This window comes from Phycisphaerae bacterium (assembly GCA_017999985.1).
Taxonomy (GTDB): domain Bacteria; phylum Planctomycetota; class Phycisphaerae; order UBA1845; family Fen-1342; genus JAGNKU01.
The window spans coordinates 813,807-871,477 of the sequence record JAGNKU010000001.1; the positions used below are offsets into that span (position 1 = coordinate 813,807).

43 protein-coding genes (2 of these 43 cut by a window edge) are annotated in these 57,671 nt (G+C 67.8%); 16 read left to right on the forward strand and 27 right to left on the reverse strand.

Annotation, left to right across the window (positions count from 1 at the left end; genetic code table 11):
- Together KA383_03210 and KA383_03215 are read right to left on the reverse strand one after the other, a co-directional pair.
- Positions 1-259: the start of a TlpA family protein disulfide reductase gene (locus KA383_03210; GenBank protein ID MBP7745115.1), read on the reverse strand. The gene continues 1,211 nt to the left of window position 1, outside the view; only the first 259 of its 1,470 coding nucleotides appear in the window; the start codon lies at positions 257-259; its stop codon lies beyond the left edge, outside the window.
- A gap of 186 nt (positions 260-445) precedes the next feature.
- Complete coding sequence (locus KA383_03215) at positions 446-874, reverse strand: ACT domain-containing protein (GenBank protein ID MBP7745116.1); 429 nt, start codon at positions 872-874, stop codon at positions 446-448.
- Positions 875-972: 98 nt separating this feature from the next.
- On the opposite strand from KA383_03215, the gene KA383_03220 reads away from it, so the two are divergent.
- On the forward strand, positions 973-1,671 hold the full coding sequence (locus tag KA383_03220) for a hypothetical protein (protein ID MBP7745117.1): 699 nt from the start codon (positions 973-975) through the stop codon (positions 1,669-1,671).
- Here the strand turns inward: KA383_03220 and KA383_03225 are convergent.
- Positions 1,651-2,046, reverse strand: coding sequence for a GIY-YIG nuclease family protein (locus KA383_03225; GenBank protein ID MBP7745118.1), 396 nt, complete (start codon positions 2,044-2,046; stop codon positions 1,651-1,653). The genes KA383_03220 and KA383_03225 overlap by 21 nt on opposite strands.
- A 57-nt stretch (positions 2,047-2,103) precedes the next feature.
- Between KA383_03225 and KA383_03230 the strand changes: the two genes are divergently transcribed.
- From KA383_03230 to gltA, 3 genes are all read left to right on the forward strand, one after another.
- Positions 2,104-2,400 (forward strand): nucleotide pyrophosphohydrolase, encoded by a 297-nt coding sequence (locus KA383_03230; GenBank protein ID MBP7745119.1) that lies wholly within the window; start codon positions 2,104-2,106, stop codon positions 2,398-2,400.
- A 110-nt stretch (positions 2,401-2,510) separates the two neighbouring features.
- The gene (locus KA383_03235; GenBank protein ID MBP7745120.1) at positions 2,511-3,362 is read left to right on the forward strand and encodes a sulfide/dihydroorotate dehydrogenase-like FAD/NAD-binding protein; all 852 of its coding nucleotides are present in this window, start codon (positions 2,511-2,513) and stop codon (positions 3,360-3,362) included.
- A gap of 128 nt (positions 3,363-3,490) precedes the next feature.
- Positions 3,491-4,939: an NADPH-dependent glutamate synthase gene (gltA, locus tag KA383_03240; GenBank protein ID MBP7745121.1), complete on the forward strand. Its 1,449-nt coding sequence runs from the start codon at positions 3,491-3,493 to the stop codon at positions 4,937-4,939.
- 113 nt (positions 4,940-5,052) lie between these two features.
- Here gltA and KA383_03245 read toward each other — a convergent pair whose 3' ends face one another.
- Entirely contained in the window at positions 5,053-6,462 is a 1,410-nt protein-coding gene (locus KA383_03245) for a hypothetical protein (protein ID MBP7745122.1), read from the reverse strand.
- Between the two features lie 81 nt (positions 6,463-6,543).
- On the opposite strand from KA383_03245, the gene KA383_03250 reads away from it, so the two are divergent.
- Together KA383_03250 and lexA are read left to right on the forward strand one after the other, a co-directional pair.
- Entirely contained in the window at positions 6,544-7,734 is a 1,191-nt protein-coding gene (locus tag KA383_03250; GenBank protein MBP7745123.1) for a glycosyltransferase, read from the forward strand.
- A 629-nt stretch (positions 7,735-8,363) separates the two neighbouring features.
- On the forward strand, positions 8,364-8,987 hold the full coding sequence (gene lexA / locus KA383_03255; protein ID MBP7745124.1) for a transcriptional repressor LexA: 624 nt from the start codon (positions 8,364-8,366) through the stop codon (positions 8,985-8,987).
- Positions 8,988-9,141: 154 nt separating this feature from the next.
- Here lexA and KA383_03260 read toward each other — a convergent pair whose 3' ends face one another.
- The 3 genes from KA383_03260 to KA383_03270 all read right to left on the reverse strand — a co-directional run bounded on the left by KA383_03260 (position 9,142) and on the right by KA383_03270 (position 11,558).
- Positions 9,142-9,996 carry a DUF1571 domain-containing protein gene (locus KA383_03260; GenBank protein ID MBP7745125.1) on the reverse strand — a complete coding sequence of 285 codons (855 nt, stop codon included), beginning with the start codon at positions 9,994-9,996 and terminating at the stop codon, positions 9,142-9,144.
- Between the two features lie 236 nt (positions 9,997-10,232).
- Complete coding sequence (locus KA383_03265; GenBank protein ID MBP7745126.1) at positions 10,233-11,084, reverse strand: alpha/beta fold hydrolase; 852 nt, start codon at positions 11,082-11,084, stop codon at positions 10,233-10,235.
- A 9-nt stretch (positions 11,085-11,093) separates the two neighbouring features.
- Positions 11,094-11,558, reverse strand: coding sequence for an acetolactate synthase (locus KA383_03270; GenBank protein ID MBP7745127.1), 465 nt, complete (start codon positions 11,556-11,558; stop codon positions 11,094-11,096).
- 770 nt (positions 11,559-12,328) lie between these two features.
- Between KA383_03270 and KA383_03275 the strand changes: the two genes are divergently transcribed.
- The 5 genes from KA383_03275 to KA383_03295 all read left to right on the forward strand — a co-directional run bounded on the left by KA383_03275 (position 12,329) and on the right by KA383_03295 (position 23,800).
- Positions 12,329-15,253 carry a protein kinase gene (locus tag KA383_03275; GenBank protein MBP7745128.1) on the forward strand — a complete coding sequence of 975 codons (2,925 nt, stop codon included), beginning with the start codon at positions 12,329-12,331 and terminating at the stop codon, positions 15,251-15,253.
- Positions 15,243-16,565: a hypothetical protein gene (locus KA383_03280; protein ID MBP7745129.1), complete on the forward strand. Its 1,323-nt coding sequence runs from the start codon at positions 15,243-15,245 to the stop codon at positions 16,563-16,565. The genes KA383_03275 and KA383_03280 overlap by 11 nt, the downstream gene beginning before the upstream one ends.
- 138 nt (positions 16,566-16,703) lie before the next feature.
- The gene (locus KA383_03285; protein MBP7745130.1) at positions 16,704-18,047 is read left to right on the forward strand and encodes a hypothetical protein; all 1,344 of its coding nucleotides are present in this window, start codon (positions 16,704-16,706) and stop codon (positions 18,045-18,047) included.
- 84 nt (positions 18,048-18,131) lie between these two features.
- The gene (locus KA383_03290) at positions 18,132-23,141 is read left to right on the forward strand and encodes an ATP-binding cassette domain-containing protein (protein ID MBP7745131.1); all 5,010 of its coding nucleotides are present in this window, start codon (positions 18,132-18,134) and stop codon (positions 23,139-23,141) included.
- A 2-nt stretch (positions 23,142-23,143) separates the two neighbouring features.
- Positions 23,144-23,800 (forward strand): hypothetical protein, encoded by a 657-nt coding sequence (locus KA383_03295; protein MBP7745132.1) that lies wholly within the window; start codon positions 23,144-23,146, stop codon positions 23,798-23,800.
- 79 nt (positions 23,801-23,879) lie between these two features.
- Here KA383_03295 and KA383_03300 read toward each other — a convergent pair whose 3' ends face one another.
- The 3 genes from KA383_03300 to acpP all read right to left on the reverse strand — a co-directional run bounded on the left by KA383_03300 (position 23,880) and on the right by acpP (position 26,402).
- Positions 23,880-24,830, reverse strand: a complete 951-nt coding sequence (locus KA383_03300) for a hypothetical protein (protein ID MBP7745133.1) — start codon at positions 24,828-24,830, stop codon at positions 23,880-23,882.
- 105 nt (positions 24,831-24,935) lie between these two features.
- A complete protein-coding gene (gene fabF / locus KA383_03305) occupies positions 24,936-26,174 on the reverse strand; it encodes a beta-ketoacyl-ACP synthase II (protein MBP7745134.1) in 1,239 nt (412 codons plus the stop codon).
- Between the two features lie 21 nt (positions 26,175-26,195).
- Complete coding sequence (gene acpP / locus KA383_03310) at positions 26,196-26,402, reverse strand: acyl carrier protein (GenBank protein MBP7745135.1); 207 nt, start codon at positions 26,400-26,402, stop codon at positions 26,196-26,198.
- 360 nt (positions 26,403-26,762) lie between these two features.
- On the opposite strand from acpP, the gene KA383_03315 reads away from it, so the two are divergent.
- Positions 26,763-27,401, forward strand: coding sequence for a class II aldolase/adducin family protein (locus tag KA383_03315; protein ID MBP7745136.1), 639 nt, complete (start codon positions 26,763-26,765; stop codon positions 27,399-27,401).
- Positions 27,402-27,459: 58 nt separating this feature from the next.
- Here the strand turns inward: KA383_03315 and KA383_03320 are convergent, their stop codons facing one another.
- From KA383_03320 to KA383_03340, 5 genes are all read right to left on the reverse strand, one after another.
- Positions 27,460-27,924, reverse strand: a complete 465-nt coding sequence (locus KA383_03320; GenBank protein MBP7745137.1) for an aminoacyl-tRNA deacylase — start codon at positions 27,922-27,924, stop codon at positions 27,460-27,462.
- 63 nt (positions 27,925-27,987) lie between these two features.
- Entirely contained in the window at positions 27,988-28,812 is an 825-nt protein-coding gene (locus KA383_03325) for a trypsin-like peptidase domain-containing protein (GenBank protein MBP7745138.1), read from the reverse strand.
- Positions 28,813-28,904: 92 nt separating this feature from the next.
- A complete protein-coding gene (locus KA383_03330) occupies positions 28,905-29,354 on the reverse strand; it encodes a hypothetical protein (GenBank protein MBP7745139.1) in 450 nt (149 codons plus the stop codon).
- Between the two features lie 122 nt (positions 29,355-29,476).
- Positions 29,477-29,662: a hypothetical protein gene (locus KA383_03335; GenBank protein ID MBP7745140.1), complete on the reverse strand. Its 186-nt coding sequence runs from the start codon at positions 29,660-29,662 to the stop codon at positions 29,477-29,479.
- A 23-nt stretch (positions 29,663-29,685) separates the two neighbouring features.
- Entirely contained in the window at positions 29,686-30,963 is a 1,278-nt protein-coding gene (locus KA383_03340; GenBank protein ID MBP7745141.1) for a carbohydrate porin, read from the reverse strand.
- Positions 30,964-31,217: 254 nt separating this feature from the next.
- Between KA383_03340 and KA383_03345 the strand changes: the two genes are divergently transcribed.
- Complete coding sequence (locus tag KA383_03345; protein ID MBP7745142.1) at positions 31,218-32,390, forward strand: glycosyltransferase; 1,173 nt, start codon at positions 31,218-31,220, stop codon at positions 32,388-32,390.
- Here the strand turns inward: KA383_03345 and KA383_03350 are convergent.
- The 4 genes from KA383_03350 to KA383_03365 all read right to left on the reverse strand — a co-directional run bounded on the left by KA383_03350 (position 32,379) and on the right by KA383_03365 (position 37,520).
- Positions 32,379-33,476 (reverse strand): glycosyltransferase family 4 protein, encoded by a 1,098-nt coding sequence (locus tag KA383_03350; protein MBP7745143.1) that lies wholly within the window; start codon positions 33,474-33,476, stop codon positions 32,379-32,381. The genes KA383_03345 and KA383_03350 overlap by 12 nt on opposite strands.
- Positions 33,477-33,483: 7 nt before the next feature.
- Positions 33,484-34,635 carry a UDP-N-acetylglucosamine 2-epimerase (non-hydrolyzing) gene (gene wecB / locus KA383_03355; protein ID MBP7745144.1) on the reverse strand — a complete coding sequence of 384 codons (1,152 nt, stop codon included), beginning with the start codon at positions 34,633-34,635 and terminating at the stop codon, positions 33,484-33,486.
- A complete protein-coding gene (locus tag KA383_03360; protein MBP7745145.1) occupies positions 34,632-36,107 on the reverse strand; it encodes an amino acid decarboxylase in 1,476 nt (491 codons plus the stop codon). Before KA383_03360 ends, wecB begins: the two co-directional genes overlap by 4 nt.
- A 165-nt stretch (positions 36,108-36,272) precedes the next feature.
- Entirely contained in the window at positions 36,273-37,520 is a 1,248-nt protein-coding gene (locus tag KA383_03365) for a serine/threonine protein kinase (protein ID MBP7745146.1), read from the reverse strand.
- A gap of 174 nt (positions 37,521-37,694) precedes the next feature.
- On the opposite strand from KA383_03365, the gene KA383_03370 reads away from it, so the two are divergent.
- Positions 37,695-39,947 carry a DUF4159 domain-containing protein gene (locus KA383_03370; protein ID MBP7745147.1) on the forward strand — a complete coding sequence of 751 codons (2,253 nt, stop codon included), beginning with the start codon at positions 37,695-37,697 and terminating at the stop codon, positions 39,945-39,947.
- A gap of 249 nt (positions 39,948-40,196) precedes the next feature.
- Here the strand turns inward: KA383_03370 and KA383_03375 are convergent, their stop codons facing one another.
- Both KA383_03375 and KA383_03380 read right to left on the reverse strand, forming a co-directional pair.
- Positions 40,197-40,415, reverse strand: a complete 219-nt coding sequence (locus tag KA383_03375) for a DUF2934 domain-containing protein (protein ID MBP7745148.1) — start codon at positions 40,413-40,415, stop codon at positions 40,197-40,199.
- Positions 40,416-40,605: 190 nt separating this feature from the next.
- The gene (locus KA383_03380) at positions 40,606-42,435 is read right to left on the reverse strand and encodes a sodium:proton antiporter (protein ID MBP7745149.1); all 1,830 of its coding nucleotides are present in this window, start codon (positions 42,433-42,435) and stop codon (positions 40,606-40,608) included.
- Between the two features lie 292 nt (positions 42,436-42,727).
- On the opposite strand from KA383_03380, the gene KA383_03385 reads away from it, so the two are divergent.
- Together KA383_03385 and KA383_03390 are read left to right on the forward strand one after the other, a co-directional pair.
- Positions 42,728-43,924, forward strand: coding sequence for a sugar isomerase (locus KA383_03385; protein MBP7745150.1), 1,197 nt, complete (start codon positions 42,728-42,730; stop codon positions 43,922-43,924).
- Between the two features lie 32 nt (positions 43,925-43,956).
- The gene (locus KA383_03390) at positions 43,957-45,438 is read left to right on the forward strand and encodes a rhamnulokinase (protein MBP7745151.1); all 1,482 of its coding nucleotides are present in this window, start codon (positions 43,957-43,959) and stop codon (positions 45,436-45,438) included.
- Here the strand turns inward: KA383_03390 and KA383_03395 are convergent.
- The 6 genes from KA383_03395 to KA383_03420 form a co-directional block, all read right to left on the reverse strand.
- A complete protein-coding gene (locus KA383_03395) occupies positions 45,402-46,295 on the reverse strand; it encodes a cation transporter (GenBank protein MBP7745152.1) in 894 nt (297 codons plus the stop codon). The two genes, KA383_03390 and KA383_03395, sit on opposite strands and share 37 nt — an antisense overlap.
- A gap of 117 nt (positions 46,296-46,412) precedes the next feature.
- Positions 46,413-48,845 (reverse strand): hypothetical protein, encoded by a 2,433-nt coding sequence (locus KA383_03400; GenBank protein ID MBP7745153.1) that lies wholly within the window; start codon positions 48,843-48,845, stop codon positions 46,413-46,415.
- A 354-nt stretch (positions 48,846-49,199) separates the two neighbouring features.
- The gene (locus KA383_03405; GenBank protein MBP7745154.1) at positions 49,200-51,770 is read right to left on the reverse strand and encodes a hypothetical protein; all 2,571 of its coding nucleotides are present in this window, start codon (positions 51,768-51,770) and stop codon (positions 49,200-49,202) included.
- A 288-nt stretch (positions 51,771-52,058) separates the two neighbouring features.
- A complete protein-coding gene (locus KA383_03410) occupies positions 52,059-54,806 on the reverse strand; it encodes a glycoside hydrolase family 78 protein (GenBank protein MBP7745155.1) in 2,748 nt (915 codons plus the stop codon).
- Positions 54,807-54,892: 86 nt separating this feature from the next.
- Positions 54,893-55,210, reverse strand: a complete 318-nt coding sequence (locus KA383_03415) for a cytoplasmic protein (protein MBP7745156.1) — start codon at positions 55,208-55,210, stop codon at positions 54,893-54,895.
- A 30-nt stretch (positions 55,211-55,240) separates the two neighbouring features.
- On the reverse strand, positions 55,241-57,671 hold the 3' portion of the coding sequence (locus KA383_03420) for a redoxin domain-containing protein (GenBank protein ID MBP7745157.1). Its footprint extends 65 nt past the window's final position; the window shows 2,431 of its 2,496 coding nt (coding positions 66-2,496); the start codon falls outside the window, past its right edge — the gene reads right to left on this strand; it ends in the stop codon at positions 55,241-55,243.

Sequence of the window (57,671 nt, forward strand, 5' to 3'; positions counted from 1 at the left end):
CGGTGGCGACGACTTCCATGTGGCCGGCGAATTCGTCCTGGTACGACCTGGCCGCGCGGTACTTGGCGAGTGCGGTGTCGAGCAGGGCCAGGGCCTTCTGGTGCGTTTCGGGGTTGCTGGGTTGGACGGCCGGCTGCGATGCCGGCTGCGACTGGGCTTCCTGGGCGCGCGCCACCGGCAGCGCCAGCAGGAATACGGCGGCGCTCCACGCGAGCGCAAGCTTGAACGACGATGCGGCCCGGCGAGTCACGGTCAACATGGATTCAATCTCCCTGCACCGGACCCTGGGCGCCGGCGCGCGCCGCCTGACAATTACACACTGGAACAGGGCTGGGGATGCGGCCTCGCGGCGAGGAAGGGCGGTCACCCGCAGCCGGGACGGCACATCATACCCGTTCTCCCGGCCGCAAGGGAAACGGGATTCCAGCCCGCGGGGCGGGCGCGGTCAGCCCGGCAGGCCGATCACGAGCTGGGCGGCGCGGTCGGCGTCTGCCGCGCACTCAAAGCGCACATAGATGACCGCCTGGCCGGCCAGCGACGCCGCGGACAGGCCCGCGATGTTGAGCCCGGCGCTGGCGAAGGCCCGTGACAGGTCGGCGACCAGGCCCGGGTGATCGGGGCCAACCAGCCGCAACGCGTGGATGCTCTCGGCCTTCCGCAGGCCGGCCTCCGTCGCGGCGCGCTCCTGGGCAGTGCCGGCGATCGGGGCGACGAACAGCACGCCGAGATGGGACATCGGAGCTGTCGGGCGCAGGATAACGAATTCCAGGTTCACCCCGGCGCGCTGCAGGCCCCCGAGCGCCTCCGCCAAGGCCCCCGGGTGGTCCTGCAACTCGCCGGCCCAGACGCTGGCGCGGTTGATCTCGAACGGCATGGTGCGGTCTCCCAATCGGCTTACCGCGTGTGGCTTACCGCCCCGGCGGCGCGGCGTCAATGCGCTGGTGTTGGGGCCGCCGGGTATACTGCCGGCCGATGACCCGATCCCACGCTGACTTGGATCGCTTGCGGCCCGGTGTGCTCTTGGCGCTGCTGGTGAGCGGGGCCGTGCTCGGCGCGCTACTCGGCGGCGTGACGAACGCGCTGAGTGCCGCGGTCAGCCCGGAGTATTTTCGCACGGTGCTGGGGTGGGAGAACGTGAACAACGTGTGGCGGGCCAGCGTGGCCCAGGGGGTCTTCGAGGGGATCCTGTTCGGGCTTGGCTGCGCCGTGGTCTTCGTGGTGGTCGTCGGCGTTGTTTCGCGCGGGTGCAGTCCGTATGGACTGGCGGCGCGGCACCTGCTCTGGATCCTGGTTGGCGCGCTGGGGGCGTGGCTGGCCGGCGGGGTAGTCGCGGTGCTCCTGGCCACGCTGAGCCCGGAGTTCTTCCGGCATGCGTTCCACGATGTGCCGACGACCTTGGGTGCGATGCTGCGGTACGCCTGGGTGGGCGGGTCGATCTGGGGACTGGAACTCGGCGGGCTGGCGGCCCTGGTCGTGGGCTGCGTCGCTTTTGGCACACACTGGCGACGCCTGACGCGCACGCGCCCCTGGCGGCCGGGCCTCGAGACCGAGGTCCACTGCGGCCAGTGCGGGTACATCGTCAAGGGTCTGTATGAGCCGCGCTGTCCGGAGTGCGGCGCGAACCTGCACGCGGTCGGCGTGCGCGGGGATTCAAGCGAAGGTCAGCCGTAGCAAGTGCGCGCCGCAGCCGCGACGACAATCGGACGCGCCGAAGCCGGGAATGACGACGCGGCCCTCCGTTCGCTGGTTGACAGCGCACTCATCGGCGGCGCAGCGCGACGCCAGCGTCACATCCGTGATCTGCACTCCGTGCCGCGCGAGCAGGTAGTCGATGTGCCAGTGCCGGCAGCGGCCGCCGCAGATGTGCCGGCGGACGCGGGCGCGCAGCCCGCGCGTCGCCCGCCCGGTGTACACGTATTCGCCCGCCGGCAGCGCCCAGCGGCCCAGCCGGCCGACGGTCAGCCGCAGCGCAACTGACACGCGCAGACGAAGCTGATACACTCCGGCATCCGGCCAGTCGGCGAGTGCCGGCTGGAGCCGGGCCAATACCCGCTGCGCATCGGTTCGCACTGCGGAGAATGTAACACAGCGAGGGTTCCTGCGGTGCAGATTCGCGAATTTCAGCAATTGATTGACCGGATGTACTCGGACAAGGACCGGGCGCGCGGGGCGGCGAAGACGTTCCTCTGGTTTGCGGAGGAGGTGGGCGAGCTCGCCAGCGCGATCGCGGGCAAGGGCGACCGGGCGAATCTGGCGGGCGAGTTTGCGGATGTGCTGGCGTGGCTTGTCACGCTCGCGAACGTCGAGGGTGTCGACCTTGAAGAGGCGATTCGCAAGTTCACGGCGGGCTGCCCGGGCTGCGGCCAGGTCGTGTGCCGATGTAATTCAAAACTCACGTGATCCGTGTCGCGGCCGCGGGCCCGGCCCGTTGATTTGCGTTTCGGGGCCGTTTTCGCCATAATCGTCGTATCGGCATACCGGATGCGATTATCCACATAGCGAGTACGTGCATGTTCCGGATTCTCGACACGAAGCAACTGGCGTCCGACGTGAAGTGGTTCAAGATCGCGGCCCCCCTGGTCGCCAAACACCGCCAGCCCGGGCAGTTCGTTATTCTGCGGCTGGACGAGACCGGCGAACGCATCCCGCTCACGATGGCCGACGCCGACCCCCGGGCCGGCACCATCGAGCTGATCGTGAAGGCGATCGGCAAGACCACGAAGCTCCTGTTTGCCAAGAACGCCGGTGACACCATCAGCGATGTCATGGGCCCGCTTGGCCGGCCGACCGAGATCGAAGCCGTCGGCCACGCGGTGCTCGTGGGCGGCGGCGTGGGGACCGCGGTCATCTACCCGCTCGCCAAGGCCCTGCGCGCCGCAGGCTGCTACGTTAGCTCGATCACGGGCGGGCGCACGAAAGAGCTGGTCGTGCTGGAGGACGAGCTAAAAAAGGTCTCCGATGTCGTCTATGCCTGCACGGACGACGGCAGCTACGGCTTCAAGGGCACGGTCGCGGACAAGCTCAAAGAGCTGATGAATGACCAGGCGCGCCCGATCGGCGCCGTCTACGCCGCCGGCCCGGTGATCATGATGAAAGTGATTTCGGACCTCACGCGCCCGGCGGGGATCAAGACGATCGTGTCGCTGAATCCGATCATGGTGGACGGCACGGGCATGTGTGGCGGCTGCCGCGTGACGGTGGGCGGCAAGACGCAGTTCGCCTGTGTCGACGGCCCGGAATTCGACGGCCACGCCGTGGATTACGCGGAGCTCTCGGACCGCCTGACGGCGTACCGGGCGCAGGAAAAGACCGCGCTGGAGCGGATGGAACACGAATGCAAGCTGGGAGGAGTGACAAAGTAACCCAGGTAACAAGGTGACAATGTGAGTCTGGACAGCGTCAACACTCCCATGGTTACCTTGTTACTTTGTCACCTTGTCACATCGGCCCGGTAGACGATGGCGTTGTTGTCTGACAGAAGGTGTCTGCAATGGCTTTAACCCCTAAAGAGCGCATGGCGATCGAGCGGCAACAGATGCCGGAGCGCGCCCCGGACGTGCGGAATCGGGATTTCAAGGAGGTCAACCTGGGTTTCCGGGAAGAACTGGCGCGGCTGGAGGCCAGCCGCTGCCTCCAGTGCAAGGACAGCAAGTGCGTGATCGGCTGTCCGGTGGGCATCGACATTCCCGGCTTCCTTGATCGCGTCGTCGCCGGCGATCTGAAGGGCGCCGCCGAACTGCTGCTCAGCGCCAACGCCCTGCCTGGCATCACCGGCCGGGTCTGCCCGCAGGAGGAGCAGTGCGAGCAGGTATGCATCCGCGCGAAGGGCAAGAACGGTAAGCCCGTCGCCGTCGGCCACCTCGAACGCTTCGTCGCCGACTGGGCCCGCGAGAACCTGGACATGAAAACGCTGCTCGCCAAGCCGACCGGGATCAAGATCGCGATCGTCGGCTCCGGGCCGGCGGGCCTCACCGCCGCGGGCGAGCTTGCCAAGAAGGGCCACGACGTGACCGTCTTCGAGGCGTTGCACAACCCCGGCGGTGTCCTGCTCTACGGCATCCCCGAGTTCCGCCTGCCGAAGAAGATCATTGCCGCCGAGGTGAACCGCCTGCGTGAGATGGGCGTGAAGATCGTCTGCAATGTGGTCGTGGGCCGCACGTTCACGATCCACGAGCTGCTGAATGAGGAAGGCTTCTCGGCGATCTTCATCGCCAACGGCGCGGGCCTGCCGGTGTTCATGAACGTCCCCGGCGAGAACCTCAAGGGCGTGTATTCCGCCAACGAGTACCTGACGCGCTCGAACCTGATGCGCGCGTACGAATTCCCGGAGTACGACACGCCGATCATCCGCGCCGAGCGCGTCGTCGTCGTGGGCGGCGGCAACGTTGCGATGGATTCCGTCCGCACGGCGAAGCGGCTGGGCGCGAAAGAGGCCACACTGGTCTATCGCCGCAGCCGGGCGGAGATGCCCGCGCGTGTGGAGGAGGTCCATCACGCCGAAGAGGAAGGCATCATCTTCAAGCTGCTGTGCAACCCGACGCGCGTGCTGGGCACGTCGGACGGCTGGGTGAAGGGCATCGAGTGCATCCGGATGGAGCTGGGCGAGCCGGACGAATCCGGGCGTCGGCGGCCGGTGCCGGTGAAGGGGTCGGAGTTCGTCATTGACTGCGACGTGGTGATCCCGGCGATTGGCACGCGGGCGAATCCGCTGCTGACGTCGGCGACGCCGGAGCTGAAGCTGAACAAGTGGGGCTACATCATCGCGGACGAGAGCGGCGCGACGAGCATGCCCGGCGTGTACGCGGGCGGCGACATCGTGCGCGGGGCGGCGACGGTGATTCTCGCGATGGGCGACGGCAAGAAATCCGCGGCGGCGATCGACCAGTACGTGCGAGCCAAGCACAACCTGCCGCCGGCCGTGGCCCCCTCTCCCTTGTAGAGAGAAGGCCGGGGGGAGGGTCTACTGCGGCCAGCGCGCCTGTCGGTCCGGCCACACGGTTACTTTCCCGCGCACCGCGGTGCTATCGCGCGCCGCGACCCCCAGATTGAAGCTCAGTCCTCCCCCATCCCGAACCGCTGGCGGGCCTCGTCGCGGCGAGCCGCGTATTTCTTCTCAATCTCCGCGCGCGGTGCGCGGGTCAGTGTGACCTCGCCCGCCTCCAGCCGCAGCAGGCTCCCGCGCTCGTCGCAGTAGCACACGCTCGGTCGATCGACGAATCCGTCGCGCACCTCGAATGCGTACGCCGTCCCGTCGTACCCCGCCAGCGGCTTGGGCCCGAGCGGCTGAATCGTGTGACTGATCAGCGCGCGGACCTCCGGGTTGTACACCGCGAAGGCGTGCTGCTCGTCTGAGTTGCCTAGCAACAGCCCAGGCAGCAACCGCACCCACGCCTGATCGAGATACACGGGGCCGACGCTGATCGGCTTGCCCGGGTCGGGCAGCGCGCGATCCCGATTCGTCGTGAAGCTGGAGAACAGCACGTCCTCCTCGCGCACCACCGAGTCCGTCCGCACCAACAGCTCCTGCGGCTGCGCGTCCGGCGGCGGGATCTGTGTCTGCTGGTTTTCGCTCAACTCGCTGCGCAGATCAAAACTGCTGAACAAATCCAGCCGCACGTGCCACGCCGTCCCGTCGTCCGCGAAACGCCACGAACGCTCGCGCACGCGTACCCCCTCTTTCGCGTACCGGCGTTTCGCGGTCGGGCTGCTGAACACGTATTCCTCGCGCGTGATGCGGCGCAGGACGTAGCCGACGGACTTGCCGCCGATCGCCATGTCGTACGCGTATTCCTCTTCGTCAAGCTGGACGCGGCTGGCGTGCGTCCGCAAGCGCTCGATCAGCGCCTTGCCGCGGTCGAGAGCCGGCGCCAGGCGCTCCACCGCCTGCGGGTCGTAATACACGTGCAGCGAAGCCGCCACATGGTCGAATTCCTGGCGAATCTGCGCGTCCTCATCCGGCCGCCGCACCGTGCCCGTGTAGATCAGCACCCACACCGTGCTCGGGTCGAACGGCACGCAGAGGTAGTGCGAGCGTGTCGTGGCCGCGCCGAGCTTCGACGAGTAGCTGAGAATCGCCCCGGCCCGCGGCGGCAGCTTCCACGGCTCCCAATCCACGCGCGGCGAGTTCGTCAGCTCCGCCGACGCCCGACCGAAATCGGCGATCCACTCCTCGAACGGCTTCATCGGAATGCTGCGGAAGACCATGACCTGCAGGCCGCGATTGCCGTCCGGGCTGCGCCCGCGCAGCAGGCCAATCGAGTCCTTGAATTGCTGAAAACGCGTCCGGTCATAGTCCCAGCCCGCGGGTAAGTCCAGCTCGAACCCGAAGGCCGGATCGGCGAGCTTGACGGTCGGCACACTCGTGGGCACCGGCTGCGTGGTCTGCGCGCCGGCCGACCCGGCGCTCCAGACAACCAGGACGCACAAGACCAGGGCGGCCGCGTGGGCGATCGGCGGCTTCATCGGCAAAACCTCCGCGCTGCGATTGGCGGCATTGTCGCAGATTCGGTACGCTGCTCAACCTGTCAACCAGGAGACCCTGCTTTGCCGCTGGCCTTTCTCAGTTTCACCCTCGAATTATCGTGGGCGTCGGTGTGGTTCTGGGTGCTATGTCTGATCGCCCTCGTCTGGGCCCGCCGGCACCTGCAGATCAACGCCGCCGGCGCGGATCCCGTGCTGAGCCCCGCGGATGCCGAGCGCAGCAGCGGGCCGCTCCCCCGGCTCTCCGTGCTCGTGGCCGGCAAGGATGAAGAGGCCAACATCGAGCGGTGCCTCACCGGACTGCTCGCGCTCGACTATCCCGACCTGGAAGTCATTGCCGTCAACGACCGCAGCAGCGACCGCACCGGCGAGATCATCGACCGCCTTGCCGCGCGCGATGCGCGGCTGAAAGCCGTGCACATCCGCGACTTGCCGACCGGCTGGGGCGGCAAGAGCCACGCGATGCACGTCGGCGTCAGCCGTGCCACGGGTGACTGGCTGTGCTTCACGGACGCCGACTGCCGGTTCCATGAGCCGCGCCTGCTGGCGGCGGCGGTGCGGTTCTCTCAGGCGGAAGAGGTGGAGTTCCTGTCGGTGCTGCCGGAGCTGGAAGCGCACACGTTCTGGGAGCGGATCGTGCAGCCGCCCGCCGGTGCGATTATGGTCTTCTGGTTCCCGCCCACGAAGGTCAATGATCCGCGTTCGCCGCGGGCGTACGCGAACGGCGCGTTCATGCTGATGTCGCGGGAGGTCTATGCACGATTGGGCGGACACGAGCAGGTTCGGACGGTTCTGAATGAGGACATGCACTTCGCACGGCAGGCGAAGCAGCATGGTATCCGGCTGCGCGTGGTGCGCGGGTCGCGGATGTACAGCGTGCGGATGTATGTCGGCCTGCGGCAGATCTGGAACGGCTGGAGCCGGATCTTCTACGGGTGCTTCGGGACCTGGCCGCGGCTGATTGTTAGTGCGTTGTTTCTGTCGGTATTCAGTGTGTTTCCCTGGCTCAGCCTGCTGATCTCGCCCGTCCTTGGGGCGGTGGGGCCCGGAATCGCCGTCGCGGCGGGGCTCGCGGTGGTTGCGCAGCAATCGGTGCTGTGGCGGTTTTACGGGCTGTGTGCCGTGTCGCGGCCCTGGGCGCTGACTTACCCGCTGGGCGCTGGGATGTGCCTGGCGATGACATGCAACGCAATGACGCGGCTGGCGGGCGTGCGGACACGGTGGCGGGGAACCGCCTACCAGGGTGGGGCGTAAGCTTGGCGCATTGTGCCGTGTGGTCTGATCGGGCCGGGTCAATCCATAAAGTATTGACTGCAAAAGCTTTGCGCGTTTTATTGGGCGTTCGGATTCGGTATGGGGAATGCAAAAAATCCACGGCGATCGACCGAGGTATGGACCGGGGCGGATACGCAAGCTATAGTTGTACCTATGGTGGCTGGCACCACCATGTTGCGCCTGATGCGCAAAGTGTCTGGAGGCTGTGTTCGACTTGACATCCGGAAAATGTTAGGTTACTATTCATACGAATAAGTAGCAAACATGAGTACGGGTGCAGTGGAGCAGGAACGCAAAGGAGTGCGTTGTGGCCACGAGGCACAATCCGCAGGGTCGCCTGTTGTGCGTGCTCGGTCCTGGTGGGGACTACCGCGACGAAGTGCGTGACGCCGGTGACGGGCTGTTCGCGCTGGAAGTCGCCCCGCTGGATCGGGAGTCGGCTGACGACCTGAATGCGCCCCTGGCGGAGCCGACGCGCCGCTTGTTGGCGGCCACGCCTGCCAGTGCGGTCGCCGCGGCGCGGGATGCCCGCGTGTGGGCTGTTGCGAACCGTCCTCTGCCTCCCGTGATTTTCGGGTCTCTGAGTGCCTATCTCGCGGAGGAATACGATGACTCGCAACCGGAAACGCCTCGCGGCGCTGACGCCCAAGCAGCTCCGCGTACTCACGTTCATTCGGGACTACAGCAACGCCCGCGGGTACGCACCCACCATGCAGGAGTTGGCGGACGAGTTCGGCGTCAGCAAGGTGACCGTATTCGAGCATATCGCCGCCTTGCAGAAGAAGGGGTATCTCAAGCGAGCCCGACACAAGGCACGCTCTTTGCAACTTAACGAGGCGATCGACTTCCCGGACGAGCGCCCCACCCGCCTGCCCCTGGTCGGCACCATCGCGGCCGGCCGGCCAATCGAAGCCATCGAGGATCGTGAGGTGCTCGACCTGGAGGAGCTGTTCGTCTCTCCCCATGAAACGTTCGTCCTCCGCGTTCGCGGCGACAGCATGGTTGATGACCAGATCTGCGACGGTGACTTCGTCGTCGTCGAGAAACGCGACACCGCCCGCGACGGCGAGACGGTCGTCGCGCTGCTCGAAGGCGGCGAGGCGACGCTGAAGCGGCTGTATCGCGAATCAGACGGCGTCCGTCTACAGCCGGCAAACCCGGCCTACGCGCCTATTCGCACAAAGGACGTGCGGATCCAGGGTGTCGTCGTGGGCGTGGTCCGGCGCTGTTGAGCGCCGGCCGCGGAGGTCGTGCGCGCTGTTCGCATGAGCGCCTCGAGCCGTGCGCGGGGTGGTCGTCTGCCCTCGGGCGCGGATTCCCCCAGCGACCAATTGGCGCGATAGTCGGGGGGCGAGTCAGCCGCGACGTGACACTTGGGGACGGCGTTCAGAACGCGAACGCGTCCGGGGCGAAGCTGGGATTGATCTCGATCTGTGTGAACACGTAGCTGCCCAGCAGGGTCTTCTGCGCGTGGTCCGCGTACGAGTACACCGCCACCGGCAGCAACCACTCTTGGTCCAGGTGCAGGACCATGCGGGCATCGGGGTACGGCCCCGTCGGCCCGGTGTAGGGCAGATCGCGCAGCAAGATGTAAGTCGGGCGCCCGCCAATCTCACCGATACCGCCGTAGCGGAGGTCGAGTACGCCACGCTCGGCCGCCACCGCGTTATACGCTTCGAGCAGCCGGAATGTGGCCCGGAAGCCGGCCTCGTCGATGGCGCGGCGGCTGGCCTTGCGCGCATCCGGGCCGTGGATCGGCATGAAGATGTCCTTGACGAACAGGCGGGCGATCGCGCCGGCGGGCTCGACGCGGGCCAACTCCTCGCCGTTTTGGCTCGTGTATGCGCTGTCCTCCGGCAGATAAAGAGCGCGGCGGGCCTGATCGGCATTGGCCTTCCAGATCATGTACACGGAGCGCGGCGACTCGCGGTAGCGCAGCTCGATCTCCTGCACTTCAGTCAGTTCGTCGCCGAGCCGCTCCTGCTTCGTGAGTACGCACCGGTACTGGCGGATGGTTTTGTCATAGCGCTCGATCCCCAGGCGCACCAGCGCCATGGGATCGCGCTGCGCCAGACTCACCAGGGCACTGCCGCTCGGCGCAGCTGCATCGGCGGCCAATGTCACCGGCGTAAGGCTCGACGTGCTGGGGGTGACTGGAATGGTCGAAACCAGCCAGAAGGCTGGTGGACCGATGATGAGCAGGGCGCCGGTGATATACAGCACTCCGCGGCGATTAGCCATGTTACTTTTCCAGCCTAGTAGGTTTACGCGACCGCGTGAACTCGCCCGCGGCCGCTATACGTAAAATCGACTCAGTCAGACCGCGTAGTTCAAACTTTTCCATAACCCACTGACTGATAGTCCCTTGTGCGCCGCACGCCGGTCGCCCGAATTATAGCGGTGCATATCTGCGACGCAAGTGCCGATTGACCATCCGCCGCCCGAAACGGCACATATCCCATGATAGCGCAAGGAGTTCACATCGCCAGCCAGTGCGTTAATTGCTCTTCCAGCGTCGTGCGCTCCACTTCGAACTCGAGCGTGTGGGCCGCGTCGGAATCGATGTGAATCTCCGGCGGCTGGGCCGCGATCCGCCGCAGCCAGGCCACCGTGGGCTCGTTGCGAATGATGCGATCCCGGCCGGCGAGGAGGAGCCGCACGGGTGGCTGGAGCGTGCCTGCCGGCGTGCGCGCGAGCTGTCGGTCCAGGCGTGCAGACTCGTAGAAGAACCGGGCGGTCGCGTGCGTGAGCTTCAGCGGGTCACCGGCAATGAAGGCGCGGCCCTCCGGCGAGTCTGTGAACAGGGCCGGGTCATTCAGGGGAATGCCGAAGGGGCGCTGCGGCGCGGTGAGCAGTGCCAGCCCGATGCGCAAGCGGGTAAACAGGGTCACATCGACTGCCGGAAACAGGCCCGGCGCGATGAGCAGCACGCGACTGACGCGCTGGGGGCGCTGTAGCGCCCACGCCAGCGCCAGCTTGCCGCCCCAACTCACGCCGACGACGGCGCAGCGCCGGACGCCGAACTCGGCGGCCGCCCAGTCGGCCAACTCGTTGAGGTCATCAAGCCAGCGCTGCGCTGCAGGTGTGTCGCCGCGCGCGGCGGTGTTGAGCCCGCTGCCGCGCCGGTCCGGCAGGAGCACGGGGGGGCCGGCGCCAGCGAGCAGGCTGGCCGACCACTCGAACCAGCCGCCGTGCGATTGAATGCCGTGGAGATAGACGATGGCGGTATCCGATGCGGGTTGGCTGGGGGGCCAGAGGCGGCCGCGCAATTCGTATCCGTCGCTGACTTTCCAGGTGTGCGGCTTGGGGGGTTGGCGCGGAGAGCGCATTCGTCGGGGCTACAGTTCGCTTTGGTCGAGGACGCGGAACTTCTTGCCCACCAGGACCCGGATGGCGCCCTGAATGTCGTCCACGCGGATGGCCAGGCACGGTAACTGCTCGCGCGTGGCCCAGACGGTGTAAACGTAGTTGATGTTGACCTCGCCGGCGATCAGCGCGCTGCAAACCGTCAGGATGCCGCGCTTGCCGTCGGGAAGCGGAATGACCAGGACTTCGCTTTCGCTCAGGGCAAAGTGGGCGTCGGTGAGGATCTGATGCGCCAGGTCAGGGTCATCGACGAGCAGGCGCACGATGGCGCAGTCCGCGGCGGCGTCCACCGACAGTCCCAGGATGTGGACCGGCTCATCCTCGAGCAGCCGCGCGATGCGCAGGAGCTGGCCGACGCGGTTCTCCAGAAACACGGACAGCTGGCGACAGTAGGGGTGGTCGCTGCCTTCCGCAGTCTTGAATGGCTCAACGCTCATGATCGCCCGAGACGCTATCGGGGGCCAGGACACGCACTCCAATTCCGGTTCTAGGTTAGCTTTATGAGCAAGGCCTGTACAGCCCTCAATGCGGGTTTTCGCGCGGAACTCGGCGCGGCCGGCCGGGCTCGCGTTTTTCTCCACGGGCGTCTCGGTGCTGGTGTGCAGCAGATGCGCCGCTGTGCGCTCCTTTGCCGCCGTGGCAACAACGCCGGCGGCCGCGCTTCTCCACCGCTTTCCAGCTTCATGGCACGCTGGCCCTCGGGCAAAGGACCGGCCCCGTGCGTGACCGGTCGCGGGCGGCCCGAGAGCAGTAGGTGCCGACGGCCGCGTTGCCCGACGTGCCGCTCTGTCCGATCAGCGTCGCCGCGGCGATCCATTTCGTCGCGCGTCGGGTCGTGCGCATTACATCCGCCGCGCGGAGTTCGTCGGGCCGACGGACGCGTACGGGGATCGCGCTGGTCGGCGCGCTGCGAACGGCACTGCGTCGCCGCCGGCGCGCGCGGTGCTGATCGCGGGTCATCCACGTCGCGCTTGAACGGTTCACCCCGGGGGGATACGATGGAAACGTTCGGAGATAGAACTGGTTGGGATTTATGGAGTTATGAGCTGATGCGGACGCGGATGCCGGCCGCGCAGCAACCGGGCTGCGGCGCGCACTGTCAAACTCCATGCGCCAAGGTCTATTCTCCGATGACGGCGTGTCTCCGTGCGCGTGTGCGCCCCGTCCTGTGAAGTGCTTGTTACGTAGTGCCTGTGCGAGTCAGCGCGTGGTCAGCAGCGGCGGTCATCCCGAAGACGGTGGTGTGGGGGCTGCGGATCTGCATCCGAACGAGCCGGACGCAGTTGAGGAGTTGCTGATAGCCGACCTGCGGGAGGCCTTTGGTGGGGAGGGCCGGCCGGCTTCGCTGGGCGCGACCTTGTCTAGTAGCGTCGGCGCTGGTCCGCTGCACGCCGCCGACGCGCTGCCCGCGCACAGCCGGCTGGGCGATTTCGAGATTCTGCATGAACTCGGGCGCGGAGGGATGGGTGTCGTTTACCGCGCGCGGCAGATTTCGCTGGGGCGCGAGGTGGCCCTCAAGGTGCTGCCTTCGTACGCCCGACATGGGCAGATCGCCGTCGAGCGGTTCCGCTCCGAAGCGCAGGCCGCGGCCCGGCTGCATCACACGAACATCGTGTCGATTTACGCACAAGGCGAGTACCAGGGCCATTACTTCTACGCGATGGAACTCGTGGACGGCATCAGCCTCGACGTGGTCATCCGCGCGCGCCCGGACCTGCTGAGCACCACCGCGGGGCGATCCACGCGACCGCGCGCTGCGGAGGCATCCTCCGCGGCCGGCCTGGGTGAACAGCGCGGCGCGGCGACAATCACCGCGCCGTACGATGTTGCCACGGGGCGCACCGCGCTGCTGCCGCAGGCACCCGAGACCGTGGACCGTACGGCCCTGCCGGCTTGGACGCGCGCCGACTATCGCCACCTGGCCGCGCTCTTCGCGGAGGTGGCCGAGGCCCTGGCCTGCGCGCACCGACATGGCGTGATTCACCGCGACGTGAAGCCGCACAACCTGCTGCTGGGGACCGGGGAAGCGGAGGGGCCTGGTGCGCCGGGGGCCGCGCCTGTGCAGCGCCTGCACCTGACCGACTTCGGCCTGGCGCGGCTGACGGACGCACCGCACCTGACCGTGAGCGGCGAAGTGATGGGAACGCCCGCGTACTTGTCTCCAGAACAGGTACGTGGCCACCCCGCGGGGATTGATCATCGGACCGACATCTACTCACTCGGCGTGACGCTCTACGAAGTGTTGACGCGCCGCAAGCCGTTCGAGGGTGATTCGCGCGACCTGATCATGTCAGGCATCGCCACGCGCGAGCCGGTGGCGCCGCGCCAGTTGAACCCACACATCCCGCTCGATCTGGAAACGATCTGTCTGCGGGCGATGGAGAAGGATCCGGCACGTCGCCATTCAACCGCGGCCCTGCTGGCGGACGACCTGCGCCGCTTCGCCGAGGGCCGGCCGATCCTGTCGCGGCGCACCAGCCGGTTCGAGAAGTCCGCAAAGTGGGTGCGGCGGCACCAGCCGCTGACGTTGGCCCTGGCGGCGACGGGGGCGGTGGTCGCGCTCGCCGCCGGCTGGGCCTGGAGCTGGGGTGCCGCGCGGCAGGCCGAGGCCGAGCGCCTGCTGGACCGGGCGTACGAGCAATTAGCCTACTTCGACTATCGCAAACCTGAGCTGGTGGCACGCGAGGTGGCGCGGGCCGCTGACCTCGGCGCCGACCCGGAGCGGCTCGCGCTGGTCCAGGGACTCATGGCAATGGGCGCCAACGATCCGGCGACGGCGGCGGCGCGGTTCCAGGCCGCGCTACAGCGCGATGACACAAACATCGGTGCCTGGTACCTCTTGGCGTGGGCGCAGGCGCGCAATCGCCAGGAGGATGCCGCGCGGGCCACGCTCGCCGAGGTGCAGCGCCGCGGCCTGCCCACCGCGGCGGATGCGTGGTTTTTCCGCGGGCTGGCGATCCACGCGCGCGAGCCGCAGGCCGCGGCCGAAGCGTACGCCGCGGCGAACGCGGCCCGGGCGCGCGAGCACGCGTTTTACCCGCAGGCGGTGTTGCACCTGGCGCGGGCGCGGAACCAGCAGCTCTATGCCACCCGACGGCTGGAGGTATTCCCGCAGGTCGAGGCGAGCCTGCGCCAACTGATCGCCGAGCGCTACTACGAGGCTTACCCGTACTACCTGCTGTCGATCGCGCACCGGCTGGCGGCGGAGATTTACCAGGGCGCCGGAACACGTGACGATGCGCCGGTACAGGAGCACTACGCCCAGGCGCTAGCGCTGTCGCAGGAAGGGCAAGCGGTGGATCCGCGGGACGATCGCCCGATCGCCGCCGAGGCAGAATGTCTGGAAAGCATGGGCCGGTTCGCCGAGGCCATCGCGGCGCGCACGCGGGCGCTAGCCGTGGCCGACGCCGACGTGAAGCGTTGTGAGAGCTACCACTATCGTTGGCGTCTGTATTACTGGACCGGTGACCTGGATGCGGCGGCGGCGGACCTGGCGGCACACGCCGCGTGCGACCCGCAGAGCCGCTTCTACGCGCACGTGTACCCGGCCCTGCTCGCGGCGGAACGTGGCGACGTGAGTGCGGCGCGGGCGCACGCCCGGGCGCTGGCGCACGAGGCCCCGCGGGACGCGCAGGCGGTGGTCTGGTCGGCGACCTGCCTGCGCCTGCTCGGCGCACCGGACGAAGCTGCGGCGCTCCTCACCGAGCGGCGCGACGGCGTCGACTTCGGTGCCGGGCTGACGCCGCCGCAGACCGCGGAGTGGGTGCAAGCACTTTACGCGTATTGTGAGGCCGGCGGAGCGCTGGATGCGCTGGAGATGCTGGCTGCGTCGTCGTCATCGCCCTGGAAGCTCTGGGGCGAGGCGTATTTTCACGCCGCGGCGCTGCGGCTGGCGCAGGGCGACCGGTCGGGAGCCGAAGAGTGGTTCCGGCACGCTTATCGGGCTTCGGACGGCGAGGAGCGCTATACGTACCACGCCAAGCTGATCGTTGTGCAGATGGAGAAAAGCCTCGCTTGGCCGGCCTGGCTTCAGGTATCATGGGAAGAAGCGCCGGGCCGCTCCCAGAACGACAAGCTTGATCGGCCGGTTGCGCCGGCGCCGCAAGGCGAGGAGAGGGCCAATGATGACTAGGGTCACAATTGACGCAGCGCGCCGGGCACCGCGGGTCGCTTTTGTCAGTGGGTTCCTGCTCACGTTGCTCGGCGTGCCGGCCGGTCGCGCCGCGCCGCCCATCGAGCCGCTGCCCGCGCCGGCGTTTTCCTTCGACCTCGGCTCGCCATCCGTGGAGAACGGGCTCTTTTTCGCCGCGGATATCCTGTCGATGGCCGACACGGTCCCGGACGTCGTCATTCCCGGGCCCGGCCTGCAGTTGCTGTCGCCCTTCGACGATCTCGACGCGCTCTCGGGGAACAAAGCCCAGAGCACGCCGGCGGGGCCGTTCCAGTTGTTGTTCTCCGTGGATCGGGCCACGGTCGGCATCGCGGCGCCCGATCCGGACTTTGTACTGCTGGGCGTGCCGTTCAACGTGGCCGACCAGGCCGCGCGCGGGCAGGCGGCGGGCGACCAATACGCATCTTCAATGCTCTTCGTGCGCGGCGGGACCGCGCGCGCCGCGGCCCGCGGCCTGAACAGCGTGCTGGTCCGGAACAACTATGACGAGGGCGGCACGGACTTCGGCGCCGTGCCGGCGGTTGATGCCTACGGCAACGCGGCCCGCGGCCTGCAGGACAACGTGGACGCCACGGCGTACCTCCAGCGCACGGGGCCCACGCAGGCCATTCTGAACGTGTTCTTCTCGCTCAGCGAGGGCTCGCCGTCGCTGACCACGCTCCCGCACGGCGGGCCGCCGAGCGGGGCGACCATCTACATCAATCCCGACCCGCTCAACATGGGCGTGTCGAGCGTGTATGCGGAGTTCTACCAGCTCGGGCTCACGCCGCTGGACGACATCGATGCCCTGCTGGTTCTCGACATGAACATGAATGGGATCTACGATGGGCCCGACAGCGTGCTGTTCTCGCTGACGCCGGAGTCGCCCTCGCTGCAGACGATCATGGGGGCCAGTATCGAAGGCGCCGGGGCGGACGTGTTCACCGTTGCGCCGGGCCTGGCGCCGGCCGTCTTCGCGCCGGCCAGTGCGTTCGGGCTGGGCGCGCCACTGGACAACATCGACGCGCTGGAGCTGGTGCCGTGCGATAACTCGCTGGCGTGCGGGCAACTGCACGGGATTCGCGCCTTGCGGGGCGATCTCAACTGCGACAACGCGGTGAATTTCCGCGATATCAACCCGTTCGTGCTCGCGCTAAGCAACCCGGCCGCGTATCATGCCAATTTCCCGGGCTGCTTCATCATGAATGGCGACATCAATTTCAGCGGGACGGTCGACTTCGCCGACATCAACCCGTTCGTGATGTTGCTCTCCACCGGTGGCGACGGACACTGAGCACGCGGCGTATCCCGCGGCGGCCGCGAGCCCGATAAGTGACATTCCGCGCTGCAGAGCCGGATTGCAGTTGAATGGAGACGTGGGGGGTGCAAGAATGAAATGCACGAACAACTCTGTGTTATTCGGAGACCGTCTATGTGGACCTGGAACAGAAACGTGCCCCTGGTGTACGCGACGCTGGCGTTGATCGCGCTGGCCGCCCCGGCGTTGGGCGTCGAGCAGGTGGTCAAGAATGACTCGATCGTCGACAGCGGCACCGCGGTGATCGTGGGTGATTTTGTCGCGGGTGAAGTCGCCGGCGCACGGCTGACGTCCCCGTGCAACGGCACGCTGGTTGCGGTCCAGATCCTGTGGTTGGAGGGCACGGCAGGCCACGGCCAGAGCCTCGAAGAGGCCATCTACATCTGGAATGGCAACACCTTCCCGACGCCGGGGACCGAGCTGGCCTTCCTCGAAGCTCCGGTCATGACACCCGGGTTCTGGAACGAATTCCGCTACCTCGACGAAGCCAACACGATTCCGCTGAACGTCCCGGTCAGCGCCGGCCAGCAGTTCTACGTGGCGCTGCAGTTCGCCAACCCCACCAATGTCGGCAACGGCGGCCCGAGCGTCGTGCGCGACACGGATGGCTGCCAGTCGGGTAAAAACGTCCTCTATGCCATCCCCGGCGGCTGGTTGAACTTCTGCCTGTTCCTGCAGGGTGATCTCGCCATCCGCGCCGTCATCGACTGCCCGGGCGCGACCGGCGCGTGCTGCCACGCCACTGGGATCTGCGAGAGCGGCGTGGAGCAGGAGGACTGCCAGGCCTATGGTGATGTCTGGACACAGGGGCAGACCTGTGCCCAGGTTTCGTGTATCGCGCGCGGGGCGTGCTGTCGCCAGGGTGGCTGCCTGCAGCTCACGCAACAGGCGCAGTGTCAGTCCATCGGCGGCGTGTGGGCCGGGCCGGGCACGAACTGCAACGACAGCGTGTGCGTCGCCGGCGCGTGCTGCCTGCCGGACACCGGCGAGTGTGTGCAGAATTTCGAGTTCCAATGCGTCGCGCTGGGCGGGACGTTCCTCGGGCATGGTGTGAGCTGCGGCCCGTCGAACCCGTGTCCGCAGCCGACCGGGGCGTGCTGCTTCGGCACGTTCTGCATTGAAGGCCAGGTTGAGGCCGACTGTCTGGCGGCCGGCGGCACGTGGGCGGGCGCCGGCCGGGATTGCCGCGACGACGACAGCAACAGCATTCCGGACGTCTGCGAGGGCGGCCCGGCGGTCTGCACGGGCGACTGCAACTGCGACGGCGTCGTGAACTTCGGCGACATCAACGCGTTCGTCCTGTACCTGTCGAACAACGCGCAATGGCTGGCAACCTACGCCGATTGCCCAGCGGCCAACGGCGACATCGACGGTAATGGCGTCTATCCGTCGTTCGGCGACATCAACCCATTCGTGACGCTGTTGAGTACGTCGTCGCTGCCGCTGAACTGCCCATAGCGCGGCTACAAGAGAGTAGAAATCAGAAGGAGGAGGAAGCGGCCGGCACGCAAGTGCCGGCCGCGTTGTTGGTGCGCCGGGTGCATGTCGGCGCGTCCCCGGGGGACGCTGCGGCCTCGGCGGGCTATGATTACGGGCATGGCTGGGCGTACGTTGAACCCCCAAAAACGCGCGCGCGTCGCCGACCCGGCGCCGCCGGTCCGCGCTGGCAACGGGACCGTCCCGTGGCTCACCGTGCGCCGCGCCGCGCATAACAACCTGAAGAACATCGACGTGCGGTTCCCGCTCGGCCGGTTCACGTGCGTCACCGGCGTGTCCGGCTCGGGCAAGAGTTCACTCGTCAACGACATCCTCTACAAGGCCCTCGCACGCGACCTCAACGGCGCGACCACCCTGGAGCCCGGCCCGCACGCCGGCATCGACGGCCGCGAACACCTCGACAAGGTCATCGCAATCGACCAGACGCCGATCGGGCGCACGCCGCGCAGCAACCCGGCCACGTACATCAAGGTCTTCGACGAGATCCGCGCCCTGTTCACGAAGCTGCCCGACGCCAAGCTGCGCGGCTACAAGCCCGGGCGGTTCAGTTTCAATGTGCCGAGTCGCCGCGGCGGCGGGCGCTGCGAGGCCTGCGAGGGCAACGGCTCGAACCGCATGGAGATGGATTTCCTCGCGGACGTGTGGGTGACCTGCCCGGTCTGCGAGGGGCATCGTTTCGCCCATGCCACGTTGCAGGTGCTCTACAAGGGCCGCTCCATCGCGGACGTGCTGGAGATGGAAGTGCGGGACGCGCTCGCGCTCTTCGAGAACGTGCCGCGCATCCGCGCCATGCTCCAGACATTGCACGACGTGGGCCTTGACTACATCCAGCTCGGCCAGCCCAGCACGACGCTCTCGGGCGGCGAGGCGCAGCGCATCAAGCTGGCGCGCGAGCTGGTGAAGAAAAGCACAGGCCGAACGCTGTACGTGCTGGACGAGCCGACTACTGGCCTGCACTTCGACGACATCCGCAAGCTGCTCGCCGTCCTGCACGGCTTCGTCGATGCCGGCAACACCGTCGTCGTGATCGAGCACAACCTGGACGTGCTCAAGACCGCCGACTGGCTCATCGACCTCGGCCCCGAAGGCGGCGAGGGCGGCGGCTACATCGTCGCGGAAGGCACGCCGGAGGAAGTGGCGGCGTGTGCAGAGTCGTTCACCGGCCAGGCTTTGGCGCAAGTACTAAGTCAGAAGTCAGAAGTCATAAGTAGTAAGTCAGAAGTATTGAGTCAGAAGCCAGAGGCGGCCGCGGTCGCACGGCGCGTGGGCGCTCCCACTTCTGACTTCGTCACGGTGGTCGGCGCGCGTCAACACAACCTGAAGGACCTCACCGTCTCGTTCCCGCGCGACCGCATGACCGTCTGTACCGGCGTTTCCGGCTCCGGCAAGACCAGCTTCGCCATCGACACCGTCTTCACTGAGGGCTACCGGCGCTATGTCGAGTCGCTGTCGGCGTACGCCCGGCAGTTCCTCGGCCAGCTCGCCAAACCGCGCGTCGATCACGTCGACGGCCTTTCGCCGGCGATCTGTATCGAGCAGCGCTCGGCCGGCAAGAGCCCGCGCTCGACTGTCGGCACCGTGACCGAGATCTATGACTACATGCGCGTGCTCTGGGCGCGGCTCGGCGTGCGCTACTGCCCGCGCTGCCAGGTGCCGATTGGCACGCAGACCGCCGACGAGATCGTGGACCGCGTGCTGGGCCTGGAGCCCGGAGCGCCGATCGTCATCCTGGCGCCGGTCAGCCTCGGCGATGGTGAGACTTACGGCAGCCTGTTCAACCGGCTCAAGAACTCGGGCTACATGCGCGTGCGGATCGACGGCGCAATCCGCGCCACCGTCGAGGCGACCACGCTCGACGCGCGCCAGCGGCACCGCGTCGAAGTTGTGATCGACCGAACAATCGTCCGCGCCAAGGCACGGGCGCGCATCGCCGAGAGCATCGAACACGCGCTTGCGCTCGGCAACGGCGTAATGACTCTGTTGGTCGAAGCGGTCGAAACCGTCGAGGAAAACCATGCGGCCGATGTCGCAGCGGCCGACCTGCCGGTCGGCCGTCCTGGCACCGGAGCGGCCGAAGCCGGGGCGCCCGGGCCTGAACCTGTGGCCCCCGCCGCGCCCGCTCTCCACGTCACGCCGGCCCGCGAGTTCATGTATTCACAGAAGCTCGTCTGCACGAAATGCGGCACCAGCTACGAGGAGCTCGGCCCGAACCACTTCAGCTTCAACAGCCAGCTTGGCTGGTGCGAAACGTGTGAAGGGCTCGGCGTGCAGCGCGGCGCGCCGGCGGCCGCCATCATCGATCGTCCGCAGCGCAGCCTGTTCGATGGCGCGGTGGCCGGCTGGCGGCGCATCGAACGCCGCACCCCGCTGGGGCGCATGCTGACCGCGCTCTGCGCGCATCTGGGCGTCGCGCCCGACATGCCGCTGCGCGACTGGTCGCCGGAGCAGAAGCGCACGCTCATGTTCGGCAGTGGCAACTGGATCGACGGCGGCGCCGCGTTCACCGGCGTGCGGTTTCAGTGGCGCGGCTTCTTCCCTGCGATCGACCACGCCACCCGCAACTCGTGGCTCTACCGCTACAAGCTCCGCAACGTCGTCTCGGACATCCCCTGCGTGACGTGTCGCGGCGGCCGGCTGCGACCGGAGCCGGCCGCCGTGCGGCTGGGGCACGGGCGCGCCCGGACCATCGTCGAGGCGTGCGAACTGCCGCTCAGTGAATGTGCGGCCTTCTTCCGGGACCTGCAACTCGATGCGCGCGAACGCAAGATCGCCGGCGAGCTGCTCAAGGAAATCCGCGACCGCCTCCAGTTCCTGGTCGATGTCGGCCTCGACTACCTCACGCTGCACCGCGCGGCCCCGACGCTCTCCGGCGGCGAAGCCCAGCGCATCCGCCTCGCCAGCCAGATCGGCAGCGGTCTGTCCGGCGTGCTCTACGTGCTGGACGAGCCGACGATCGGCCTGCACCCGCGCGACACGGCGCGCCTCATCGCCGCCCTCGCGCGCCTGCGCGACCTCGGCAACACGCTGCTGCTGGTCGAGCATGACCGCGACGTGATCCGCCAGGCGGATGAAGTGCTCGATTTCGGCCCGCGGGCCGGCAGCGGCGGCGGACAGATCGTCGCCTCCGGTCCGCCGGCGAAGCTGCTCGCCCAGACAGCAGACACCGGCGATGAGTCACTGACGCGCGCGTACCTGTCGGGCACCACCGCGATTCCGATTCCGACGAACCGCAGGCCGGTGGATCGTGAGCTGGCGTTGCGACTCGCCGCGCCGGCGCCCGTTCCTGAGCCGGATGAGACCGAGCCGCGCGTCGTCCTGGACGAAGAAGCGCAGGCCCCCCCGCGCCGGCCGCGCGGCCGCCGCACGAAGTCGGATACGCCAGGCTGGCTCGTCGTCCGCGGCGCACGGCAGCACAACCTGAAGGACCTCACCGTTCCGATCCCGCTCGGCCGGCTCGTGTGCGTCACCGGCGTGTCCGGCTCCGGGAAGAGTTCGCTCGTCAACGACATCCTCTGGCCCGCCCTCGCCAACGCCTTGCAGCGCGCGAACCAGACCGTCGGCGAGCATGACGCCATCGACGGCGTCTCGCAGCTCGACAAGGTCATCAACGTCGATCAATCGCCGATCGGCAGCACACCGTCGAGCAACCCGGCGACCTACACCGGCGCGTTCGACGGCGTCCGCGAGCTGTTCGCCCGCCTGCCCGACTCAAAGATCCGCGGCTACAACGCCAATCGCTTCAGCTTCAACCGCCCCGGCGGGCGCTGCGAGGCGTGCGAGGGCTACGGGCAACGCTGCATCGAGATGCACTTCATGCCCGACGTATGGGTCGAATGCGAAACGTGCCAGGGTCGCCGCTACAACCCCGAGACCCTCGCCGTGCGCTTCAAGGGCAAGAGCATCGCCGACGTGCTTGAAATGCGCGTCGCCGACGCCCTCACGCTGTTCGAGAATGTGCCCAAGGTGCGACGCATGCTGCAGACGCTGGCGGACGTCGGCCTTGAGTACGTCCAGCTTGGCCAGCCGGCGCCGACGCTCTCCGGCGGCGAGGCGCAGCGGGTGAAGCTGGCGGCGGAGCTGGGTAAGCCCGATACCGGCCGGACGTTCTACATTCTGGACGAGCCGACGACGGGCCTGCACTTCGACGACATCCGCAAGCTGCTCGCGGTCATGCACCGCCTCGTCGACTTGGGCAACACGGTGCTGGTCGTCGAGCACAATCTCGATGTGCTGAAATGCGCCGACTGGATCATCGATCTCGGCCCCGAGGCGGGCGATGCCGGCGGACACATCGTGGCGATCGGTACACCTGAAGAAATAAGTCATAAGTCAGAAGTCAGAAGTCATAAGTCAGAGGTGCGCGCAGTGCCGCGCGATGCGCATGCACCAACCACTCATGACTTATTACTCAATGCTTCTGGCTTCGTGTCCCATACCGCCGTCGCGCTCGCACCGGTCCTCGCCGCCGGCCCGTATGCCGCGCGGACGCCCTACGATCCCGCCGCGCATGCGGCGCGCGAGTTGGCGGTGGAGAAGGCCGGCTTTGGCGACGTCGGTCGCGACGTGAAGATGCCATGGCAGGTCGATGGGCGCAAGTGGCACCTGGAGCAGCGCAGCAGCCGCGACGAATCGCCGCGCCGCTGGGAGCCGGAGGCGCTGGAGTATGTGCTGGAGCTGGTGCACAAGGCCGGCGACTTCGCGGCCACCAACTGGAACAATCGCGCGAGTGTCGAGGTCACCGCGCCCGACGCGGAGAACTGGTTCCTGCATGCGCTCACCGGCGGCGAATGGCTGCTGGAGCTGTGCTTCATGGTGCCGCCGGGCACGTTCAAGTGGCGCGCGCTCGACGAGCAGCTCGGGCTGAAGACGCTCGACGAGCGTGACGACCTGGAAACCTACGGCGACTGGGCCCGCGTGGACGTGCGCCCCCGCGCCGTCGGCCTGGAAGCGGTCATGATCTTCGTGCACGACCGGGCCGAAATCGACACGCCGGCGTTCCGGCGCTTCATCAAGCAGGCCGTGAAAGCGTATCGAACGACGCTGCGGACTACGTAACCATGCTCGACATCCTCCCCAAGCGGGCGCTCTTCCAGTTCGAAATTCCGATCCACCACATCGCGCGCCCGCCGCGCGTCGATGGCGACATCAGCAAGTGGAACCGCAAGTATCTCGTGCCGCCGCTCATCGAGCTGGAGGATGAGCCGGCGGTTGCGGATGTCTACTGGGCCTGGCACGCGGACGGCTTCTACGCCGCGTTCGACGTCCCCAACCGCAACGGTCGGCTGCACTGCGACGCCAAAGAATGGTGGAAGCACGACGGCCTGCGCCTGTGCCTCGACACGCGCGACGCCCGCGACATCAAACGCGCCACGCGCTTCTGCCACTTCTTCTACCTGCTCCCGACCGGCGGCGGCAAGGACGGCAAGCGCCCCGTCGTCGGCACGCACCGCATGAGCCGCGCGAAAGAGCCCCCGCCGGACGTGGACGTGTCGCTCGTGAAGGTCGCCGCGCACGTCGAGCGGCAGCGCTACAGCGTCGAGGTGGCGATTCCAGGGGCGTGCCTCAGCGGTTGGGACCCGGTCGAGCATGCCCGCATCGGCGTGTTCTACAAAGTGAAGGATACGCACCTTGGCAGTCAGCATCTCACAGCGGATGACGAACTCGGCTGGAACGTCGACCCCAGCACTTGGGCAACCGGCGTGTTGGTGAAGTGAGCCTCTTGTGCCACAGCTCTCGAGCAGTGCTCGCAGATGGTACGATCGCCCTGGTGCAACGGTGCCCGCCGCTGCCCGTTCAGTAGGCTAGCACGCGCCCGATGATCTGGACCATTCCGGGCCACAGGTCGTTCAACGCCCCCACATAGTGATTGTCTGTCCGGCCGAAAAGCACGGTCATCGCGGGTACCGGCGCCACCAGCGCCAGCAGCACAATGAACACGCTCAGGATGCCCATCGCCCAGCCGCGCCGCACCTGCAAATAGCGGCTCAGGCCGGTTGCCACTGCAAGCACGAACACACCCATCGACACAGGATCGATCAATAGCTCCCGCCAGTCCGAGTATGCCGACCATGCCACGGTGATGCCTGACCAGCGCCACACAGGGGCATTGATCGCGTACTGGACGTAAAGCAGCAGGACCAGAACTGCGCGCCACAGCAGCAGGCTGGTGCCGGCCAGCAGCATCACCCGTGCGAAGTGCTGCCAACGGATCCGGTAACGGTTGATGGTCTGCTGAAAGATCTGCAAGACCACGCCGGTCAGGATCAGCAGCGCATACACGCCCAGCACGCGTCGCAACTCAAGCTCGCCCAGCACCTCTACTATCCCACTAGTGCGGAATATGTACCAGCCGGCGGCTGGAGCGCGAGTCAGCCAGTCCACGGCACATGCGGCGCCCACACAGATGCCGACGTACAGCGCTCCCGTGAGTAGCACGAGTACGAGCAGAGGCACCAAGCGTGGCTCGATCGTCATCCGCGTCGCCCGCCACAGCGTCCACGGCAGCAGCGCCCGGCCGAGCGTCCCGAAGAACGAGCGCACCGGACGGTGCCGCCAGTGATACTCGAACAACGGGCATGAGAGGCGCTGCTGGACCGCGGCGATCAGCTCGCCCCACGAAAACTGCAACCCGCACTCCGGGCAGCGCGGCTGCGGCAAGCGCCGCACGTCATACCTGCACCGCGGACAGCGCAGCTCGATCGTCAGCGCATCCCAGTCTGGCGTCTCAGCGCGCGTGTCTGACAAGACGTCCCCTCTTTCCTCGGCAAGGGCAGCGGGAAGGTCGTTGCTCTGCGTGCCCAAGCCCATGCGGCGCTCTTCCCGAAGGCGGGCGACCTGGGAGTGTGGCACTCAAACGGCGCGGAAGATCACACAGGTATTATGTCCGCCGAAGCCGAACGAGTTGTTCACGGCGACGCGGACCGCGGCATCGCGGGCGGTGTTCGGGACGTAGTCGAGGTCGCACTCCGGATCGGGTTCGGCCAGGTTGATCGTCGGCGGCAACGTGTTGGCGCGCATCGCCATGATGCAGGCGATCGCTTCGACACCGCCGCTGGCGCCAAGCAGGTGGCCGATCGCGCTCTTCGTGCTGCTGACCGGGATCTTGCGCGCCGCGGGACCAAACACGGCCTTGATGGCCTTGGTCTCGGCGATGTCGCCGAGCAGCGTGGCGGTGCCGTGAGCGTTGATGTAGTGCACTTCCGCGGGATTCAGCCGGGCGCTCGCCAGAGCGAGTGACATGGCCCGCGCCGCGCCGTGGCCGTCGGGCTCGGGCTGCACGATGTCGCTGGCGTCCGACGAGGCCCCGAAACCGATGACCTCGCACAGGATGGGCGCCCCGCGCCGCCGGGCATGTTCGTATTCCTCGAACATGAGCAGGCCAGCCCCCTCGCTGAGCACAAAGCCGTCGCGGTCCTTGTCGAACGGGCGCGAAGCGCCCGCGGGATCGTCGTTACGCGTGCTGAGCGCCTTCATGGCGGCAAACGCGGCGACACCCAGCGGCGTGCAGGCCGCCTCCGTACCGCCGGTCATGACGATGTCGACCTCGTTACGCTGAATGGCGTGGATCGCCGCCCCCATGGCGCTGCCAGCCGACGCACACGCCGTCGCGACAGAAGCCGACGGACCCTGGAAGTTCAGCGCGATCGAGATGTGGCCCGGGGCGGCGTTGGCCATCAGCTTGGGGATTGTGAAGGCGGAGATCTTGCCGGGCCCCTTGTCCAGCATCCGCAGGTGCTGCTCTTCGATCTCGCGCAGGCCACCGATACCGGTACCGAGAATCACGCCGGCCCGTTGCGGATCATACTTTCCATCCTGCAGGCCGGACTGGGCGAAGGCCATCTTGGCGGCGGCGTAGGCGAACAGGGTGAAGCGGTCCATCCGCTTGGCGGCCCGGCCGTCGATGTACTGGCTGGCATCGAAGTCGAGGCACTCGCCGCCGATATGGACATCCTGGGCGGTGTGATCGAAGCGGGACAGCGTGCGGATGCCGCTGCGGCCCGCGATGAGACCATCCCAGTACGGCTCGACCGCAGGCCCGAGCGGGGTAACGGCCCCCAGGCCGGTGACGACGACGCGCCGGTGCTCCACGACGGCTCTCCCGGTGCGAACCTATTGCTTGTTGGCGCTTTCCAGATGCTTCAGGATGTAGTCGATGGCCATCCCGACGGTCTGGATTTTCTCGGCCTCCTCGTCGGGGATGCTCATCTCGAACGCGTCCTCGAACTCCATCACCAGCTCCACCGTGTCGAGGGAGTCGGCGTTGAGGTCGTTGACGAACGAGGTCTCGCGGGTGATTTCCGCTTCGGCCACGCCCATCTGGTCCGCAACGATCTTCTTGACCTTGGCTTCAATCTCAGACGCTTGAGGCACGAGAGTCTCTCCTCACGATCCCGCGGCTTCCGCAACGGTTGCCTGTCTGTATGTAACGGGGCCGGGCGGGCCGTGCAAGTGCCACCGACGCGCCGAACGCCCTTGAACACTATCGAATAGCCGCTCGGCGACCCCAGCGGCCGCGGCAGCAAGCCCTTCGCCCAGAGGCGGTGGCATCCCAAAGTGGAGGGATCATAAGCGCTGGGAGCGAAATTGCCAAGGCGCCTTCGGCCGGCCAGCCGCAGCCGCGCCCGTGCCCGGCCCGGTCGCTATCCGCGCCCGCCCCCCCGTGCTACGATGGCCCACATGGAAGAACTCGCGCGGCAGATGTGTGCCATCGGGCGGCGGGCGTACGAACGCGAACTCGTCGATGGCACGGGCGGCAATTTCTCGTGTCGGCTGGACGGCGAGCGGGTGCTTTGCACCCCCACGCTCTTCTGCAAGGGGCTTCTGACGCCGGCGGACCTGTGCATTGTCGGCCTGGACGGGCACCAGCTCGGTGGCACTCGGAAGGCCAGCAGCGAAATCCGCATGCACTTGGAGATCTATGCCGCCGATCCAGCGACGCGGGCCGTCATCCACTGCCATCCGCCGTTCGCGACGACATTCGCCGTGCTGGGGGAGACGATCCCGCTAGGTATCTTGCCCGAGGGAGACGTGTTCCTGGGGTCGGTGCCACTGATCCCGTACCAGACGCCGGGGACGACGGAAATGGGGACGGCCCTACGGCAATTCGTGCGGGATGGCTCTGCGGCGATCCTCCAGAACCACGGGACGGTGACGTGGGGGCGCGATCTCGAAACCGCTTACGATCTCACAGAAACGTTGGAGGCGGTTTGCCGGGTACTCCACCAAGCCAGACAGATCGGTGAGCCAAAGCTGATTTCGCAGGAGCGGCGTCGAGAACTAGCGGGTCTTCGTGCGCGGTTGCGATCCGGTGGGTGATCGCACCCTCGGCACATGGTGCCCAGCGGATAGGGTTCAGGGAGTATTCTGCGGTCTTTCAGGTGCACAGGTCCGCCGGACGGGCGTCCAGCAGGCGCACGACATCCTCAGTCTTGAGTTCGACCAGCACGCCGCGGCGACCGCCGTTCACGATGATCGTATCCAAGGCGAGGAGGGATTCCTCGATCACCACTGGCAGCCGGCGGCGCTGCGCGAACGGTGAGATGCCGCCGACCTTGTAGCCGGTGAGCTTTTCCGCCTCCGCCGCCTCGGCGAGGTCCGCGCGCGGGGCGCCCACCGCGGCGGCCATGCGGCGGGTGTCAAAACGTTGGTCGCCGGGCACGATCGCCAGCCAGAACGCGTTGGCCGCCGTGCGGACGACGAGCGTCTTACAGACCATCTCTGCGGGCCGGCCCACGGCTTCGGCGGCGTGGTCGGCACCGATCTCGGTGAACTCGTACTCGAGCACGTTGAGCGTCACGCCCTGGGCATGTAACCACTTGATCGCGTTCGTATCGGACATGTGCAGCCTGCCAGCGAGGACCGGCAGAACCATACCAGAACTGAGCGTAATGGCCAGCGGGTGTCAACGGCCGCGAATGCGCGCGCTGAGTTCGGCGAGCGTGGCGATGTCGAGCGGCTGGGCGTAGCCGCGGCGACGCTCCGGCGTGTTGCCGCGCATCGCGACGTGCAGCCCGAGCAGGTGCCCATGCTGATCCAGCAGCGGGCCGCCGCTGAACCCCGGCTCCAGCGCTGCGGTCGTCTCGATCAGTTTCGTGAAATCGCAAGCGCCCGCCGGATCGAGCTGATGCTGCAGCGACGCGCACGGCTTGCTGACCCGGCCGAAGCGCCGGGCGGCGACGGCGGGGTCCGGACAGCCGAGCGCGACGATGGGAGTTCCATGCGGCGCGGCAGCCGTTTCCGGTGGGAGCGTCGGGAGGTCATGGGCGTCGATGGACACTATTGCCACGTCGCGGTGCGGATCGAACTCGACCGCGTGGGCCGGGTACGAGGTCCCGTCGGCGAGCACGACGCGGACGGCCTGGGCGCCGCGCACTACATGCGCGGCGGTGACAATCAGCCCGTCGGCGCCGACGATCACGCCCGTGCCGCCTGAGCGGCGTCCCAGTCGTGCGGCGTCGCCCTCGGTGGCGGGCGCGGCGGCCTCGACCATGATCGTGTGGATGTGCACGACCGCGGGTCGCGCGCGGGTGGCCGCAGCTTCCAGCGCGCGGCCCTGGGCCGTGTCCTGCGGGCCGGCCGCGGACGGGGCGGGGTTTTCCGGCGCCGGCTGCATGTGCGCGCACAGACGCTGCCAGGCGAGCTGATCGGCGGCCGGCCGGCTGCGGGGGGCGGTGCAGCCCGCGAGCGCGAGAGTGAATATCGTCAGCCAGGACAGCGCGCGGCGCATGACATCAGTTCGTCGGCCAAGGCGCGACGCGTCGTCAGCCGGGTGCGCGAATTTGTCGGATCCGGTGGGAGAGACGCCGCGGAGGTGAGGCCTCAGTCGAGTGGGCCGACCACGGCACGCAAGTCACGATAAGCGGCCATAGCATGCGCGAATTCGGCGCGAACCGCCGTCACGTCCGAATTGGTGGCCGCCCGCCGCAACTGCTCCAACGCGACCTGCAGCTCACCGGTCGCGTCCTGCGCAGCGCTGCGGCGGTCGTCGGCCAGCGACACGAACCGCGCGTCCTGGTCCCAGCTCAAGGTGTCGGCCAGCAGTTCGCGGGCCTGGCGTGCGAGCATCCGCATCGCGAAGGCCCGCTCGTCGCGCACGGGTTTTCGGACGGCACGCCGCTGTGGCGCGGTCGCACGCTCGTAATACGTGGTCAGGCCCGGCAGTTCGCCGCGACAGGGCACGCAGATCGGCTCAGGCGCGCCGGGCGCGGCGCAGCCCGCCAGCCCCGCGGCCAGCAGCGCCAGACCCGAAATCAGCAGTGCACGCCTCATAACAGTCGTCCTCGCGACTCGGCGGCGACACGCCGGCGCGCTGCGCCGCCAATGAGTCCTAGGGGCGCCGGCGGCGCGAGTCAACGTCCGTTAACGTGACCCGCCCGGCCCGGGCCATCTCGTCACGCCGCCCCGAGCGCCTCGACGACGGGCAGGAGGAGCGTCAGGAGCTCGGTGACGGTGCCGGCGACGAAGTCGAACGCACCGGCGCGGACGGCATCGCGGAACTCCGCGGTGCAGCCGCCGGCGAGCAGGGGCAGCAACAGGCTCCACTTCAACAGCGTTTTCCAGCGGGCAGCAGTGGTCACGGTCGGGTCTCCTGGTGGCCGGCTCAGAACGCGACCTGCAGTCGCACGCCGGCCACGAACGCGTCGCGGCCGCCTTCTCCGCCGGGCCGCAGAATCCACTGCAAGTCCGGCGTGATCGCGAGCCACGGGAACACCTGGCACCGGTAGTACAGCTCGAGCGCGGTCTCGCGGTGCGGCTCCGCACCGGTCAGACGCAAGTTCTGGCTGAGCACGCCTTGCGCGACGCCGCAGGCCAGCACGTCATCATCACGAGTGGGGAGCAGGCCCTGGTACTGCCCGCCAACGCTCCAGAAATGCTCGATCGCATTCACGTCGGCGTGGGCATACGCGTAGCGGCAGAACAGCCCGAGGCCCTGCTCGTCACCGGGCCGCCCCGGGTTCTCGCACCACACGGCCTGATCACAGTTGACATAGAAACCCACGTCGTCACGCCGCAGCGGCGCGGTGCGCAGCCGGCCGCCGAGGTCATTGAAGAACTGCTCCTTCGGCTGCGGGTCGTACCATAGCCCCGCAGCGTACCGTCCCGGCAAGACACCCCAGCCGGTCTCGAACGCCGGGGTGAGGCCAAACTCGTAGGTGCTAAACGTATTGTCCGCGCCGTGATAGGCGGTGCGAAAGCCCGTGGTGCGCGCGTCGGCCTCGGCATCCACGAGACCGGCGCCGAGGTAGAGCCACTCGGTCGGCGTCGCCACGAATTGAATGCCGTGCCCGCGGTCCGGGAAGGGGATGTTCGGGGCGATGATCAGCGCGCTGTTGAGGAATTGCGCGGTTTCGTCGTTCGCGTACGCGTTCGTGTCGAAATCGTTGGTCAAGTCGAGCTTGCCAAAGCGGATGCGCAGCCGATTGTTGAGCAGCGCGTGCTCATACCACAGCTCGGCGACCTGCATTTCCACCGCGCCGAACACATCGCCGTTGACGCCGAAGAGATCGCCAACGTAACCGGCGTTGCTGATCCCCTCGTCCCACTCGCCTTCGGTGAGCATGTACAGCGTGCCGCCGTCCCACAGCTTGAGGGCCGCGCAGTCGAGCGTGAGTTCCAGGTCGTAGCTGGCGCTGACGCGATGTCCGTGCCGGGTCTGCACGCCGCCGTGGGCATTGTGCTGGTAGATCGTGGTGAAGCTGAGACCGAGCGCGATGCCGCGCTCCTCCAGCCACCGGCGAGCCCCTAGCCAGTCACCCGTGAGTCGCCGGTTCCGCAGCACGTCGAAGGGGCGTTCGAGCGCGCTATCCTCCCCCGGTTCGGCCGTGGGGGCGGACGTGGGCGCATTTTGTGTCTGGCCGCAGGCCAGCCAGCCGCTCATGAGCGCTGTCATCATCGCCGTGCCGCGAGGTGCCATGTATCTGCCGATCGCGGGCCGGCGTTCGGAATTGTGGAACACGGCTCGCGTCCGTTGCATCGCTTCGGGCTGCGCGCTGCACACTTCAGGCCGTATCATAGTGTGGCAGCCCGGGCCCTCAAGCCATCCACGTCGAAGCGGCACCGCTTGGACGTGCTGTAACGCTTGTGATACCCTGCGCGGCACGTCACCGCCGGCCAGTCGGAGGACCGTCCGTCTTGAGCACAGTGCCCGCATTCCCACCCAGCGCTGGACGCCCGCTCGTTGCGTCCCTCGCGGCGGTGACGTGGGATTTCCGGCTCGTGGGCCGGACACGCATGCTCACCGAGGCATGGGTGCGTCTGGGGCAGCCGACGGTCTTTGTGCAGGTGCCGTCGCTGCGCACCGCTGTCGAGCGGCTGCTGACGCCACTGCGGGGTCGCGAGACGGCGCCGGTGGTCCGGCCCTGGCCCAGCTATCCTGCGCGCTGGTGGCGGGCGTTGGGGCCGGAGCGTTTGTCCCGCGCCCTGCGTCGCCGCGCCGTGGCCCTGCGACGACAACTGGATCGCTGCCTGGATTGGCAAGAAACTGTGGCGCTCGTTGTCTCGCCGGTGTGGACGCCGTGGCTGGCGGAACTGCCTTTTCGAAACGTTGTCTACGACTGTATCGATGAGCTGGCGGTGCAGGTGCCGCGCCCGGAGTTGAGCGCGCTCTATCGCGCCTGGGAGGATGAGCTGATCGCGCGCGCGGCGGGGGCCGTTGTGACGGCGTCCGGACTGGGGGCGGGGCTGCGCGCGCGGCGGCCGGATTTGCCGCTGGCGCTGATTCGCAACGGCGTTGATGTCGAGCGTTTCGCGCGACTGGCAGCGCAGACGCCCCGGCCGGCGGACGTGCCCGCGCGCGGCCGCCCGGTCATCGGCTTCGTGGGGGCGCTCTACGAGTGGATCGACTGGGAACTGATGCGGGCCACGGCGGTCGCGCTGCCCGATCGCGACTTTGTGCTGGTCGGGCCGGTTGACGGGCGCGGTGACGTGGCCCGGGTGGCAGACCTGCCCAACGTGCGGCTGCTCGGCCCGCGGCCCTACGACCGTGTGCCGGCGTACGTGCAGGCGTTCGACGTCTGCTGGGTGCCGTTCAAACAGGATGCAATCGGCCAGGCGGCGAACCCCGTCAAAATCTACGAGTACCTCGCACTGGGTAAGCCGGTAGTGACGACACCGGTCGCGGACACCGAGTCGTTTGGCGACTTGGTGTATGTAGCGCACGACGCGGCAGAGATGATCGCGCACCTGCGCGCAGCGCAGACCAGCGCGGCAGCGCGGGCCGCGGCCCGGATCGCCTTCGCGCAACAGAACTCGTGGGACGTTCGGGCGCGCGAGTACCTCGATTTCCTGCGCACGTTACCGGCGTGATGCCAGCGCCAAGTCGTACGCGGCGGCCGTCTGGGCCGCGGCGGCGTCCCAGGTGTATTCGCGGGCCACACGTTGCGCAAGCTGTGCGGACGGCCCGCGCTGCAGGGCCTGCTCGAGCGCCGCACGGATCGACGCGGGGTCCTGCGGCTGCGCATAGCCGGCGTCATCGCCGAAGTACTCGCGCGTGCAGCCGCCAGGGGTCACCACCAGGGCACAGCCGCAGAGCGCCGCCTCAAGGCTGGCCAGACCGGGCGTCTCGTACCAACTCACACACGCGTGCACGGCGGCGGCGTGATAGAACCGGCGCAACTCGGCCGGCGGCTGCGCGTCCACGAACTGCACGTTGGCGTCTGCCGCGCGCTGACAGCGGCGCGCGTACGAGCCACTGAAACGCCCGGCCTGTCCGACGAGGGTCAACGGAATGCCGCTGCCGCGGAGGGCTGCGATGAGCGCGAACTGGTTCTTGCGCGGCTCAATGCGGCCCACACACAGCACGCCGCGCCGGGTTGGCAGTGCGCCGGTCGGCGGCCCGAACAGCGTTGCGTCGACCGCGTTCGGCACGATCACCGCCGGCCGCGCGATCCCGAAGCAGGCTTCGATCTGCTGCTGTTCGGCGCGGCTGTTCGGCAGGAGCACGGCGACCGCGTCGAGCAACTCCAGCACGCGCCGGCGAAAGCTCAGGCTGGCCAGGAGCTGGCGGGGCCACATCCGGCGTTCGCGGCAGTACATCAGGTAGCGCTGGAACAGGCGCAGGTCCTGGTACGTCCGGCTGCCGAGTGTGCGGGCGAGCCAGCCCTGAAAGCCGGCCCGGCCGCCGCGGTCAAACTCGTCGCTCGGCCAGTAGATGGTGCTGAGAACGGCCGGCAGACCGGCCTGGCGGATGCGGTGCGCGTGGCCGACGTTTTCCCACAGGCGGTCCAGGTGGAAGAGGTGCACGAGGTCATAGCCGGCCAGGTCGTCGCGGTCGTGTGCGAGGTCAACGGTTATGCCGCGGCGCCGCAACGCCTCCGCCGTCTGGAGAATCTGCACGGTGTCGCCACCGGGGTGGCGGGTGAGGTTCTTGCGGACGAGCCAGAGGACCCGCATCGCGTGCTCACTGTGGGCTGGGGACGGGGGGCTCAAACGGCGGCGTGGACATCTGTCCCGTGACGATGACTTCGCCGATGCGCGCCGCGGCGCGCCCATCGCCGTAGATGCACGCCGGGCGGGCCATGGCGGCGTAGGCCGCGGGATCCGTGAGGAGCGTGTCGGCCTCGGCGACGATCCGCGCGCGATCGGTGCCGACGAGCTTGACCGCGCCGGCGGTCACGGCTTCGGGGCGCTCCGTTTTTTCGCGCAGCACCAGCACGGGCTTGCCGAGCGCGGGGGCCTCTTCCTGGATGCCGCCGGAGTCGGTCAGGACGAGGTGCGCGCGGGCGAGCAGCGCGACGAACGTGGCGTAGTCGAGCGGTTCCACCAGGCGTAGACGCGGGCAATTGCCCAACAGCTCGTGCACCGGGCCGCGCACGCGCGGATTCAGATGCACGGGGTAAATGAGGCAGACGTCCGTGTGGCGCATGGCGATCTCGCGCAGCGCAGCACACAATTCGCGAAACGGCTGCCCGAAGCTCTCGCGCCGATGGGCCGTGACGAGGACCAGCCGCGCCGCGCCTGGATCGAGCGCGGGCGGCAGCGGCCGGCCGGAGACGCGCGCCCGCATCCACAGCAGCGCATCGACGATCGTGTTGCCGGTGAGGAAGATGCGCCGCGAATCGACGCCCTCGGCCAGCAGGTTCGCGCGCGCCTGGGCGGTCGGCGCGAAATGATCGTCCGCGACGACACCGGCCACGCGGCGGTTGATCTCTTCGGGGAACGGGGCGCGCTTGTCGCGCGTCCGCAGCCCGGCCTCGACGTGGCCTACGCGCACGCCGTGCAGATACCCCGCGAGCGCGCCGGCCATCACGGTCGTCGTGTCGCCCTGCACGATCAGCACGTCGGGGCGCAGCTCGTCGAGCACCGGCCGCAGCGCTGCCAGCAGGCGGCCAAGCAAGTCCGTCGGATGCTGCCCGGCCTGCATGACGTGCAGGTCCATGTCCGGCCGCATTCCGAAGGCGGCCAGCGTCTGGTCGAGCATCTCGCGGTGCTGGCCGGTCGCGCACAACCGCAACTCGACGGTGTCATTTCGGCGGCGCAGCTCATGAATCACGGGGGCCAGCTTGATGACCTCGGGTCGCGTGCCGAAGACCGCGAGGACGCGCTGTTTCACGATGCGCTCCCATCCGACAGCCGGCGATGCGCCGCGGAGATCAGGTCCTGGGCCTGCTCCAGGGTCGCGCGCGTCGTGCGCAGGTTTCCGACCGACAAACGCAACACGTGCCGGCCGTGCAGCCGCGTGTGCGAGATCAACACCGGCCCGGCGCTATTCACCTCCGCCAGCAGCCGCTCATTGAACGCATCCTGCTCTTCCGGCGACACCGGTGGCACGGCGCGGAAGCAGACCGTGCTGAAGGGCACCGGCGCGCAGAGTTCGAAGCCGGGTTGGCGCTGCACCCAGTCCGCGAAGCCGCGCGCGAGCGCGCAGTGGTTCCGGATGCGCTCCTGCAGGCCGTGCACGCCGAAGCGGCGCAGCACCATCCAGAGCTTCAGCGCCCGGAAGCGCCGTCCGAGCTGCACGCCATAATCCATCAGGTTGGTGACACCGGTCTCGGTCGTCGTCAAGTACGCGGGGACAATGGAGAACGCCCGGCGGAGCAGCACGGGGTCGCGGACGAAGAGGAGCGAGCAGTCCACGGGGACAAAGAGCCACTTGTGCGGGTTGGTGACGATTGAATCGGCCAGCTCCACGCCGTCGAACAGCGGGCGATACTCCGGGCAGATGCCGGCGGCCAGCGCGTAGGCGCCGTCGACGTGCAGCCACATGTCCTCGCGCCGTGCAATCGCGGCGATCTCACGCACCGGATCGACGGACGTGGTCGACGTCGTGCCCAGCGTGGCCACGACCGCGACCGGCCGGCGCCCGGCGCGCTTGTCCGTGGCGATCGCGGCCTCCAGCGCGTCGGTCCGCATCCGGAACTCATCGTCCGTTTCGATGTGCCGCAAATTTTCGAGCCCGAAGCCGAGCGTGACCGCGGCCTTGTCGATCGAGGAATGCGCCTGGTCGCTGCAGTACAGCGTCAGCGGCGGCAGATCGGCGCGGCCGGCCATGCCGCGGCGGCGAATATCCAGCCCGGCGGCGTGCTCGCGTGCGGTCGCCAGCGCGAGCAGTGAGCTCATCGACGCCGTGTCGTTGATGTGGCCGCGGAACTCGGCCGGCAGGTCCAGCATCTGCCGGACCCAGTCGCAGGCGTGCTCTTCCAGCTCCGTCGCCGCCGGTCCGGTGCGCCAGAGCATGGCGTTGACATCGAGCGCGGCGGCGAGGGCCTCGCCGATGATGCCGGGGCCGGAGCCGGTGACGGCGAAGTACGCCATGAAGCCCGGGTGATTCCAGTGCGTGGTATTGGGCTCGATGAGCGTGCGATAGTCGTCGAGAATGCGTTCGAGCGTTTCGGGTTCAGCGGGCGGCGCGGGCGGCAATTGGCGGCGCACGTCGCCCGGCGTGATCGGTGGCACGACCGGGTACTCGTGGACGTGCGCGAGGTAGTCGGCGATCAGGTCGGCCGCGCGGTGCATGGCCTGGCGGAATTCGACAGCGGGAATATCGCCAGGATGACTGGCGGAGCGGTGGTTGGTCGGAGTCATGGTACAAACCGTACACAGGGGCAATGCCGGTCCGGCGCGGGCTGCGTCGGCGCGGGCGAAGCCGTGATTATTGGTGCACGCCGCGAGCGCGTCCACAGCGCACCGGTGGAAGTTGTCCGGCGCGACGGCCGGGGACAGGCGATTCAGGGGTTGGCAACGGGGCCGTCAGCGCGTGGCGAAGAGGATGGCGTTGACGAGCAGGCTTACGCCGGCGATGACGCCGAGGACGATCGCCAGCGTGGGCGGCGACTCCTCATCCGAGGTGCGGGGGACGACGGCGCCGTTGCCATTGGTGGGCTCGGGGGCCAGCGGCTGGCCGGAGGACAGCGTCTCGAAGACGTCGGCGCCGACGGTCTGCTGGGCGTACTCGGGGGGCTGCTTGCGTGCCAGGCGTCCCAGGTCGACGAGCAGTTCGCGGGCACTGGGGTAGCGGTCGTCGCGGTTCTTGGCCAGCAGCATCTCGATCATCGCGCCGCAGCCGGAAGTGAGCTTCGTATTCAGGTGGTCAGGCGGCGTGAGGGGCTCTTTGAGGTGCTTGTGCATGACGGCGGAGGGCGTGGGGCCTTCGAATGGCACGCGCCCGGTGACCATGTGATAGAAGGTCGCGCCGAGCGAATACAGGTCGGCCCGGTGGTCGATGTCCACCTCGCCGCGGATCTGCTCGGGGGCGATGTAGTAGGGCGTGCCGTAGGCGCGGCCGGCCTCCGCCATGGCGGCCTGCACGTCCGTGGTCTCGCGCGCCAGACCCATGTCCGCCAGCTTTGCGACGCGCTCTCTGGTCAGCATGATGTTCTTGGGCTTGACGTCCCGGTGGATGAAGCCGCGCTCGTGGGCGTGCAGGAGGGCGCGGGCGATCTGCGTGATGATGTCGACCGCCTCTTCCTCGCTGTAGACCTTGCCGTCGGCCAGCTCGTCGTAGACCGTGCAGCCCTCGACGAACTCCATCACGAAATAGTGGTAGCCGTTGGCCTCGGCCACGTCGATGGCCTGCACAATGTTGGCGTGATTGAGCTGCGCCGCCGCCCGCCCCTCGCGGTAGAAGCGCTCGACGAACTCGGCGTTCCGGCTGAGCCGCTTGGGCAGGACTTTGACGGCCACGACGCGGTCCAGGCTGAGCTGCTTGGCCTTGTAGACCACCGCCATCGCCCCGGCGCCGCACTTGTTAAGTATCTGGTAGCCGGGGAGTTGCTGGGCGGGCCGGCCGCCCGAGTCTTCGTTGGATCCATGCAGCCGCTGGAGCTGGGTCCGGGTCAGGAAACCGAGGTCCACCAGAATTTCGGCCAGGGGGCGTTCGCGACCGGTCACGGCCAGTTGCCGCTGCTGGTCCCCCGCCGCGCGCACCTCTTCCGGGGTGACCAGTTGGCGCTCTATGAGCGTTCGGCAGATTTGGCTATCTTCTGATCCGTCTGCCACCCGCAGTGCTCCCGACGATGTAGGTAGACGCGACGAACATGAAACGATTAATCTTTCAATTGTACGCGGTCCCAGGATGAGAGGCAAACCTTGCGCATGATGTCGGCCAGCGTTCCCGGACCGTCCGCCCCCACTCTCCCCATTCTCGGACGGTCCCGCCGCGGACGCGGCGGCGTGTGCGTGGCTGTGCTGGGGCTGCTCCTGGGCAGTCCCGGGCTCGCGGCCGCCCAGGTACCGGTGGTCACGGATGAGAGCGTTGATGCGGCGATCCAGCGCGCGGTCACGTGGATTGAAGGACGCCGCAACGCCGACGGCCACTGGGAATCCAAGGCCGCCGTGCAGGAGCATATCCGGGCCGGCGACACGGGGCTGGCGGTGTTATCGCTGCTATACGCCGGCCGCGACCCGCGTGAGACGGCGCTGGACCGGGCGTTGACGTGGTTCGCCGAGCAGGCGCTGCAAGGCACGTACACGCACGGACTGCGGGCGCATGTGCTGGGGCTGGTGCCGGGCAAGAAATTCCGCGGCCGTCTGGAAGAGGATCTGGCCTGGCTGCTGCGGGCGGTGGGTCCGCGCGGCACGCCCTGGGCCGGCTCGTATGACTACGACGCGCCGCCCGATGGCGGATTACCGTCCAGGTGGGATAACTCGAACAGCCAGTTCGGTGTTCTGGGTGCGTGGCTCGCGGCCGACGCGGGCCTGCCGGTGCCCGAGACGTACTGGGAGGCGGTCGCCGAACACTGGATTCGCGTGCAGAACACTGACGGGGGCTGGGGTTATGAGCAGGGCGATACGCAGTCGCGCGGCAGCATGACCGCGGCAGGGCTGGCAGCCCTGTTCGTCGTGCTCGACCAGCGCTACGCCGCCCAGCCGCGCGAGGCGGTCGGGTTGCTGACGGCGATCGAGCTGGGGCTCGACTGGTTCGGCCGTGAATACACGCCGGAGAACCCGCGCGGCGACGTGGGCTGGACCTATTACTACCTCTACGGCGTCGAGCGGGTGGGGGCGGCCAGCGGGTACAAAGCCTTCCGCAACAAGGAGTGGTTCCGGAGTGGGGCGGCCTACCTGCTCGCACATCAGCAGGCTGACGGCTCGTGGCCCATGACCGGTGACCAGGCGACCGCCCTGCGCAACACGGCCTTCGCGGTCATGTTTCTATGCCACGGGCGCGCCCCGCTGATGTTCAACAAGCTCGCGCACGGCCCCGACTGGGATCGCAAGCTGCGTGACCTGTCCGGGCTCACGCGCTATGCCGGCCACACCTTCGAGAAGGTGTTGAACTGGCAGATTGTCCGGCTCGATGGCCCGCTGGACGACCTGCTGGAGGCCCCGGTTTTGTATCTCTATGGCGAGCAGCGCCCCGAGTTCAATGCCGTCGAGATCCAGAAGCTCCGCGAGTATTGCCAGCGCGGCGGGCTCCTGTTCGGCGTCGCGGGCCGCTCAGGGGAGGCCTTTCGCGAGGGGTTCGAGGACCTAGCCCGCCGGGTGCTGCCCGATTGTCCCCTGCGCCCGCTGGAGTCCAGTCACCCGTTGCTTTCGGGCGAGGTGCAGTTCCGCATCGAGGACCCGCCGCTGTTGCTGGAGGCCCACAACGGTGTGCGCACGCTGATGCTGCTGTCGACGCGCGACTTGGCCGACGCCTGGAACCGCTACGTGCCACGTGGCGCGCTTGAACGGGACTTCCAACTGGCGGCGAACGTGTACCACTACGCCACTGACAAGACTTCGATTCGCAGCCGGCTGCAGACGGCGACGATTGTCGAGCGCGATGTGGATCCCACGCGGACGATTCGCGTTGCCCGCATCAAGTACAACGGCCGCTGGGACGTCGAGCCGTACGGCTGGACACGCCTACGGCTCCACCTGAACAACGAGGCCGCCACGCGCCTGCTCGTGACCTCCGGTATCACGCTGGACTCGCCCGAACTTAAGAGCTTCAGCATCGCCTACCTGACCGGCACCGACGCGTTTGAGCTCGGCCCGAGCGAGTTGCGCGGCCTGCGCGAATTTCTCAGCGGTGGCGGAACGCTGCTGGCCGATGCGGCTGGCGGGTCGCGCGCCTTCACCCGCAGCCTGCAGGAGCAGGTGCAACTGGCCACCTACAGCGCGCCGGAGACAATCCCGGCCGAGTCGTACATCCTGACCGGGCGCGGCATTCCGGACGCGCAGGATCTCGCGGGTGCGACCTACCGGCGCGCGGCGCGTGCCGAGGCCCGGGGCCAGTCGTACCCGCGTTTGGTGGGAGTGCGGGCGGGTCGGCGTCTGAGCGTGATTCACTCCCCGCTGGACCTGAGCACAGGGCTGCTGGGCACGCCGGTATATAACGTCCGCGGCTACGAGCCCGAGACAGCCCTGCGGATCATGCGCAACTTGCTGCTGTACGCCGCGCTGCCGTCGGCCGAAAAGGCGCGGCTGGAGCGCGAATGAGCGGAGGCGCCCACCGCGGCGTGCGACTGTGGATCGAGTCGTCGCTCAAGGGGTGGAGAATGGCTCGGCGGGTTTGCCTTCGGCAGCGGGCAGGTGCCCGCGCGCCTGTGCGTAGGCGCGTAGCCGGCGACGCAGTTTCAGAATGACGGCAGGGCTGAGCGGTCAGGCGGGGGGAGCTATCGCGCGTGCTCGCGAGCGCCGCGCCGGACACGCCAGCGCGAATCCGGCGCGCAGGACACGGTGTCTGGGTCAAGGTTTGCCGAGCAGGGCCATCCGCGCGCGGAGCTCAAGTTCGGCTTGCTGCCAATCCCATTCGGGATTGCCCGGTGTCCCTCCACGCGACTGGTAGATCTCGAATGCGCGCTGACGAATCTGCTCTTCGGTCGGGTTGGCGACGACAGGAATCTCTAGGGCGGCCTTGGATCGCGGGCGGGTCCGCAGGCCTTTGGCGGTGCTACCAGTGGGCATGGGAAGCCTCCATCGCGGGGCCCGGCCGAGAGCACAATCGTCGCCGGGGCCACGTTGGTTTCAATCGGATGAACGACGAGAAAACCTGAGCGCAGTGCTCACACCTGGAGTGTAGCGCGCAGCGTCGGCGCTATCTGCCCGCCGGCTGCAAGCCCTTTCAGCCACAGAGCTTCGCGCGCGCCGCCGGCCGCTATGCATCGTCGGCGGGCGGCGGCGCGGCGGGCGCGGGCTGGTCCTTGACCAGGCTGATGAGCGTCTGGCCGGCAACGGGCAGGAGCGGCTGTCCGGCGGTGATGACGCTCAGCCGTCCGCTCTCGGTAATGACGAACATGGGCACGGCCGTCGGCCCGTAGCGGGAGGTGAAAGCGGCGTAATCGAACGACTCCGACAGTCGCGTGGCCTTGATCGTGTGGCCCTCGCCGAAGCGGCGCGCGAGCTCGGAGTACGTGACGCCTTCGCCAAACAGCCAGCGCCCGTGCAGGTGCTTGTAGGTCGCCGGCTTGTCTTGCGGATCGGCCCGCGGCGGAAGCTGGTAGCAGTGTGCGCTGCCCAGGATGCGGGTGAAGCGCTGCACGGCCAGGGCGTTGACCCAGTCGTTGGGCGTGACGGCTAGCAACCGGCCGATGCCGCCGAGGTTGATCTCGTCGATCGCGTAGTCCGCCAGGATGCTGCCGGAGTACGTTGGCAGACCTTCCATGCGCGCGGCGGCGGCGTGATAGCGGTTGTTGTCGACCAGCAGCACCGGGAAGCCCTTGTCGCGCAGCACGACGGCCAGCGCGCGCGTCCACGCCGGCGCGCCGACCAGGATCACGCCCTGCGGGTTAGGCACGGCTACGCCGAGCCGGCGCGCGACGAGCGGCGCGGTCAGGCCATAGATACCCACGGTGCCGATGATCACGAGGAACACGATCGGCACCAGCAGGTGGGCGCCGCTGTGGCCGGCATCTTCCAGGCGCAACGCGAACAGCGAGGAGACGGCGGCCGCGACGATGCCGCGCGGCGCCATCCACGCCAGGAAATGCCGCTCGCGCTGTGCCAGGCCGGAGCGCACCGTCGCGACCCAGACGGCGAGCGGACGGCCGATGAAAATCAGCAGGGCCACGAACACGGCCCCGCCCACGCCCACTTGTTTCAGGTTGGCCGGGTCCAGCCGCGCTGCCAGGAGGATAAACAGGGCCGAGATGAGCAGGACGCGCAGGTTCTCCTTGAACTCGACGATGTGGCGCACGTCCGCGAGCTTCTGGTTGGCCAGTACGAAGCCCATCACGGTGACCGTCAGCAGCCCGGACTCGTCCTGCAGGGCGTTCGCGCCCGCGAAGGCCGCGATCACGAACATGAGCGAGACGGAGTTCTGGAGGAAGTCCGGAATCCAGTAGCGCTGCAGCAGCAGCGCCAGCAGGTACGCCGCCGCCACCCCCAAGCCGCCCCCGATCATGATTGTCCTGAGCAGGCTGAGCGCGACGTGCGCGGCCGCGACGTCGGGGCTGCGTCCGCTGGCGATGACCTCGAACACGAGCACCGCGAGAGTAGCGCCGAGCGGGTCGACGGCGATGCCTTCCCACTTCAGGATCGGGCCGACCGGCCCCGTCGGGCGAATGTGGTGCAACAGGGGACCGATGACCGTGGGGCCGGTCACCACCAGGATCGCCCCCAGCAGCGCCGCGACGCCCAGGCTGAGTTCGTCGAAGATCAGGTACGCCGCCGCCGTGCTCACGGCCCACGTCAGCAGCGCTCCGATCGAGCACAGATACGTGACCACGCGGCCGGCCCCGCGCAGCTCGGCGAGCTTGAGGGTCAGGCCGCCTTCGTACAGGATCAGCGCGACCGCGAGCGAGACAAACGGAAACAGCACCTCGTCGAACTGGGGATTGAACTGCAGCAGCCCGGTCACCGGGCCGGCAATGAAGCCGAACGTCAGCAGGAGCAGGATCGACGGCAGCCCGATGCGCGCAGCCAGCCACTGGGCGCCAACGCCGAGGACAACGACGCACGCCACCTGAAACAAGGCCTGCTCAGGCACACCCGGTCTCCAGTCGTGACAGCAAGGTCGCACCGCGCGCGACCCGGCCCGGGGTCGGCATTCTAGTGCGCGGCCTCATTCAAGGTAACTCATGACGGGGGTGGTACGCGCAACAGGGGCGGTACAGGCAACAGCGGTGGTACGGGCACCGGGCGTGCTACGGGCGTCCCGCCCGTCGTCGGCACGGACAAGATGCCCGTACCACCCGGTTGCGCGCGGTCGGCGGAGTTTGGGTGCGGTGAGCGACTCCGGGTAACATGGCGGGCTGCGGATTCGCTGTCTGGAGACCACGATGCATCTACCGCGACATCTCGACGAAACGGCGCTGGTCACGCGTCTGGACCGCTTCCAGATCGAAACGCCTTCCTGGGGCTACGCCGACACGGGCACGCGCTTCGGCAAGTTCCTCCAGGACGCCGCCGCGTCAACGATCGCGGAGAAACTGGCCGACGCCGCCCAGGTCCACCAGTTCACCGGCTGCTGCCCGAGTGTCGCCGTGCACGTGCTGTGGGATTTCCCCACGGGCACCGATCCGGCCGCGATCGCCGCGCAGGCCGCGCAGCTCGGCGTGCGCATCGGGGCGATCAACCCCAACGTGTTCCAGGACCAGTGCTACAAGTGGGGCTCAGTGACCAATCGCGATCCGGCGATTCGCCGGCGGGCGCTCGAGCACATGCTCGACAGCGTCGCGATCGGCCGGCGCGTTGGGTCGCAGCTTCTGAGCCTGTGGTTCGCGGACGGCACGAACTATCCGGGGCAAGGCCACATCCGGCAACGCAAACACTGGATGACCGAGGCGCTGCGCGAGGTGCACGCGGCCATGCCCAGCGACTGGACGATGCTGGTCGAATACAAGCCGTTCGAGCCGGCCTCGTATCATACGGATATCGCCGACTGGGGGATGGCATGTGCCTTCGCGCGGCACGCCGGCCCGCGGGCCAAGGTGCTCGTCGACACGGGTCACCATCTGCTGGGCTGCAACATCGAGCACATCGTCGCGTTCCTGATCGACGAGGACATGCTCGGCGGCTTCCACTTCAACGACCGCAAGTACGCGGATGATGACCTGACGATGGGCAGCATTGACCCGTATCAGCTCTTCCGCATCTTCCACGAGATCACGGCGGCGGAGCATGAACGCGGCAAAGATCTGCCGATCGCGTACATGGTGGACCAGTCGCACAACCTCAAGCCGAAGATCGAGGCAATGATCCAGACGGTGATGACGGCGCAGGAGCATTTCGCGAAGGCGCTGCTCGTCGATCATGCGGCGTTGCAGAAAGCGCGCGAACGCGACGACCTCGTGATGGCGGAGTCGCTCCTGCGCGACGCGTACGCGACGGACGTCCGCCCGCTGCTGGCTGAGTTCCGGCAGAGTCGGAAGCTGCCGCCGGACCCGCTGCAGGCCTTCCGCGAGAGCGGCTACGCCGCGCGGGTGGCGAAAGAGCGCGGCCCACGGAAGCAGAGTGGTGGCCAGAGCTATGCCTGACGCGCATCGCGGTCCTGGTCATGGAGCGGCACATGACAGCAACGGCCCACTATCTCGCTTTCGATCTGGGTGCCTCCTCCGGCCGCGCGATGCTGGGAGTGTTCGACGGGGCGCGACTGACGCTGGAGGAGGTGCACCGCTTCGCGAACGGCCCGGTGCGCATTCATGGTCACTTGTATTGGGATGCCCTCCGGCTCTTCGATGAGCTGAAGGCCGGGATTGCCGCCTGCACCCAGCGCGGCGTGCATCTGGACGCCATTGGCATCGATACCTGGGGCGTCGATTTCGGTCTGCTTGCCCGCGGCGGCGAACTGCTCGCCATGCCGCGGCACTACCGCGACCCGCGCAATCAGGGCGTCATGGAGCGCGTCTTCCAGACCGTGCCGCGCGCCGAAATCTACCAGCGCACCGGCATCCAGTTCCTGCCGTTCAACTCGCTGTATCAGCTCGTCGCGCTGCAAAGTGCCGCCCCCACCATGCTGGACGCGGCCGAGCGTTTGCTCTTCATGCCGGACCTGTTCGCCTATTGGCTGACCGGCACGCTGGGCACCGAGCGGACCATCGCCAGCACGTCGCAGATGCTCGATCCGCGCGCCGGCGCGTGGGACGTCGAGTTGCTCCGCCGCCTCGGACTGCCCGCACACATTCTGCCGACCATCGCCGCGACGGCGACGCCGGCCGGCCCGCTGTTGGCAGAGGTCAGCGACGAGGTCGGCCAGGCCGGCACGCCGGTCATTCGCTGCGCCGGGCACGACACGGCTGCCGCGGTGGCCGCGGTCCCCGCGCAGGGCGACGACTGGGCGTACATCAGCTCCGGCACGTGGTCGCTCGTCGGCGTCGAGCTGCCTGCCCCGCGAATTACGCCGGAAACGCGCGGGGCCGATTTCACAAACGAGGCCGGCGTCGCCGGCACGACCCGCTTTCTGCGGAACGTGACCGGGCTCTGGCTGGTGCAGGAATGCCAGCGCGCATGGGCCGCAGCCGGGCAGGACTACTCGTGGGAAGAGCTGGCGCGACTGGCCGAAGGCGCCCCGCCGTTCGTGGCGTTCGTCGATCCCGACGATCCGCGCTTTGCCGAGCCCGGCGATATGCCGGCCCGCATCCGCGCCGCCTGCAGCGAGACCGGCCAGCCGGTGCCGGCCGGACCCGGGCCGATGGTGCGTTGTGCGCTGGAGAGCCTGGCGCTGAAATGCCGGCACGTGCTCGACACCCTGGAGCGCATCACCGGCCGGCGGATCGGCGTCCTTCACATCGTCGGCGGCGGCGTGCGCAACGCACTGCTCAACCAGTTCATCGCCGACGCGACCGGCAAGCCGGTGCGCGCCGGTCCTGCCGAAGCCACCGCGGCCGGGAACGTCATGGTGCAGGCCCTCGCGCAGGGGCGCGTGTCGTCGCTGGCGGAGCTGCGCCGCGTGATCCGCGCGTCGACGCCGGTGACGAACTATGACCCCCGGAACTGCGCCGCGTGGGATGCTGCCTACGGCCGCTTCCGCGCGTCGGTGGCGGGCACGTGATGAATCGGGGCCATGTGCACGAACGCGCGGTCCACATGGCCGAGCGCTTCGACCGCGGCGCGCGTCGCTTCACACACGTCGTGTGAATCCGTCGTGGACAGATCCCCGTCGACGACCGCCGTCAGCTCGACGTGCACGAACGTCCCCACGTAGTGCGCTTTCACGTCGCCGACGCCTTGCACGCCCGGCACGGCCGCCGCCGCCGTTTCGATCTGCTGCAGCAACTCACGCTCCGGCGCCCGGCCCATCAGGTAGCCGAGGTTCTCCATGCCGATACGGTGGCCGCTGTAGAGGATGTAGCCGCCCACGAGCAGCGAGGCCAGCACGTCGAGCAGCGGCAATTTCAGCTCGGCGACAATTACCGCAATCAGGCCTTGGAGCGCGATAAACACGTCGTTGCGGCAGTCGATCGCCGTCGCCCGCAAGGCCGGGCTGTTGAGCTCTCGGCCGCGCCGACGGAAGAACACCGACAGCAGGGTCTTGAACACCGCCGTCAGGCACAGGGCGGCAATCGGATATGGCCCGATCCGCTCCGGCAATTCGCCGTGCACGAGGTGCAGCACGCCCGTCTTGCAGACCTCGAACCCCAGGATGCCGGTGAAGATGGCGACGACCAGGCCGGCGATCGGCTCGGCCCGACGATGTCCGAAGGGGTGGTCCTCGTCGGGGCTCTGCCACGCCAGCCGGACGCAAATCAAAATGACCACCGAGGAAACGACGTCGGACAGCGAATTCAATGTCTCGGAGAAGATCGTGAGGCTGTCGGACAGACTGGTGGCGCTGGCCTTCAGGCCCAGCAGCAGCGTGTTCGCTCCGATTGCCACCCAGGTGGCGCGCATGGCCGCAGCACGGGGCATACGTTCCGCTCAACAACGGACCGCGTCATCCGCCGCGCCCGCCGAACGAATGCCGGGCGCGGCGGCGACGATTGCCACCATCCTAGATGATGCGCGCCAGAGTCGCCACGACCTCGCTTACGGGCTGGTCAGCAGCGCGACGAACGGATTGATGTCGCCGAAGCCGACCACGCCATCCTCGTTGATGTCGCCATTGGACGCTGGGCAACCGGGGTACATTTTCTGCCAGGCGGTTGGATTGCTGAGGAGCAGCACGAACGGATTGATGTCACCAAAACCGACCACGCCGTCGCAGTTCACATCGCCGCGGCCGGCGGAGGGCGGGACTTCATCCGCGCCAATGTCCACGCCGCTGCGCATCACGCGCGCCTGGCCGTCGATGTCGGTCTCACCCGGCAGCGGCACAAGGCCCGGATTGCCCGCGTCGATGCAAGGTGAATCCATCGTGAGGTGATAGTCGTCAGCGCTTGCGTCGGCGAACGCCGGGTCCAGTGCGAAGTTGCCCGTGCCACCGAGGGCGCCGGTCCAGCCTTCCACGTCACAGTAGTTGATCGCGGTCGGCGTGCCGGCGATTTGCTGGGTTTCAACGCTCGGTGCGTCACCGATGTTGCCCCACAGGATCGTGTTTTCGATGGTCGCCGTGCCGCCGGTCACGAGCTCGAGCCCGCCGGCCAGGGCGAGGGCGCTGTTCGGATCGCCCGGCTCGCCCACCTCGTTGTATGCAATCGTGCAGTTCCGGAGCGTGAGCTGTGCCTCCGAGCACACACCAGCACTGCGCCCGGCGCTGCCACCGACGCCCCAGGTGTCACCCAGTTGCCCCGCGCCACCGCTACCCGTGGCGTTGCCACCGACGATGCAGTCGATGAAGGTAGTGTTGGTCTGCATACCGGCCACGAACAGCCCCGCGCCGTCACCGCCGGCGCCACCGCTGCCGCCCACACCTACAGGCCATTCGGGCGTGCTGCCATTCTCGCCGCCGTCACCGCCGTCGCCGGTCAGGTTTCCGATAAGCTGGCACGCTTGAACCGTCACGGTTGTCCCGCTGACGTGAAGTGCGCCGCCATCGCCGCCGTGGCCGCCCGGCCCGCCGTAGCCCCAGCAGGCGTAGTCACAGCCGGTCGAGCCACCCAGGCCACCACCGCCAGTCGAATTGCCGGCGAGGTGGCAATTGCGTACCGACACGAGCGTCCCGCTAAGGTAAAGGGCGCCGCCGTCACCGCCATACCCGCCATCGCCACCGCTTCCCTGACGGCCGCCCCCGCCGGCGTCGCCGCCGGCCGCCGTGCTGTTGTCCGTAAGCTCGCAATTCAGAAGCTCGGTCGTGCCATTGACCGCGTATATCGCGCCGCCGCTGCCGGCTGGGGCGCCGTCGCACCCGCTGCCCGATCCCATTTCTCCCCAGCAACTGCCGCCACTTCCACCGGTACCGGATCGGCTTCCAGTGAGCGTGCAGCCTGTGAGCGACACGCTGGAGTCTCGCGCGCAAATAGCGCCCCCGTGGCCGCCCGGCGCGGCCGAGCCCGCCCACCAGATTCCGTCATAGCCATCGCCACCCGCACCGGCCTGGTTGGCGACCAAATTGCAGCCGGTGATGACAACGGTTGACGGGCCAGTCACATAGATGGCTCCACCGCTGCCACCCGCGGCACCGGATTGGCCTTCGCCTTCGCCGATAATCCATCGACCGTTGCCGCCATGTCCGGCGCGGTTCCGCTCCAGTGTGCACTCGGACAGCGTGGGCTGTGTGGACTTGAAGCAGAATCCGCCCCCGTTACCGCCCACCGTGGGATTGTGGAAGTACGCCTGGCCGCCCTCCTTTCCGGGCCCGGCGGCGTTGTCGGTCACGCTGCAATGCGTAAACGTGGGCGCACCGCCCTGGCAAAACACCCCGCCGCCGTCGCCTGTAGGCTGGCCCGCGCTATCCGCCGGATAGCCCGAGTACGTCGCGTTCCGCCGAATCGTGCAGCCGGCGAACGTCGCACTGCCGTCCACCATGTACACGCCGCCGCCGTTGGGCTGACCGTCGTACGCCACCGCGAAGCCGCCGGTGATCGTCACCCCGTCAAGCCGCGCGCTCGCGTCCGTGTCGCTGGCGATGACCACGTGGTAGCTATTGTCGCCGCGATTGACGAAGACGTCGTTCGGATCATCGTTGCCGCCCAGGTCGCCGGTCAGAATGGACTCATAGAGCGCCACATCCCGCGCGTCCGGATTGCCCGGCTGCGCCAGCCCGGCATACCCGCCGTAGATCGCCACCCCGCTGAGCAGATGAAAGCTCGCGAGCCGATCGCCGGCGCCCATGCCGCCCCCCAGGTCCGGCGTATACGTCCCGCCGGCGATTCGAATCTCATCGCTGGCCGTCGCGACCGCGAGCGCATCCTGCAGGTATTTGAACGCGCTGGTCCAGAGCGTGCCATCGCCGCCGAGCGCGGCATCGTCATCAACGTGGATCACATCCGCGACCGCGACACCGCAGGCCAACCAACTCACCAATCCCCAAGTCGTCCAGCCGAGAATCCGACGCGCCACTCCCGCTGTGTGCTGATGCATGTCGCTTCTCCCAAAAGGACTTCTGCTGCCAAGTCCAGCGCCACGCCCGCCCGAAACGAGGACGAGCACCGACTCTCGGCCTGTTCTCATACCAAGAGCATGGCCGAGAGATACTCGTCATTGAAACGTGCCGAAGACCTCTCTCCCGCCCTTTCCCCGGGGGGGAGGCCGGTCCAGATAAAAACCTCCAGAGAAAGTCTACAACGCCGGCAGAGTTGAATCAACTTTTCTCTGGAAAAGGCGACTGCGCCAACGCACGTACGGCGTTCAAGGTAGAGCGGTCAGACTATTTCCCATCAACAGCGGGGCGCGCAGTGCGGTTCGCTCGCGCCCAGGTGGAGATTGATCGCAGCTTCAAGGAGTCGTCAGCAGCGCCACGAACGGATTGATGTCGCCGAAACCGACCTGCCCGTCACCGTTGATGTCGCCGTTCATGATCGTGCAGTCGGGGAACGTGGACGCATACAAGGTCGGATTGGTCAGAGCCAGAACGAACGGGTTGATGTCACCGAATCCGACGACGCCGTCGCAATTCATGTCGCCGGGGAGTGTGAACGGCGTCAGCGCGATCGTCGTCGTGGCCATCAGTTCCGGCGGGCACTTGCCTTGCTGATCCCACAGCGCGAACAGCAGCGCCCCCGTGTCATCGGTCGTGTTCTCGTCGCGCAGGAACTCGATGTACTCCTTGCTCGTGCTCTGGTAGTAGAGCGTCACTGCCGCCGACGCGGCCCCCATCGGAATCGCATACGCCGTCTCGTCCCAGTACTGACCGTCTGCGTACGCGGCGCCCACCGGCGTGCCACCGAAACCGGCGAAGTTGACATTCGTGAATCCGCGCGGCGGGATGCGGTTGTCCTTGAAGATCTTGTTGTTCAGGACGAAGTGGAACGACGGTCCGGGCTCCACGCCGACCAGCGGCGCCACCACCTCGTCGAGGCCTGGTTTTGCCTCGTACACCTTGAGCGCATCGTCATGGCTCAAGACGCCGGTGAGCGGGTCGTACGCGCCGGATTCGGCGAGCAGCGTTCCGCCGGCGTTGAAGAACCGCACGTTCAGCCACATGCGGCGGCCTTCGGGATAGCCGGTGGGCAGCTTGTGGCCCGTGTTGTTGGTCACGGTGACGTGGACCTGCGGCCCGTCCTGCAGCGCTGCCAGTTCGGCCGCGTTCTGCAGCATGTACCGGACGCGCACGGCGCCGGCCTGCAACGCCGTCGGGTTCACTTCGTTGGGCAAATCGGGGTACAGCAGCGGCAGCACGGTGGCCATCCACGCGCTGCCGCCGGTCATGTCGTGCAGCGGCAGGTCGGTGCGCACGGGGGCGGCGGGGTAATTGCAGCCCTGGCCGGTGACGTCCCGCATGTGGCAATCCTGACACGTGCTGACGTACTGCTTGTTGCCGCCGAACTCGGGGGCGTACACGCCCTGCGCCGTGTTGTACGCGCTGTAGAACCACTCGCTGTAGGTGCGTTCGATCGGCATCAGCGTGTGCGCGGACGTGCTGGCCGGCGGCGTGTCGAACGCGTTGGGCACATAGTTGCCCAGCCCGTCCTTCTCGAACGCCGAGTTGCTCACGTCGTGACACGTGCCGCACAGTGCCGCCTCACGGTGGAACGGCGACACAAGGATCGGATGCCCCAGGGTGGCGTCCAAAAACGGGCCGCGCCGTGCCCCGGTTGGGTCGATCACGAACATGCCGTTGCCGAAATCCACCGGCGGCATGCTCAGACCCGCCAGAATGTCTTCGTCCTGCATCGGGCTGACGCCGGGCACGTAGAACGGGTCCACCAGCCGGTGACACAGGTCGCACGACACGCCGTGCTTGTCGGTCTCCAGCATGAGCTGGCCGTTGGTCGGCACGGAGCGGCCGCGCACCCAGCCGGCGCCGATGTGACACCGCAGGCACAGGTCGCCGGAGTCGGGCGCGTCCTGGTTGGCCACGGTCTGGCAAGCCTCGTAGAGCGGGTCGCGCGAGGCCAGCGCCATCAGGCTGCCCTGCCAGTTGAGATACGGCTCGACGGCGGGGTTGTAGTTCGCGTGGCACGCCGTGCACGCCGTCGGGTGATTGAGCGTCCCGGTTTCGAACGGCTGGGTGCCGGGCAGATCGAAGTCCCGCAGCGTGGTCGGCGCGATGCCGCCCGGGGGCGACACGATGATGAACGCGGCGTCGCTGTCGTCGTGGCCGGAGTTGAACGCGTTGTCGATCGCGATGACGCGCAGAATGGCCTGGGTCGTCGGGCGATTCGCCGGGAACCAGTTGTAGCTGCCCGCGTTGCCGATGTTTTCCGCGACGGGGGTGAACGTCGCACCGTTGTCAAGTGAGAGGTGCAGATCCACGCGTGCAACGCCACTGGTGTCCGTGGCCGTCCAGCTCACTACGAAAGGCGTGTTGCCCGTGGCGACTTCGCCGCCGTTGGGCACGAGCACGGTCACGGTCGGTGGCGTCACGTCGTAGGTCGTCGGGACGAGGTGTCCCTGGATCTCCGTCACGTCGACGTTGGATACGCTCTGCACGTTCGATGGCGTCAGACCCGGGAACGTCGGTGTGTTCGTGTAGTTCCCGAGGTCGGTGATCTCCACGAGCGCCGTGTAGCCGTCGCTGTCGGAGTCCAGGTTCTGCACGGACTGGACCGCCTGGCGCCGGCCGTTGGGGTTGCTCGGGTAGCTCGGCAGGGCCGCCTCGATGGCCGCGCCGTAGGGGTTCCGCGGGCCGCCGCCGGAGAAGTCGAAATGGCACACGCCGCAATGCGCGGGATGGCTCGGCACCGTGTCCAGCGCGGACCCCGTCGCGCCGGGATAGACCGCGAAGAACGCGTCGCGGATGTTCGAGCGGGCCTGCAGCGCGGCGGGCCAGATCACGAGGGCCGCCCCGGCCGCGAGCGAGATGATGACCAGATTCTGTGTTTGTCGTGAATTGGACGGGCACATGCTCACTTCTCCACGGACATGATGCGAGCGCAGCTTCCACCCCACCCAGAGCCTACCCAACCGACGGGCGCAAACGCAAGGAAAAACGCGCCGCAGGCGGCTGGATACTGCTTGCGGTGCGCCCGGGGCGCGCAATTCGTCGGACAATCGGCTCCGCCTTGTAGGCCGACGTCCTATGTGGCTGCGTGTGGACCGCAACTTCCGGAGGGTCGTACGGGCGTCCCGGCCGTCGGGGGCACAGGCCAACTGTCTGGGCCACCCACGTCCAGCCAGATCGGACGCGCGACGTCAGCGTTCAAACGCGTAGCGCCCAGCACCCACGCGGAACACCGCGGCGCCATCCTCGGCCTTCGCTTCCAGCACACCAAGCGTCTGCGCGGCCGGTTGGCCGCTTTCCGTGACGGTCTTGGGATCCGCGTCGGGCACGTACACCGTCGCGGTCGTGTTCGGCGGCACCCTCACATTGAGCGTGAGCTTGCCGTCGGCGAGCTTCCACTCGCAGACGATTTCGCCGTGCGGCGAGTGATAGCTGCCCCGCGCCCAGGTCAGTCCGCCACCGGGCAGCGGGCGCAGGATGAAGTGCTTGTATCCCGGGTGCGTTTCGTCCGGGTTGATCCCCAGGATCGTGCGGTACATCCACTCGCCGACCGAGCCGATCGCGTAGTGGCTGAACGAGTTCATGCCCGGGTTCTGGAAACCGCGGCCCTCGACATAGCCGTCCCAGCGCTCCCAGATCGTCGTCGCGCCGTGGTCAATTGCGTAACCCCACGACGGCATCGTGCGATTCAGGATCAGCCGATAGGCTTCGTCGTTGCGGCCGGAGCGCGTCAGCTCCGACATCAGCGCGATCGTGCTGTGGAAGCCGGTGGAGATGTTGCCCTTGTACGTCTCAAACGCCTCCAGCATGTACTTCGCGGCGGCGGCGCGTTGCTCCTTCGGCAGCAGGTCGAAGTACAGTGCCAGCGCGTAACCCGCCTGCGTGTTGCCCTGCATGCGTCCGTCGGGCGACACATACGCCGCGTTGAACGCCGCGCGGATGCGCTCGGCCAGCATGCCGTACTGCTGCGCCGCATCGTTGCGCCCCAGCACGCGGGCCATCTGCGCGACCAGTTCCGTCGAGCGTGCGAAGAACATCGTCGCGAAGACTTCCTTCGGCACTTCCGCGCCCTTCTCCGGCCAGCCTTCGAGCTTCAACGTGTCCGCGTTGAGCCAGTCGCCGTAGTCGTTGCCGCGGCTGTTTTTCCACAGCAGTTCGGGGTTCTGCTCGTGCACGTAATCGACCCACCGCCGCGCCGAGTCGAAATGCTGCTCCAGCAGGCGCCGATCCGCGTAGTTCACGTACGCGCACCACGGCACGAACACGCCCGCATCGCCCCAGGCCGCCACGCCCGAGAAACGCACCGCCGGCTCGAACGGGTGCGGAGCGAAATCCGGATAGCGGCCGTCCGGCGTCTGTGCATCGCGCACGTCCGGGATCCACTTCGTGTAGAACGCGGCCATGTCCATGTTGAAGCACGCGGTCTGCGCGAAGGCCAGGATGTCGCCCATCCAGCCACAGCGTTCGTCGCGCTGCGGGCAGTCGGTGGGCACGCTCGTCAGGTTCGCCCGCTGCGTCCAGAGGATGTTGGACCAGAGCTTGTTGAGCAGGGCGTCGGAGCATTCGAACTGGCCGACTTCCGGCGCCGACGAGTGCACGACGCAGCCGGCCAGATCTTCGAGCGCGGGCTTGTACGGCAGTCCCGTCACCTCGACGTAGCGGAAGCCGTGATACGTGAAGTGCGGCTCGAAGGTCTCAGCCTCGCCGCCGCGGCACGTATATTGGTCCGTTTGCTTCGCGCTGCGCAGGTTCTCCGTGTAGATCGTGCCGTCGGGATTCAGTACCTCGGCGTGCCGCAGCGTAACGGTCGTGCCCGCCGGCGCGTGCACCTTGAAGCGGCACCAGCCGACCATGTTCTGACCAAGGTCGAACACGTACGCGCCCGGTTTCGGCTCCGTGATGCCGATGGGCTTCAGCACGCGCGTGATGCGGACCGGCTCGTTCGGCTGCGCCACCAGCGCCGGCTTGCCCGGCTCGAGGGCCCTTGCCGCCACGGGCCGCCACGCCACCGCATCGAAGCCCGGCCGGTCCCAGCCGGCCAGTTCGCGGCGCGCGTCATACGTCTCGCCATCCAGCAGATCGCCGAAGCGGATGGGGCCTTCGGTCGTCGCGACCCAACTCCCATCCGAAACGACCACCTGCGGCGGCTGATCGCCACGCTCGATTTCCAGCCGCAGCAGCAGCCGTGGCCGACGCCCGTAGATCGCGCGCGGCGGACCGGCGTTCACGATGCCCGCCAGCCCGACGCGGCCCGCGTACCAGCCGTCGCCAAGCTGGGCGCCCACGACGTTTTCGCCGCCCGCGATCAGCTTGGTGACGTCGTACGTCTGGTACTGCACGCGCTGGTGGTAGTCGGTCCACTCCGGCGCCAAGACGTGGTCGCCGACGCGCTGCCCGTTGATCCGCAACTCGTAGAGCCCCAACGCCGTGACGTAGACCGTCGCGCGCGTCACCGGCGCGGTGCCCTCCAGCGTGAACGCCTTGCGCAACATAGGCGGCGTCAAGGGATCAAAGTTGCCGCCTGGCGGCTCCTGCGCGTCGCCGATCCACTGCGCGCCCCAGTCAGCGAGTTCGAACAACCCCATCGACCACGTCGCCGGCGCGCTCCAGGGCGAACCCTGACCGTCGGCGTCCCACATGCGCACCTGCCACCACACGCGCACCCGCGATCGCAGCGGCTTGCCGGCGTACACAACCTGAATCGACTGGTCGGACTCGACTTGTCCCGAGTCCCACAGGTTGCCTTCCTCGCGCTGGAGCAGCGCGGGATCGTCGGCGACGAGCACGCGATAGGCGCGCTGCACCGCACCGCGCCGCGCATCGACCACTTCCCAGGACAGCCGCGGCGCCCGCACGTCGATGCCCAGCGGATCCTGGCGGTATTCGCACCGCAGGTTCCGCGGCGCTTGCGGGCCGGCCGCGGCAGCAGCCTGGGCCAGCCCCGCACTCACCACCGCATTCAGGATCACGATTCCGACCAGACTGCGCGTCACCACGACCACACCTCCAACCACGGCCACGTCCGTCACGGCGCGCTCCGCGTCTCCAGGAACCAGCGTTGGCGCGGCGAACCGCCACGCGGCCTCTGGCGCACGAAATACACGGTCCAGACCGAATTGTCACTCATGCGCAGGCGAAAGTAATGCCGGCGCAGGTAAACCTCGTTGCCGGCCCGCCCGCCCTCCGGGCTGGTGTGCTTCCAGGACTCGAGCACGGCGCCGACCGCGAAACACTCGCCGTGCCAACTGAAACCCTGCGGCAGTCCCGGCAATCCCGCCGCCATCGCGCTCGCATCGAAGCTTCCCCGGAGCGGAGTGATCGACTCGCTGACGAATTCGTCCATCGTTCACCGCCTCCGCCGGCGCGGTGCGGTTCAGGCCTGCGGGCCCCAGCCCTCTGCAGGAACTTCATAGCGGGTGACGGTCGGCAGCGGGGCATCGATGTCGAGCGGCTCGTCGCCGCGCATGATCTTGGCCCGCACGCGCCCGTCATGCGGCTGACGCCAGGCGGCGTGCACCTCGTTGGGATTGGTCACGACCTGCCCGTTGAGCGCGACAATACGGTCGAATTCGCGCAGCCCGAGTTGATAGGCCAGCCCATCATGGTCCAGGTCACGGACCATCGTTCCTTCCACGTTCGCGCGCAGATCCAGGCTTGCCGGTCCGGTCGTGCGCCGCACGGTGACGCCGGCCGTGCCAAACGCGGCCACGGGATCGAGTCGATACGGCTCGCGGACGGCGCTCATCACGCGCTCGGCGACGTCCTGCGACACGAATGGCGGCAGCAGCGCCGCGAAATCCGCGAGCGTCGGTTGCGGGCCGTCCGGGACCCAGCGCGGATCATTCATGAAAGCCCGCATGAAATCGTCGAGCGACTTGCCGCGCTTGCCCGCGCGGATCGTCCGATCGAGCCACGCACCGATGATCAGCCCGCCCTGGTAGACCAGTTCGCGCGCCCCGTCGTCCTGGAAGAACACAGGCCCGCCCGCATCCGCCAGCGACATCTGGCCATACTGCGGATTGCGTTCGACCGCCTGCAATTGCTCGGCCAACACCTCGGCGAACTCCGGCCATGAAATCAGGCCCAGCCGCGCGCAGACCAGGTACGCGTAGTAGTCCGTGATGCCCTCGTTCACCCAGCGCAACTCGTCCGGCAGGTGCACGCGCTCGCCGCCCCACGTGTGGAAGAACTCGTGCGCGATCAGGTGCGCGACATGCCGGATACCCTGGGCCATCATGCGCGGGTCCGCCCCCAGTACCATCGAGTTCGTCTTCGGCGAGCCACCCATCCCGCGCTCGATCGGCGGCCCCACCACGAACAGGTACTGTCCTTGCGCCGGCCGGCCGAACAACCGCAGCTCGTGCTCGATGATGCGCGTCACCGGCGCGACGAACGCCTCCTCGATGGCTGCCTGGCCCGGCGCAAACACGATCGTCCCGACGAAGCCCCCTGCACGAATCTCCTGCCGGTTCCATTGCCCGACCGCCACCAAATCATTCTGTAGCGCAGTCAGACTTGGCGGTACCCAATCGCCGTCATCGGCGCGCGGCCACGGGGCATACACGGCCCACTTGTCGGGCACATTCAAGCGCACCCGAATTTCTTGCGCACGCACCTCCTGCGGTACGAGCACCAGCGGCCCGGTGGGCAGAAACGCGCTCTGCTGCGTCACAAATGGGTATTCGAACTCGTGCCGGCCGCGCACCGCTTCCAGCTCACGATGCGTCAGCGGCACGGTGTACGCCAGCCGGATGTCCGCTGCACCGCCGGTCTGCACGGTCCAAGCATACGGCCCCGTTCGCTCGTCCGGCAGCGCCCGCTCACCCCCCTGCGCCCGCACCGCACCGTCCAGTAACGGCTCTGGTAATCGCACAAACGCCCAGTCCTGCGGCAGCTCCAGGCGCAATTCACGACGCTCCGGTGCCAGGCCCGCCACGTCCAACGTCACGTCCACTTTGCGCTCCACGGGCGCCCGCAGCGTTATTTCGCATCGAAGCCGCACCGCGGGGTCCGCCGCTGCCTCCGGCTTTCCGGCGCGCAGTGTCCTCAAGACCGCGACCACATCTTCGGGCTCGGCCCGTTTGCGGTAGTCCGCGTCGATGAACGCGTAGCGGATCGTCCCGTCCGTGCCGATCACGTACGTCGCCGCCAGTGGCAGCTCGTACGAGTCGTCGCCGTTGTACTCCTCGAGGTTCACCCGGCCACGCACGTCGGCGAGCACCTCGGGCGCGAGCTTGTAGACCAGCCCGTATTGCCGCGCCACGACGTTGCCGAGGTCGCTGAGCAGCGCGTAGCTGAACTGCCCGAGCTGCTGCGTCATCAGCGCGTTGTCGACGGTTTGCGGACTGATCGCCACGACCGTCGCGCCCAGCTCCTGGAACCGCGGCAACGCCTCGGCGTACGCCCGCAATTCGAGCGTGCAGAACGGACACCACCCGCCGCGGTACCACAGCAGCACCACCGGGCCCTGCTTCAGCAGGTCGGCCAGCGCCACCGGCGCGCCTTCCGTGCTGGGCAATGTGAACAGCGGTGCTGTGGCGCCAATGTTCAAGGCCCGCGCCGTGATCCCCGACGTGCGCAGCGACTTCACGAAGTCGTCGTACATCTTCACGCGCGCCGGCGGCGTCGTGTTCCGCCACTTCTGCTCGAAATCAGCCAGGCGCGCCTGCAGCACCCGCTCCGGCGCCGCGACTGGCACGGGCGTCGGCGCCGAGGTGGGTTCCGGAGTCGGCGCGGGGGCCGAGGCCACCGGCGGGGCCGCAGCACCGCGCTCCGCGCGCTCGCAGCCCGGCCACATCGACAGA

Bases quoted from the DNA above. Each gene is read 5' to 3' on its own strand.
- KA383_03245 (MBP7745122.1), bottom strand. From the start codon at position 6,462: ATGAAGCCGCCGATCGCCCACGCGGCCGCCCTGGTCTTGTGCGTCCTG.
- KA383_03415 (MBP7745156.1), bottom strand. From the start codon at position 55,210: ATGGACGAATTCGTCAGCGAGTCGATCACTCCGCTCCGGGGAAGCTTC.
- lexA (MBP7745124.1), top strand. From the start codon at position 8,364: ATGACTCGCAACCGGAAACGCCTCGCGGCGCTGACGCCCAAGCAGCTC.
- KA383_03290 (MBP7745131.1), top strand. From the start codon at position 18,132: ATGTCGGCGCGTCCCCGGGGGACGCTGCGGCCTCGGCGGGCTATGATT.
- KA383_03325 (MBP7745138.1), bottom strand. From the start codon at position 28,812: ATGCGCCGCGCGCTGTCCTGGCTGACGATATTCACTCTCGCGCTCGCG.
- KA383_03395 (MBP7745152.1), bottom strand. From the start codon at position 46,295: ATGCCCCGTGCTGCGGCCATGCGCGCCACCTGGGTGGCAATCGGAGCG.
- KA383_03385 (MBP7745150.1), top strand. From the start codon at position 42,728: ATGCATCTACCGCGACATCTCGACGAAACGGCGCTGGTCACGCGTCTG.
- KA383_03360 (MBP7745145.1), bottom strand. From the start codon at position 36,107: ATGACTCCGACCAACCACCGCTCCGCCAGTCATCCTGGCGATATTCCC.
- KA383_03260 (MBP7745125.1), bottom strand. From the start codon at position 9,996: ATGGCTAATCGCCGCGGAGTGCTGTATATCACCGGCGCCCTGCTCATC.
- KA383_03390 (MBP7745151.1), top strand. From the start codon at position 43,957: ATGACAGCAACGGCCCACTATCTCGCTTTCGATCTGGGTGCCTCCTCC.
- acpP (MBP7745135.1), bottom strand. From the start codon at position 26,402: ATGGGCGTGGCCGAAGCGGAAATCACCCGCGAGACCTCGTTCGTCAAC.
- KA383_03340 (MBP7745141.1), bottom strand. From the start codon at position 30,963: ATGAGCGGCTGGCTGGCCTGCGGCCAGACACAAAATGCGCCCACGTCC.
- KA383_03280 (MBP7745129.1), top strand. From the start codon at position 15,243: ATGATGACTAGGGTCACAATTGACGCAGCGCGCCGGGCACCGCGGGTC.
- KA383_03265 (MBP7745126.1), bottom strand. From the start codon at position 11,084: ATGCGCTCTCCGCGCCAACCCCCCAAGCCGCACACCTGGAAAGTCAGC.
- KA383_03270 (MBP7745127.1), bottom strand. From the start codon at position 11,558: ATGAGCGTTGAGCCATTCAAGACTGCGGAAGGCAGCGACCACCCCTAC.
- KA383_03315 (MBP7745136.1), top strand. From the start codon at position 26,763: ATGGAAGAACTCGCGCGGCAGATGTGTGCCATCGGGCGGCGGGCGTAC.
- gltA (MBP7745121.1), top strand. From the start codon at position 3,491: ATGGCTTTAACCCCTAAAGAGCGCATGGCGATCGAGCGGCAACAGATG.
- KA383_03405 (MBP7745154.1), bottom strand. From the start codon at position 51,770: ATGTGCCCGTCCAATTCACGACAAACACAGAATCTGGTCATCATCTCG.
- KA383_03350 (MBP7745143.1), bottom strand. From the start codon at position 33,476: ATGCGGGTCCTCTGGCTCGTCCGCAAGAACCTCACCCGCCACCCCGGT.
- KA383_03330 (MBP7745139.1), bottom strand. From the start codon at position 29,354: ATGAGGCGTGCACTGCTGATTTCGGGTCTGGCGCTGCTGGCCGCGGGG.
- KA383_03215 (MBP7745116.1), bottom strand. From the start codon at position 874: ATGCCGTTCGAGATCAACCGCGCCAGCGTCTGGGCCGGCGAGTTGCAG.
- KA383_03375 (MBP7745148.1), bottom strand. From the start codon at position 40,415: ATGCCCACTGGTAGCACCGCCAAAGGCCTGCGGACCCGCCCGCGATCC.
- KA383_03295 (MBP7745132.1), top strand. From the start codon at position 23,144: ATGCTCGACATCCTCCCCAAGCGGGCGCTCTTCCAGTTCGAAATTCCG.
- KA383_03320 (MBP7745137.1), bottom strand. From the start codon at position 27,924: ATGTCCGATACGAACGCGATCAAGTGGTTACATGCCCAGGGCGTGACG.
- KA383_03285 (MBP7745130.1), top strand. From the start codon at position 16,704: ATGTGGACCTGGAACAGAAACGTGCCCCTGGTGTACGCGACGCTGGCG.
- KA383_03220 (MBP7745117.1), top strand. From the start codon at position 973: ATGACCCGATCCCACGCTGACTTGGATCGCTTGCGGCCCGGTGTGCTC.
- KA383_03400 (MBP7745153.1), bottom strand. From the start codon at position 48,845: ATGCATCAGCACACAGCGGGAGTGGCGCGTCGGATTCTCGGCTGGACG.
- KA383_03235 (MBP7745120.1), top strand. From the start codon at position 2,511: ATGTTCCGGATTCTCGACACGAAGCAACTGGCGTCCGACGTGAAGTGG.